This window comes from Synechococcus sp. H55.10 (genome assembly GCF_047502715.1).
GTDB lineage: Bacteria > Cyanobacteriota > Cyanobacteriia > Thermostichales > Thermostichaceae > Thermostichus.
In genome coordinates this window covers 1-57255 of sequence record NZ_JANSJJ010000017.1, presented here as the reverse complement: position 1 = coordinate 57255, position 57255 = coordinate 1, and the positions used below count along the sequence as shown (strand labels likewise).

At 61.5% G+C, this 57255-nt stretch carries 47 protein-coding genes and 1 pseudogene (1 of these 48 only partly in view); 33 read left to right on the top strand and 15 right to left on the bottom strand.

The features are described 5' to 3' along the window. Together NW858_RS01890 and glyS are read left to right on the top strand one after the other, a co-directional pair. Nucleotides 1-275, top strand: the 3' portion of a protein-coding gene (locus NW858_RS01890; protein ID WP_414519527.1) for a cation:proton antiporter. The gene continues 1804 nt to the left of window position 1, outside the view; the window shows 275 of its 2079 coding nt (coding positions 1805-2079); the start codon falls outside the window, past its left edge; it ends in the stop codon at nucleotides 273-275. Nucleotides 276-364: 89 nt separating this feature from the next. Continuing rightward, a complete protein-coding gene (glyS, locus tag NW858_RS01885; RefSeq protein WP_414519525.1) occupies nucleotides 365-2557 on the top strand; it encodes a glycine--tRNA ligase subunit beta in 2193 nt (730 codons plus the stop codon). A 62-nt stretch (nucleotides 2558-2619) separates the two neighbouring features. Here the strand turns inward: glyS and fni are convergent, their stop codons facing one another. Continuing rightward, nucleotides 2620-3675 carry a type 2 isopentenyl-diphosphate Delta-isomerase gene (gene fni, locus NW858_RS01880; protein ID WP_414333042.1) on the bottom strand — a complete coding sequence of 352 codons (1056 nt, stop codon included), beginning with the start codon at nucleotides 3673-3675 and terminating at the stop codon, nucleotides 2620-2622. A 109-nt stretch (nucleotides 3676-3784) separates the two neighbouring features. On the opposite strand from fni, the gene NW858_RS01875 reads away from it, so the two are divergent. After that, entirely contained in the window at nucleotides 3785-4624 is an 840-nt protein-coding gene (locus NW858_RS01875; protein WP_414333043.1) for a response regulator transcription factor, read from the top strand. On the opposite strand, the gene NW858_RS01870 is transcribed toward NW858_RS01875, so the two are convergent. Together NW858_RS01870 and glgP are read right to left on the bottom strand one after the other, a co-directional pair. Continuing rightward, on the bottom strand, nucleotides 4524-5588 hold the full coding sequence (locus NW858_RS01870) for a tetratricopeptide repeat protein (RefSeq protein ID WP_414337235.1): 1065 nt from the start codon (nucleotides 5586-5588) through the stop codon (nucleotides 4524-4526). The two genes, NW858_RS01875 and NW858_RS01870, sit on opposite strands and share 101 nt — an antisense overlap. Before the next feature lie 164 nt (nucleotides 5589-5752). Further along, on the bottom strand, nucleotides 5753-8353 hold the full coding sequence (glgP, locus tag NW858_RS01865) for an alpha-glucan family phosphorylase (protein WP_414519522.1): 2601 nt from the start codon (nucleotides 8351-8353) through the stop codon (nucleotides 5753-5755). 156 nt (nucleotides 8354-8509) lie between these two features. Between glgP and mnmE the strand changes: the two genes are divergently transcribed. From mnmE to gpmI, 4 genes are all read left to right on the top strand, one after another. Beyond that, complete coding sequence (gene mnmE / locus NW858_RS01860; protein WP_414519520.1) at nucleotides 8510-9889, top strand: tRNA uridine-5-carboxymethylaminomethyl(34) synthesis GTPase MnmE; 1380 nt, start codon at nucleotides 8510-8512, stop codon at nucleotides 9887-9889. 105 nt (nucleotides 9890-9994) lie between these two features. Then, nucleotides 9995-10495, top strand: coding sequence for a DNA starvation/stationary phase protection protein Dps (dps, locus tag NW858_RS01855; RefSeq protein ID WP_414519518.1), 501 nt, complete (start codon nucleotides 9995-9997; stop codon nucleotides 10493-10495). 43 nt (nucleotides 10496-10538) lie between these two features. Further along, on the top strand, nucleotides 10539-11045 hold the full coding sequence (locus NW858_RS01850) for a tetratricopeptide repeat protein (protein WP_414333052.1): 507 nt from the start codon (nucleotides 10539-10541) through the stop codon (nucleotides 11043-11045). Between the two features lie 222 nt (nucleotides 11046-11267). Beyond that, nucleotides 11268-12860, top strand: a complete 1593-nt coding sequence (gene gpmI / locus NW858_RS01845) for a 2,3-bisphosphoglycerate-independent phosphoglycerate mutase (RefSeq protein ID WP_414337238.1) — start codon at nucleotides 11268-11270, stop codon at nucleotides 12858-12860. A 13-nt stretch (nucleotides 12861-12873) separates the two neighbouring features. Here the strand turns inward: gpmI and NW858_RS01840 are convergent, their stop codons facing one another. Together NW858_RS01840 and NW858_RS01835 are read right to left on the bottom strand one after the other, a co-directional pair. Continuing rightward, nucleotides 12874-13188 (bottom strand): hypothetical protein, encoded by a 315-nt coding sequence (locus tag NW858_RS01840; protein WP_414333055.1) that lies wholly within the window; start codon nucleotides 13186-13188, stop codon nucleotides 12874-12876. Beyond that, nucleotides 13185-13769: a DUF3177 family protein gene (locus tag NW858_RS01835; RefSeq protein ID WP_414333057.1), complete on the bottom strand. Its 585-nt coding sequence runs from the start codon at nucleotides 13767-13769 to the stop codon at nucleotides 13185-13187. Before NW858_RS01835 ends, NW858_RS01840 begins: the two co-directional genes overlap by 4 nt. 534 nt (nucleotides 13770-14303) lie before the next feature. Between NW858_RS01835 and NW858_RS01830 the strand changes: the two genes are divergently transcribed. The 8 genes from NW858_RS01830 (at nucleotide 14304) to NW858_RS01795 (ending at nucleotide 20181) form a co-directional block, all read left to right on the top strand. Further along, a complete protein-coding gene (locus tag NW858_RS01830; protein WP_414333058.1) occupies nucleotides 14304-14666 on the top strand; it encodes a hypothetical protein in 363 nt (120 codons plus the stop codon). A 5-nt stretch (nucleotides 14667-14671) separates the two neighbouring features. Then, entirely contained in the window at nucleotides 14672-15418 is a 747-nt protein-coding gene (gene atpB, locus NW858_RS01825) for a F0F1 ATP synthase subunit A (protein WP_414333059.1), read from the top strand. Between the two features lie 216 nt (nucleotides 15419-15634). Further along, nucleotides 15635-15880 carry an ATP synthase F0 subunit C gene (gene atpE, locus NW858_RS01820; protein WP_011430931.1) on the top strand — a complete coding sequence of 82 codons (246 nt, stop codon included), beginning with the start codon at nucleotides 15635-15637 and terminating at the stop codon, nucleotides 15878-15880. Between the two features lie 88 nt (nucleotides 15881-15968). Continuing rightward, entirely contained in the window at nucleotides 15969-16442 is a 474-nt protein-coding gene (locus NW858_RS01815; RefSeq protein WP_414333062.1) for a F0F1 ATP synthase subunit B', read from the top strand. A gap of 35 nt (nucleotides 16443-16477) precedes the next feature. Beyond that, the gene (locus NW858_RS01810) at nucleotides 16478-17026 is read left to right on the top strand and encodes a F0F1 ATP synthase subunit B (protein ID WP_414337239.1); all 549 of its coding nucleotides are present in this window, start codon (nucleotides 16478-16480) and stop codon (nucleotides 17024-17026) included. A gap of 19 nt (nucleotides 17027-17045) precedes the next feature. Next, the gene (gene atpH / locus NW858_RS01805; protein ID WP_414333066.1) at nucleotides 17046-17594 is read left to right on the top strand and encodes an ATP synthase F1 subunit delta; all 549 of its coding nucleotides are present in this window, start codon (nucleotides 17046-17048) and stop codon (nucleotides 17592-17594) included. 61 nt (nucleotides 17595-17655) lie between these two features. Then, complete coding sequence (gene atpA, locus NW858_RS01800; RefSeq protein ID WP_414333068.1) at nucleotides 17656-19176, top strand: F0F1 ATP synthase subunit alpha; 1521 nt, start codon at nucleotides 17656-17658, stop codon at nucleotides 19174-19176. Nucleotides 19177-19236: 60 nt separating this feature from the next. After that, entirely contained in the window at nucleotides 19237-20181 is a 945-nt protein-coding gene (locus tag NW858_RS01795) for a F0F1 ATP synthase subunit gamma (protein WP_414365549.1), read from the top strand. A gap of 110 nt (nucleotides 20182-20291) precedes the next feature. On the opposite strand, the gene NW858_RS01790 is transcribed toward NW858_RS01795, so the two are convergent. Together NW858_RS01790 and NW858_RS01785 are read right to left on the bottom strand one after the other, a co-directional pair. Then, nucleotides 20292-22010 carry an ABC transporter permease gene (locus tag NW858_RS01790; RefSeq protein WP_414519514.1) on the bottom strand — a complete coding sequence of 573 codons (1719 nt, stop codon included), beginning with the start codon at nucleotides 22008-22010 and terminating at the stop codon, nucleotides 20292-20294. Between the two features lie 198 nt (nucleotides 22011-22208). Continuing rightward, nucleotides 22209-23261, bottom strand: a complete 1053-nt coding sequence (locus tag NW858_RS01785; protein ID WP_414519512.1) for a Fe(3+) ABC transporter substrate-binding protein — start codon at nucleotides 23259-23261, stop codon at nucleotides 22209-22211. Between the two features lie 401 nt (nucleotides 23262-23662). Here NW858_RS01785 and NW858_RS01780 point away from each other — a divergent pair, with 401 nt between their 5' ends. Beyond that, the gene (locus NW858_RS01780) at nucleotides 23663-25852 is read left to right on the top strand and encodes an NAD-binding protein (RefSeq protein ID WP_414366483.1); all 2190 of its coding nucleotides are present in this window, start codon (nucleotides 23663-23665) and stop codon (nucleotides 25850-25852) included. Here the strand turns inward: NW858_RS01780 and NW858_RS01775 are convergent. The 3 genes from NW858_RS01775 to accD all read right to left on the bottom strand — a co-directional run bounded on the left by NW858_RS01775 (nucleotide 25849) and on the right by accD (nucleotide 28276). Then, nucleotides 25849-26547 carry a class I SAM-dependent methyltransferase gene (locus NW858_RS01775; protein ID WP_414510324.1) on the bottom strand — a complete coding sequence of 233 codons (699 nt, stop codon included), beginning with the start codon at nucleotides 26545-26547 and terminating at the stop codon, nucleotides 25849-25851. The genes NW858_RS01780 and NW858_RS01775 overlap by 4 nt on opposite strands. Before the next feature lie 77 nt (nucleotides 26548-26624). Beyond that, nucleotides 26625-26999 (bottom strand): STAS domain-containing protein, encoded by a 375-nt coding sequence (locus tag NW858_RS01770; RefSeq protein WP_414333076.1) that lies wholly within the window; start codon nucleotides 26997-26999, stop codon nucleotides 26625-26627. A 332-nt stretch (nucleotides 27000-27331) separates the two neighbouring features. Next, the gene (gene accD, locus NW858_RS01765) at nucleotides 27332-28276 is read right to left on the bottom strand and encodes an acetyl-CoA carboxylase, carboxyltransferase subunit beta (RefSeq protein ID WP_414366485.1); all 945 of its coding nucleotides are present in this window, start codon (nucleotides 28274-28276) and stop codon (nucleotides 27332-27334) included. A gap of 136 nt (nucleotides 28277-28412) precedes the next feature. Here accD and NW858_RS01760 point away from each other — a divergent pair, with 136 nt between their 5' ends. From NW858_RS01760 to NW858_RS01740, 5 genes are all read left to right on the top strand, one after another. Beyond that, complete coding sequence (locus tag NW858_RS01760) at nucleotides 28413-29285, top strand: tRNA (5-methylaminomethyl-2-thiouridine)(34)-methyltransferase MnmD (protein ID WP_414519509.1); 873 nt, start codon at nucleotides 28413-28415, stop codon at nucleotides 29283-29285. Between the two features lie 136 nt (nucleotides 29286-29421). Further along, nucleotides 29422-30003, top strand: coding sequence for a hemerythrin domain-containing protein (locus NW858_RS01755; protein ID WP_414519507.1), 582 nt, complete (start codon nucleotides 29422-29424; stop codon nucleotides 30001-30003). A gap of 100 nt (nucleotides 30004-30103) precedes the next feature. Next, the gene (locus NW858_RS01750) at nucleotides 30104-30292 is read left to right on the top strand and encodes a DUF4089 domain-containing protein (RefSeq protein WP_414333082.1); all 189 of its coding nucleotides are present in this window, start codon (nucleotides 30104-30106) and stop codon (nucleotides 30290-30292) included. After that, nucleotides 30289-31689 carry an AtzE family amidohydrolase gene (locus NW858_RS01745; RefSeq protein ID WP_414519505.1) on the top strand — a complete coding sequence of 467 codons (1401 nt, stop codon included), beginning with the start codon at nucleotides 30289-30291 and terminating at the stop codon, nucleotides 31687-31689. The genes NW858_RS01750 and NW858_RS01745 overlap by 4 nt, the downstream gene beginning before the upstream one ends. 310 nt (nucleotides 31690-31999) lie before the next feature. Next, complete coding sequence (locus NW858_RS01740) at nucleotides 32000-32884, top strand: hypothetical protein (protein ID WP_414510320.1); 885 nt, start codon at nucleotides 32000-32002, stop codon at nucleotides 32882-32884. A 17-nt stretch (nucleotides 32885-32901) separates the two neighbouring features. On the opposite strand, the gene thrC is transcribed toward NW858_RS01740, so the two are convergent. After that, the gene (gene thrC, locus NW858_RS01735; RefSeq protein ID WP_414333101.1) at nucleotides 32902-33981 is read right to left on the bottom strand and encodes a threonine synthase; all 1080 of its coding nucleotides are present in this window, start codon (nucleotides 33979-33981) and stop codon (nucleotides 32902-32904) included. 131 nt (nucleotides 33982-34112) lie between these two features. Beyond that, nucleotides 34113-35666 carry an isochorismate synthase gene (locus tag NW858_RS01730; RefSeq protein ID WP_414519503.1) on the bottom strand — a complete coding sequence of 518 codons (1554 nt, stop codon included), beginning with the start codon at nucleotides 35664-35666 and terminating at the stop codon, nucleotides 34113-34115. Nucleotides 35667-36041: 375 nt separating this feature from the next. On the opposite strand from NW858_RS01730, the gene menA reads away from it, so the two are divergent. The 4 genes from menA (at nucleotide 36042) to NW858_RS01710 (ending at nucleotide 43474) form a co-directional block, all read left to right on the top strand. Further along, the gene (gene menA / locus NW858_RS01725) at nucleotides 36042-36908 is read left to right on the top strand and encodes a 2-carboxy-1,4-naphthoquinone phytyltransferase (protein WP_414333088.1); all 867 of its coding nucleotides are present in this window, start codon (nucleotides 36042-36044) and stop codon (nucleotides 36906-36908) included. A 130-nt stretch (nucleotides 36909-37038) separates the two neighbouring features. Next, nucleotides 37039-38832 (top strand): LptA/OstA family protein, encoded by a 1794-nt coding sequence (locus NW858_RS01720; protein ID WP_414510318.1) that lies wholly within the window; start codon nucleotides 37039-37041, stop codon nucleotides 38830-38832. A gap of 77 nt (nucleotides 38833-38909) precedes the next feature. After that, on the top strand, nucleotides 38910-40088 hold the full coding sequence (locus tag NW858_RS01715) for an LptF/LptG family permease (protein ID WP_414519501.1): 1179 nt from the start codon (nucleotides 38910-38912) through the stop codon (nucleotides 40086-40088). A gap of 80 nt (nucleotides 40089-40168) precedes the next feature. Beyond that, the gene (locus tag NW858_RS01710; protein ID WP_414519499.1) at nucleotides 40169-43474 is read left to right on the top strand and encodes a hypothetical protein; all 3306 of its coding nucleotides are present in this window, start codon (nucleotides 40169-40171) and stop codon (nucleotides 43472-43474) included. A 23-nt stretch (nucleotides 43475-43497) separates the two neighbouring features. On the opposite strand, the gene NW858_RS01705 is transcribed toward NW858_RS01710, so the two are convergent. The 3 genes from NW858_RS01705 to NW858_RS01695 form a co-directional block, all read right to left on the bottom strand. Beyond that, a complete protein-coding gene (locus NW858_RS01705) occupies nucleotides 43498-45129 on the bottom strand; it encodes an alpha-D-glucose phosphate-specific phosphoglucomutase (RefSeq protein WP_414510315.1) in 1632 nt (543 codons plus the stop codon). A gap of 117 nt (nucleotides 45130-45246) precedes the next feature. Continuing rightward, nucleotides 45247-46533 carry an organoarsenical effux MFS transporter ArsJ gene (gene arsJ / locus NW858_RS01700; protein ID WP_414519497.1) on the bottom strand — a complete coding sequence of 429 codons (1287 nt, stop codon included), beginning with the start codon at nucleotides 46531-46533 and terminating at the stop codon, nucleotides 45247-45249. A gap of 25 nt (nucleotides 46534-46558) precedes the next feature. Then, complete coding sequence (locus tag NW858_RS01695; protein ID WP_414333099.1) at nucleotides 46559-47569, bottom strand: ArsJ-associated glyceraldehyde-3-phosphate dehydrogenase; 1011 nt, start codon at nucleotides 47567-47569, stop codon at nucleotides 46559-46561. Nucleotides 47570-47892: 323 nt separating this feature from the next. Between NW858_RS01695 and NW858_RS01690 the strand changes: the two genes are divergently transcribed. The 8 genes and pseudogenes from NW858_RS01690 to NW858_RS01655 form a co-directional block, all read left to right on the top strand. Continuing rightward, the gene (locus NW858_RS01690) at nucleotides 47893-48492 is read left to right on the top strand and encodes a DUF2232 domain-containing protein (protein ID WP_414341522.1); all 600 of its coding nucleotides are present in this window, start codon (nucleotides 47893-47895) and stop codon (nucleotides 48490-48492) included. 88 nt (nucleotides 48493-48580) lie between these two features. Continuing rightward, nucleotides 48581-49165 carry a hypothetical protein gene (locus tag NW858_RS01685; RefSeq protein ID WP_414334451.1) on the top strand — a complete coding sequence of 195 codons (585 nt, stop codon included), beginning with the start codon at nucleotides 48581-48583 and terminating at the stop codon, nucleotides 49163-49165. Nucleotides 49166-49227: 62 nt separating this feature from the next. Continuing rightward, nucleotides 49228-50412, top strand: coding sequence for a pyridoxal phosphate-dependent aminotransferase (locus tag NW858_RS01680; RefSeq protein WP_414334453.1), 1185 nt, complete (start codon nucleotides 49228-49230; stop codon nucleotides 50410-50412). 148 nt (nucleotides 50413-50560) lie between these two features. Then, complete coding sequence (locus NW858_RS01675; RefSeq protein ID WP_414347824.1) at nucleotides 50561-51361, top strand: ParA family protein; 801 nt, start codon at nucleotides 50561-50563, stop codon at nucleotides 51359-51361. A gap of 1 nt (nucleotide 51362) precedes the next feature. Further along, nucleotides 51363-52127 carry a hypothetical protein gene (locus tag NW858_RS01670; protein WP_414347822.1) on the top strand — a complete coding sequence of 255 codons (765 nt, stop codon included), beginning with the start codon at nucleotides 51363-51365 and terminating at the stop codon, nucleotides 52125-52127. A gap of 317 nt (nucleotides 52128-52444) precedes the next feature. Then, entirely contained in the window at nucleotides 52445-54070 is a 1626-nt protein-coding gene (locus NW858_RS01665; RefSeq protein WP_414519494.1) for a peptide chain release factor 3, read from the top strand. Nucleotides 54071-54204: 134 nt separating this feature from the next. Beyond that, nucleotides 54205-55428, top strand: coding sequence for an aminotransferase class V-fold PLP-dependent enzyme (locus NW858_RS01660; protein WP_414519492.1), 1224 nt, complete (start codon nucleotides 54205-54207; stop codon nucleotides 55426-55428). A gap of 153 nt (nucleotides 55429-55581) precedes the next feature. Further along, nucleotides 55582-57189, top strand: a pseudogene (locus tag NW858_RS01655) (TIGR03960 family B12-binding radical SAM protein); the annotation flags it as partial. Nucleotides 57190-57255: the final 66 nt, after the last annotated feature.

Here is a 57255-nt window from a genome sequence, read left to right as displayed (position 1 = left end):
GCTCCCCGGCCCTGGTGGCGGAAAGCTACGCCCATCTGCCGCTCCAACGGGTGCAAGGAGGGCTAGTGGCCGAGGTGCTCAAAGCGCTGCAGTCGGGAGATGTGTTGATGTTGATCCCCAGCGAAGCCCGCAGCCGCTCCCGTCTGAGCCGAGAGCCGGAGACCATTGCCCGCAACCGGCCTAGCCTTTCCATCCTTGTGGTGCATCTGCCTGCTGCCTCCCCGGCACGTCCGCAGGAGGGCGTTCTGGCAGCAGGGGATCCCACTTGGTACTGATGGCGGGTTAGAGCGCTTGTGTGAACGCCGCCCCGGCTCCCCTGATAAACTGGGATCCCCAGGGGGGATGTCGCTAAGAGCATAGGGGTATGGTTGCCTATTTGCTAGAAGTCGGCTGTGAGGAGCTGCCGGCCAGTTTTGTGGATTCAGCCCTAGAGCAATGGAAAACCGGGATCCCGGCCTCTTTGGCAGAAGCCCATCTGCAGGCCGAGGAGATGCAGCTTTTCGGCACGCCACGCCGCCTGGCGGTTCTGTTGCAGGGGTTGCCCACCCAGCAGCCGGATCGCGTCCTAGAGGTGAAGGGGCCGCCGGCTCAGGTGGCCTACCAAGACGGCCGGCTCACCCCGGCAGGGGAAAAGTTTGCCCAAAAACAAGGAGTGGATCCCGGTAGCCTGGAAATCCGGCAGGTGGGCAAGGGATCCTTTGTCTTTGCCGTGCAGCGGGTGCGGGGTCGACCGACAGCAGCGGTGCTCCAGGAATTGGCGCCCACTTGGATCACCAGCTTGAGCGGCGAACGGCTGATGCGCTGGGGCTATGGAGACTTGAAGTTTCCGCGCCCCATCCGCTGGCTGGTTTCCCTTTGGGATGATCAGGTGCTGCCTTTGCTGCTGCCGACCCATGAGGGCAATTCCATGTCGGGCTTGGTGGCCGGGCGGGTGAGTCGGGGGCACCGCATTTTGGGATCCCAGCGGCTTGTTTTGGAGCGGGCCGAGAGCTATGTCCGGCAAATGCAAGAGGTCGGGGTCAGTCCCGATCCGGCAACACGGGCGGCCCATATCCAGGCGGAGGTGACCAAGCTGGCCAAGCAGGTGAGCGGCTGCGCCCAGATCCCTCCTTCTCTGCTGCAAGAGGTGGTGCAGTTGGTGGAGTGGCCAACAGCAGTTCTGGGGCGCTTTGAGCCGGAGTTTTTGCGATTGCCCCCTGCGGTGATCGAGACGGTGATGATCACCCACCAGCGCTACTTCCCGGTGCGGGATGGCCGGGATCCCCAGAAATTACTGCCCTATTTCATCACCATTTCCAATGGTGATCCTGAGCAGTCGGAGCGGATCGCGGCGGGCAACAGCCGGGTGGTGCGGGCACGCTTGGCCGATGCCCGCTTTTTCTACGAAGAGGATCGGCGGATCCCCTTGGCGGAGCGGGTGGAGCGGCTGCAGGCAGTCGCCTTTGCCGAGGGGCTGGGATCGATGCGGGATAAGGTGGAGCGCATCCGCCACATCAGCCGTCTCATCGCCGCTGCCTTGAATTTGGATCCCCAGGAGCAGGCGCTGGTGGACCGCACGGCCCAACTGTGCAAGGCGGATCTGGTGACCCAGATGGTGTACGAGTTCCCGGAGCTGCAGGGGATCATGGGGGCCGACTACGCCCGGCAGGATGGGGAACCGGAGGCGGTGGCTGAGGGGATCGAGCAACACTACTGGCCTCTGGGGGCGGGGGAGGCTCTGCCCACCTCTTTAACCGGGCGGGTGGTGGGCTGGGCAGATCGCCTGGACACTCTGGTGGGCATGTTTCGCTTGGGGCGGATCCCCAGTGGTTCTTCGGATCGCTTTGCCCTGCGGCGGGCCGCCAACAGCCTGGTGCTGGTTGCCTGGGAGGCCGGCTGGAGCTTTGACTTCAACTCCCTGTTGCAAAGGGTGGTGCAGGACTACGCAGCGGGAGATGAAAAGACCTTAAAAGCGTTGCAGGAGTTTCTCGCCCAGCGGCTGCAAACCCTTTTGCAGGAAGAAAAGCGAATCGACTATGACTTGGTCAGAGCCGTGGTCGGGGATCCTGAATCCGTGCAGACAGAGGATCCGCAGAAATCGGAACTGACCTTGCGGGCCCTGAGCAACCTGCCTTTGACCTTGCTGCGGGCCGAGTATCTGCAACATTTGCGGGCTACCGGAGAATTGGCGGATCTCTATCCCACCCTCAATCGCTGTGCCCGCCTGGCAGCCCAAGGGGACTTAGACTACGCCGTGGTGGATCCGGCAGCCGCTGTGGATCCCGGCCAGTTGCAGGAGGCAGCAGAACGGGAGCTGTACGAAGCCTGCCAGAGGGTTTACCACCTAGGGGTGGAGCCGGCCTTGCGGGGAGACCTCGTCCCCTTGGTGGAAGCTCTGCAAGCGGCTGCTCCGCAGGTAGCGCGGTTTTTTGAGGCGGTCTTGGTGATGGATCCGGATCCCCTGCGGCGGGCCAACCGGCTTAACTTGCTGGGGCTATTGCGCAACCAGTCGCGCCTGCTGGGGGACATGGGAGCGGTGGTCGTGGTAGGGGAATCGGCGCCGGAGAAAACCCATTAGCAACTTCCTTTCTCTCTCCGTTTGGGAGAGGAGCCGGGGGATCGGTGGGATTCTGGTCAACGCTACAAGGGATCCCAAGTATCCTGCCGCCGCAGGGTCGCTTGCCGCAGCCGGGCCAAGTTGGCGGATCCGGTGCAGAAGGCTGCGATCCTCAGCTCCTCGATCACGGCGCGAAAGGTATCCACCACTGCCTGCGCTTGTCCTTGGGAGACGGCGTGTAAAGCGGGGGCGGCCATGCCCACCACATCGGCCCCCAGGCGGATGGCTTTGGCCACGTCGATGCCGTTGCGGATGCCGCCGCTGGCCACCAGGGGTAAATCCGGCAGCAAGCGACGAATTTCCAGCAGGGCCAACGCAGTTGGGATCCCCCAATCCCTGAAGCTGTGGGCAATGCGTTTCTTGAAGGCCTCTGTTTGGCGATGGGCCTCCACCTCGCTCCAACTGGTGCCGCCCGCCCCCGCCACATCCAGGGCTGCCACGCCGCAGTCGGCCAGCCGCTGGGCCACCTTGGCACTGAGGCCATTGCCCACTTCCTTGACCAGCACCGGCACCGGCAGTTGGGCCACCAAGCGTTCGATGCGGCCGTACAACCCGCGCCAGTCGGGATCCCCCTGGGGCTGAACCGCCTCTTGGAGAGGATTGAGGTGCAAAATCAGCGCATCCGCCTCGATCATCTCCACCGCCCGTCGCGCCTGCTCCAGCCCATAGCCATAGTTGAGCTGAACAGCACCCAGGTTGGCCAGCAGCAGAATATCCGGGGCCACTTGGCGCACCTGGTAAGTCCGGGCCAGCTCCGGGTGTTCCAAAGCGGCCCGCTGGGATCCCACCCCCATGGCAATGCCCAATTCTTGAGCGGCACTGGCCAGTTGCAGGTTGAGCTCGCGGGCTGTGTCCGTTCCCCCGGTCATGCTGCTGATGAGCAGGGGAGCCTGCAGGCGTTTTCCCAGAAACCGGCAACTGAGATCGATCTCCGGCAACAGCAGCTCCGGCAAAGCTACATGCTCGAAGAAAAAGCGCTCAAAGCCGGTGCGGATCCCTTTGGCGGCTACGTCCTGCTGCAGAACAATGTCCAGGTGATCCTGCTTACGTTCGGAGATGGGAGGTGGGGAAGCGACCATGGTCTGGGTGGAAGATTGTCCAATCTATATACCCTACATGCCAGAACAGCATTGCCCGAAGACGACCCGCGGTTGTCTATGATGTGGGCGGGATCCCAACCGGACAGCCATGCAACCCTTGCACATCTTGCTGGCAGAAGGCAACCCCCATCTGCGCAGCTTGCTGGGTTGGCACTTGCAACAGGCGGGGCACCCAGTTTGGCAAGCAGAGACCATCCGCCAGGCTAAAACCCTGCTGCAGCAGCAGCCCATCCACCTGCTGATTTTGGATGCAGAGCTGTCCAACCGCGGCGGCCTGCAATTGTGCCGCTGGGCCCATCGCCAGTGCGATCTGCTGATTTTGCTGCTCTCCCAGCGGGGATCCGAAGCCGACATCATCACCGGGCTGGAAGCCGGGGCCGACGCTTACCTCACCAAGCCCCTCAGCCTGCCCCTGTTAGACGCCCATATTCAGGCCCTGACCCGCCGGCTGCGTCGCCGTATCCCTCCCACTTTTCTGCAGTATGGGGATCTCAAAATCGACCTGGTGCAACGGCGCGTCACCTTGGCCGGGGAAGGGATCGACCTCACGCCTCAGGAGTTCAGCCTGCTGATGGTGCTGGTGCAGGCAGACGGGGATCCCGTCTCTCGGCTGGAACTGCTGGAGCGAGCGTGGCCGGATTCCACCGATAACCCCCGCACCGTTGATACCCACATCCTCTCGTTGCGCAAAAAGCTGGAACGGGATCCGCGCCAGCCCAGCTTGATCCAGACAGTGCGCAATGTCGGCTACTGCTTTGGCCTCAACCCCCCCTGCTACAGGAGCAGAAAACCCGGCCAGCCGCTGTCGGGGGTTCCGGAGCTGGCCCCTACGTCCGAGGAGAGCCAGGATCCCCGTCTGGATCGCTCAGTCGCGGCAAAGACCGGCGCACCCGCTGCTCCAAAGCCAGATTGCGACGTTGACGGCTGAGCTGCAGGGCCGCCTGCAAATCAAAGAGAGCTGTCTCTCTATCCCCCATGTTCCAGTAGGCCAGCCCCCGTTCGTACAGGCCGTACTCGTCGGAGCGGTCGATGCAGTTTATGTCCGCTTCCCGGCGAAAAGCCCGCTCGTAGTCGTCCAAAGCCGCTTTGATCTCCCCCAGCGCATAGAGAAGGTTGCCCCTGCTGTAAAGGGCGTTGGGCTGCTGCGGTTCTATTTCTAGGCTGCGGCTGAGGTCGGCAACGGCCTCGCCATAGCGATCGGCCCAAGCATAGGCAACGCCCCGCCGATAGTAATGGGCCGGAGAGGGATCCCAGCGGATGGCCTGCGACCAATCAGACAAAGCCGCCTCCCATTCGCCCAGGTAGCCGTACACCGTAGCGCGGCAGGCATAGGCGGGCGCCGAGGTGGGATCCCGACGAATGGCCTCGTCCAGGTGAGTTAGAGCTGAAGACAGAGATCCCTGTTGCATAAGCAGGTTGGCCAAGCGGAGGTGGTGGGGGGCGTTGGGGTGTAGGCGCACCAGCTCGGTCAACTCCGCCGTTGCCCCCTGCAGATCCCCTTGCGACTGGCGAATCAGGCCGCGGTAAAGGTAAGGTTCTGGCCGGCGCGGGGCCAACCGGGTGGCCTGGTCGAAGTCCGCCAGCGCCTGGGGAAGCTGGCCGAGTTCGAGGTAAGCTTGGCCCCGCAGGAGGTGGGCGTTGGTCAAATGGGGATCCTGTTGCAGCGCCAGGTTGAGCTGCTCGACGGCCCCTATCAGATCCCGGTTCAGCCACCGCTCGCGACCGCGGTTGTAGGCCAAGATGGCGGGGCGGGTAAAGGCAGAAATGGCCGCTGCACTGGCCAGACCCATCACCGCCAAGAGGCGATCCTGCCGCCAACTGGCCAGGCCCCCCAACAGCAGGGCAGCCGCGACCAACAGGCGCAAACCGGCAGAGTCGTGGGCTTTGAGCATGGCATCAACCCGGAGCCGTTTGAATCTGTTTTTCTGATTCTGCCTGATTGGGCAGCGACAAACACCAATCCTCACGAATCTGGAGCATCTCTCTTCGTTCAAGCTGGATCGGGATAGGAAGGGGCTGTTCCCCTCCCGTCTCCCTTTTGGGTGGAACGGATACTCTAGGCCCAGAGCATCAGCCGCAGCTCATAGGGATCGTGCATATCGGGGTGAAAGGGCAGCAAGCGGATGGCCAGCCCCTGTAGGCCGCTGGCCTCGTAGCGAATCTGGCCGGAGAAGATGGCGCGATCCTCCATCGTCTCCACATGGGGCAAAGAGGTCGCCTGGCCGTTCTGGATCTGGCCGTTGTCGTCCACCGGCCCCTGGTAGGCCTGGACGATCACGTCCTGCGGCTGCAGGGATCCCAGCCGCACCTCGACAGTCACCGTAAGGGGATCCCGGGCCATCACCACTTGGTCATCTTGCGCCGAGGGGAGGCCGGCGGCGGAAGCTTTCTTCGGGGTTTCAATCTGGACATTGAGGACCCGAATGTTGTACCAGTTCTCCTGCAAATGATTGCGCCAGCGGGTGAACTGGCGAGCCGACTCGAAATTGTCGCGGCGCATGCGGTCAAAGTAGTTGCTGAGGGGGATGTAGGCCCGCTCGGCATACTCCAGCACCATGCGCTGCGTGCTGAAGCGGGGGCAGTTGAGCCGAATCGCCTGCTTCATGCGCTGAATCCAGGCGTGGGGCAGGCCATCGCTGCCGCGCTGGTAAAAGAGAGGGGCAACCTCTTGTTCCAGCAGGTCGTAGAGGGCATTCGACTCCACCTCATCTTGGTAGGTGCGATCCTCGTATTCCTCGCCGCGGCCAATGGGCCAGCCGGTCTGGTAGTAATCGGCCTCATCCCACCAGCCATCCAAAATGCTCAGGTTCTGTCCACCGTTGGCCGCCGCCTTCATGCCGCTGGTGCCGCTGGCCTCGCGAGGGCGCAAGGGGTTGTTCAGCCACACATCCACGCCGGCCACCATCAGGCTGGTGATGTACATGTCGTAGTCCTCGATGAAAACTAAGTGCTGGCGAAACTCCGGCTGGCGCGACACCTGCACGATCTGGCGGATCAACTCTTTGCCGGCTGTATCGCGGGGGTGGGCCTTGCCGGCAAAGATAAACTGCATCGGGTACTGGGGATGGTTGAGCAAGGCCTTGAGCCGTTCCAGGTTGTGGAGCAAGAGGGTGGCCCGCTTGTAGGTGGCAAAGCGGCGGGCAAAGCCAATGGTGAGCACCTCTGGGTTGAGGGCCTCGGAGGCTCGCTGAATCTCCACTGCCGAGGCGGCCCGCTTTTGCAGTTGTTCCACCAGGCGCTCGCGGGTGAAGGTGATCAAGCGGGAGCGGCTGCGCTCGTGGGCCCGCCACAGTTCCCCATCCGGGATCCGATCCACCTTTTGCCAAAGAGGATCGGTGGGGGGAGCCTCCGCCCAATCCGGCCCCAGGTAGCGATCGTAGAGGGCTTGGTTCTCTTCCCCCACCCAGGTGCGGACATGCACCCCGTTGGTGATGGAGGTAATCGGCACCTCCTCCAGCGGGATCCCGGGCCATAGCCGGCTGAACATCTTGCGCGAGACCGCCCCGTGCAGCTTGCTGACGCCGTTGACAAACGAGGCCATGTTGATGGCCAGCACCGCCATGCTGAAGGGGGACTGGAAGTCGCCGGTGTTTTCGCGGCCCAGGGCCAAAAAGCGCTCCCGGCTCAGGCCCATCTGGCTGTAGTAGAAGCCGAGGTAGTAGTCGATTTTGTCCGGCGGGAAGAGGTCGATCCCGGCGGGTACCGGCGTGTGGGTGGTAAACATCTGGCTGGACTTGGCCACCTGCCAAGCCTCTTCAAAGCTCAGCCCCTGCTCCAGCATCAACAGGCGGATGCGCTCCACGGCCAAAAAAGCCGAGTGCCCCTCGTTCATGTGGTAGACGGTGGGATGGATGCCAAGGGCGCGCAAAGCCCGCACGCCGCCGATGCCCAGCATGATCTCCTGGTGGATGCGCACGTCCTGGTCGCCGCCGTACAGCTCATCGGTGATGTCTTGGTCGTACTGGCTGTTGGGCTCGATGTTGGTGTCCAGCAGGTAGAGGGGCACCCGCCCCACCATCGCCTTCCAGATGCGGGCAAACACCTTGCGTTTGGGGTAGTCCACCTCGATGCGAATCTCGCGGCCCTCCGCATCCCTTTGCAGCTCCAGGGGCATGTTGAAAAAATCGTTCACAGGGTAGCGCTCCTGCTGCCAGCCGTCGGGGTTGAGGTACTGGCGAAAATATCCCTTTTGGTAGAGCAGGCCCACCCCCACCAGCGGCAGGCCCAGGTCGCTGGCCGCCTTGAGGTGATCCCCGGCCAAAACCCCCAGGCCCCCTGAGTAGATGGGCAGACAATCCGCCAGACCAAACTCTGCCGAAAAATAGGCGTAGCACTCCCCTTCCACGGCTTGGGCTGAGCGATGCTTGCGGTACCAGGTGTCTTCTTGCAGGTAGCTCTGGAGCTGTTGGCTGGCCCGTTCCAACTGGGCCAAAAAACCGGGATCCTCCGCCAGCTCGTCCAGCCGCTCCTGCCGGATCTGCCCCAGCAAAGCCACCGGGTTGTGGCCACAGGCATCCCAGAGATCCGGATCCATGCGCTGGAACAGGCTGCGGGTTTCCACGTTCCAACTAAAATGCAGGTTATAGGCCAGCAAGCGCAGACTTTCCAGAGCAGCCGGCAGGTAGGGAGTAACCTTAAACGTGCGTAACGGCTTCATAGTTAGGACGCGTGCAGGTCGCCACTGCCAAGCTACCCTGACCTCGGCGGGAGAGCACAGTTTTTTACAGCTTCTTTCGAGTTGAAGGCCGGGATCCTGCCTAGGTACCACCTGCCACCTCCAGGGAACCAAGGCATAGCGCATTCCTTGTTACATATGGATCTAACTGCACCCCTGGCCGACACCATTGCTGCCATTGCCACCGCTGTGGTGCCCGAGCAGGGCAGCATTGGCATTGTACGCCTTTCCGGCTCGCGGGCTTTGGCCATTGCCCAGGCCATCTTTACCCCCGCCCGCCGCAACGCCACCTGGGAGAGCCATCGCCTCCTCTACGGCTGGATCCATGACGAGAAGGGTCGCCAACTGGACGAAGCCTTAGCTGTGTGGATGCAGGCCCCCCGCTCCTACACCCGCGAGGATGTGGTGGAGCTGCACTGCCACGGCGGCATCATGGTGGTTCAGTCCACGCTGCAGCAGTGCCTGCGCCAGGGAGCACGGCTGGCGCAGCCGGGGGAGTTCAGCCTGCGGGCTTTCTTGAATGGACGCATCGACCTCACCCAGGCCGAAAGTGTGGCCGATCTGGTGGCGGCCCGCTCCCCCCAGGCAGCCCAGATGGCGCTGGCGGGGCTGCAGGGCAAATTGGGACAGTCCATCCGCGCCCTGCGCCAGGAGCTGCTGGGCTTATTGGCCGAGATCGAGGCGCGCATCGACTTTGAAGAGGATCTGCCCCCTCTGGATGTTCCCGCTTGGCAGGCCCGGCTGCAAGCCATCCAGGCCCAGATGCAGGCCCTGCTGGCTACCGTCGAGCGGGGGCAACTGCTGCGCACCGGCGTGAAGGTGGCCATCGTCGGACGGCCCAATGTCGGCAAGTCCAGCCTGCTCAACGCCTGGTCGGGCCAAGACCGCGCCATCGTCACCGACCTGCCCGGCACCACCCGCGACGTGGTGGAATCCCAGTTGGTGGTGAGAGGGATCCCCGTCCAGCTTTTGGATACTGCCGGCATTCGCGCCACCGACGATCCCGTGGAACGTCTGGGGGTGGAGCGCTCCCAACGGCTGGCCCAGGCTGCCGATGTGCTGCTGCTGGTCATCGACGCCCAGGCCGGCTGGACGGATGCCGACGCCGCCATCTACGAGTCCATTCGCCACCGCCCTCTCATCTTGGTCATCAACAAAACCGACCTCGCCCCCCCTGACGGGATCCCCCTCCCCGCCGAGATTACCCACCGCGTCCCCGCCGTCGCCGCCCAAGGCCAAGGGATCCCGGAGCTGGAAGAGGCCCTGGAGCAGCTTGTCACCCAGGGACGGCCCCAGCCCAACCTGGAGGTGAGCCTTAACCAGCGCCAGGCTGCCGCCCTCCGCCAGGCCCAAGCCAGCCTGGAACAGGTAGTTCAGGCTATGCAGGCGCAGCTCCCCCTCGATTTCTGGAGCATCGACCTGCGCGACGCCCTGCACGCCCTTGGCCAGATCACCGGCGAGGAGATCTCCGAAGCGGTGCTGGATCAGATCTTCAGCCGCTTCTGCATCGGCAAGTAAGTGCTCACTAACTCATACTCATTCTGAGTTTGTGTTAGTATGGGCTGAGTTGGGGATCCTCACAGCGGATCCCGGATAATGGAGACACAACTTAGGAGGTTGGCTATGGTTACCGCCGCAAAAACCCGTCTCTACCCCACCCAGATCGACTTGCCGGCCGAGGCCCGCGCGCAACTGGTGGAGTTGCTCAACCAGTCCTTGGCGGACACGCTGGATCTGAAAACCCAGGTGAAGCAGGCCCATTGGAACGTCAAAGGCATGAACTTCATCGCCCTGCACGAGATGTTTGACACCTTTGCCGGCACCCTGGAAAACTACGTAGACATGCTGGCGGAGCGGGTTACGGCTCTGGGGGGCATCGCCCGCGGTACCGCTCGCATCGTCGCCCAAACCTCGAACTTGCCCGAATACGACCTAACGGCTGAGGAGGGGCGGGCTCACCTGCAGGCTTTGGCGGCCCGCTACGGCCAGTATGCGGCTGCTGTCCGCCGCAACATCGACCGCACCACCGAACTGGGGGATGCCGACACCGCCGACCTGTTTACCGAGATCTCCCGCCAGATCGACAAAGATCTTTGGTTCATCGAGGCTCACCTGCAGGCGTAACGTCGGCAAGCCAAATCTGGATAGGCAAGTGGAGTAGGCAAAAATGGGCGTCAACGCTCCCCTCCTGTACCTGGTGGCTTTGGCCGGTATCCTCAGCGTGGCAGGCTACTTCGTCCTGCGTGAGGTGCTGCGGGTGCGGGCCCAGGAAAAAGTCATCCGGCAGCTCCAGCCCCGCCTGAGCAAAGGCAAGGGATCCCCGCAGGAGCACTACGAGTTGGGCAGCGTCTATCTGCAAAAGCGTCTCTACGACCAGGCCATCGTCCAGCTTAAAAAAGCTCTAGAGGTGGCGGGGGAGAACATTCCCCCCGTCTGCAACGCCCTCGGTTTTGCCTACTTCAGCCAGGGGCAATACGACCTGGCCATCCGCTACTACAAAGATGCAGTGGCAGCGGATCCCGGCTATGTGACCGCTTGGAACAACCTGGCCCATGCCTATGAGAAGAAAAATCTCTATGGCCCAAGCCTGGAAGCTTACGAAACTGCCCTGAAGTTGGATCCCCAAAATGCCATTGCCAAGCGCCGCTCGGATTCTCTGCGCAAACGCTTGTAGCCCAGCTCCTGGGGATTCCCTCTGCAATTCCATCCGCAGAAATACTCTTGACTGAGGCACAGTTGTTCAGATGGGTTGGGCTTAAAAGCTCATCATGCCTCTATAAGCCTTTCCTTATCCTCTCAAAAGAAGATTGAAATATGGAAATCTTGAGCACACATGTAAGATCCGGTATCGTGTTGCCGGGGCTGGTATTATGTCTTAAAAACGAGAGGCCATTTCATGGATTCGCAATCGGTAGCACCTGTGGTTCTGGTAATCCTGGACGGCTGGGGTTATCGGGACGCTCTCGATGGCAACGCGGTGCTGGCTGCCCAAACCCCTGTCCTGGATAGCCTTTGGGCTGCCTATCCCCATGCTCTGCTGCAAGCCTCAGGTCGAGCTGTGGGCCTGCCGGCAGGACAGATGGGCAACTCTGAAGTCGGGCATCTGACGTTGGGGGCAGGGCGGGTGGTACCGCAAGAATTGGTGCGTATCAGCGACGCCATCGAGACGGGATCCCTCTTCCAGGAGCCCCTCTTGCTGGAGGTGTGTTGCCAACTCAAAGAGCGAGGGGGCCGTTTTCATTTCATCGGCCTCTGCTCCGAAGGCGGGGTTCACTCCCACATCGACCATCTCTATGGCTTGCTTAAGTTGGCGACCCAGGCTGGGATCCCGGCCTATGTCCACGCCATCACCGATGGCCGCGATACCTTGCCTCGCGACGGGGCCAGGGTTCTGGCCGCCCTGGAAAAAGAGCTGCAACGGCTGGGCAATGGCGTCATCGCCACCCTGAGTGGCCGCTACTACGCCATGGATCGGGATCGCCGTTGGGAGCGCACCCAGAAGGCCTACGAGATCCTGACGGAAGACGGCCCTGGCTGTGGCCGCAGCGCTGCTGAGGTCATGGAAGACTTTTACGCCCAGGATGTTACCGACGAGTTCATTCCCCCCACTCGCTTGGCTCCGGGGGCGGTGCAGCCGGGAGATGCAGTCATCTTCTTCAACTTCCGACCGGATCGCGCCCGCCAGCTCACCCAAGCCTTCGTCTGCCCTGACTTTTCCGGTTTCCAGCGCCGTCTGATTCCGGATCTCACCTTTATCACCATGACGCAGTACGATCCAACCTTGCCGGTGCAGGTGCTCTTTAAGCCCCAGAACCTGGATCACCTGCTGGGCCAAGTGGTGAGCGAGGCCGGCCTCAAGCAGTTGCGCATTGCCGAGACGGAAAAGTACGCCCACGTCACCTACTTCTTCAACGGCGGCATCGAGCAGCCCTTTCCCGGCGAAGATCGCATCTTGGTGCCAAGCCCGCTGGTGGCCACCTACGACCAGATGCCGGAGATGTCGGCGGTGGAGGTGACCGACAAGGCTATCGAAGCTATCGCCCGCCGCGAATACAGCCTCGTGGTGCTCAACTATGCCAATCCCGACATGGTGGGCCACACCGGCAACTTCGAGGCCACCGTGCGGGCGCTGGAGACGGTGGATCGCTGCCTGGGCCGTCTGCTGGCGGCGGTGGTGGATGCGGGGGGTACCACCTTAATCTTGGCGGATCACGGCAACGCCGAGCTGATGTGGGACGAGCAGGGCAACCCTTGGACCGCCCACACCACCAACCCCGTCCCCTGCATCCTGGTGGAGGGGGAAAAGCGCAAAATCCCCAGTCGCGGCGGCAACGTCAAGCTGCGCTCCGACGGCACCCTGGCCGACGTGGCCCCCACCCTTCTGGAGATCTTAGGTCTGCCTCAACCTGCCGAGATGACAGGGCGCTCGCTCTTGCAGCCGGCAGAATACACCATCCTGCAGCGGCAACCCAGCCCAGTGGGGCGCTGAGACCGGGAATTGCTCACTCGGCCACTGGGATCCCAGCCTGGGCCAGCCAAGCTCTCAGCTCTTCCCAGTTGCGGTAGAGGGCCAAAACCTGCGAGCGCTCAGGGTGATAGGGGGCGCTCAGGCGCTCCAACTGCAAAAAGCGAGCCTGGGGAGGGATCACCGCCACTTCCGGATCGGGGGGTGTGGGCCGGCGCAGGGAGCTGCTGTAGCCGCGGTAGATCAGCACCAAATCAACTTCCCCCTCGCTTTCTACCTCCACCCGCAGCACCTCCTGGGGGTGAGCCTGGCTGTAGCGCTCCAAGGCCAGCGGCCAGGGCAAAGCACTCATGCCAGCTCCCCCTTGTCTGCACCGGGCCGCAGCCGCCAGACAAAGTAAACGCTATAGAGCAGGTAGGCCACCAAGCCCCACGCCCCCACGCTCCCCAGCAGCTCCGGCGGCACATTGGGATGGAAAATCTCTCGAAACCCCAGCGGCGGCTCAAGCCAAGCTCGACACTCCGCCGATAGAGAAGCCCGGAAGGCGCAGGGCACGAAGGCCCCCGAAAAGAGGATCCCGGCCCCCATGTAACCGGTTACAGCCCACCGCCAGAGCAAAAAAGCTCGTGCCGCCCAGCTTCTCGACTGCCTGAGAGCAGTGCTCCAATCTCGCCAGAACCACAGGCAGACCGGGATCAAGAGCCGCGCCATCGCCCCGCTCAAGAAGCTGATGGGCAGGCCACCAATCATCAAATACACCGTCACCGCCAAGAGGCTGGACACCCGCCAGTAAACGATCAAGAGCTGAATCAGAGGACGTAACCCCACCGCAAAAGCCCAAATTAGGAGAGCCAACGGCAGCACCACCGTCAGCGCCACGGCCAAGCTGTAGTCCACCCAGATCGCCTTGACCAGCCAACTCACGGGGATCATCCTCGCCCTTTCTTCTCACTGCCCCATAGTATATAGAGCGGCAGGGTCGGCGGGATCCACCTCAAAACAACAGGAGGTAACAGAATATTGCAGCTTCTCGGCCACCTTAGGCAAAACTTTACATCCGAGGGCTTTCAGAAAGTTTTCCATTTTTGCCGTTGCCGATCCGCGAAGGTGGTAGATTCTTAGAGGAACATCTCCGTCTGTCGAAGGGCTAGTCGTCTTTCGAGGCGATGATTGTAAGGTTCCATCCCGTCCTGGCCCGGCCCAACTCGTTAAGTATTGTTACTTAGTCGTGTTATTTTGGGTTAAGGCCAGATCCTCACAGGTGGTGACCTCATTCCCATGGCACGTTCTTCCCGACTTCTCTCCCACAGTCCTGCCCGTTGGAAGGCGACCCCGTGGAAGCCCAAGCCTTTGCCTCCCCTAGAGGAGGCGCCGCCTCCGTCCCAGCAGGAGGAGGATTTAGGCTGCCAGAGTGCGTCGCAGCCGTCGCTTGCTCCGGGCGAAGCGGGTTCGGGGGAGAAGGCGACAATGGCTGGCAGGAGCTATGAAGCGCTGCAGCTATGGCTGGTGGTGGTTACCTTGGGCGTGAGTCTGGCCATCGCTGTGGGAGTGGCCCTGGTCTACTCCCCAGGGGTGGCGGCCAACTACTTGCTCGGAGCAATCGTTGGCGTAGTCTATCTGCGCATGCTGGGCCGTGGTGTTGCGGAGCTGGGCAAAAGTCGCAGCCGGCTGGGCGTGACGCGCTTGGCTCTGTTTGTCGGGCTGATCGTCCTGGCCACTCAGGTGAAGTCTTTACAGATTTTGCCTATTTTTTTGGGGTTCATGACCTACAAGGTCGCCCTGCTCATTCATCTTGTCCAGACGCTGACTCGTTTATCCTCTTCTGCGTGATGCCCATGAACCTGTTCTTCTCCTCTCCTCCTCTTCTAGCAGAACTTGAGGTCGGCCATCACCTCTATTGGCACCTGGGCAAATTCACCGTTCACGGGCAGGTTTTGATTGCCAGTTGGATCGCCATCGCCCTGATCTTGGCCGTGGTGCTGTTGGGGACTCGTCAACTGCAGCGGGAGCCGTCTGGCCTGCAAAACTTCGTTGAGTATGCCCTGGAATTTGTGCAAAGCATTGCCCGCGCCCAGATTGGCGAGCGCAACTTCCGGCCCTGGGTGCCCTATGTTGGCACCTTGTTCTTGTTCATCTTTGTCTCCAACTGGATGGGCAACCTCTTCCCTTGGAAGTTGATTCCCCTGCCGGAAGGAGAGCTGGCCTCTCCCACCAACGACATCAACACCACCGCCGGCTTGGCGCTGCTCACCAGCGTCATGTATTTTGTAGCCGGTATTAGCAAGCGAGGGCTGTCCTACTTTAAAAAGTACATCGAGCCCACGCCGGTTCTGTTGCCCATCAACGTCCTGGAAGATTTCACCAAACCTCTCTCGCTGAGCTTCCGTCTGTTCGGCAACATCTTGGCAGAGGAGCTGGTGATCGCGGTGTTGGTGTTGCTGGTGCCGTTGTTGATCCCGGTGCCGGTGATGATCCTGTTCCTGTTTACAGGGGCCATTCAGGCTTTGATCTTCGCGACGCTCTCGGCAGCTTACATTGGAGAGGCGCTGGAAGGTCATGGGGGTGGGGATCACCACGATTGACCCAGGAGTTGAGCCAGCCGCCGAGTTCAGGGCCCAGCTCTCAAAACCTCTCCAATGGGTCGTTGCAAGGGATCCCTTCTCTGGTAAGGTTTGTTGGGGCCGAGAGGCCGCCGACAAAGAGGCGATCGGTTAAATAAAGCCAGATCACCTCGACGCTCAAAGCGCTGTTGCGTTCGTGTCAACCCTCTGTTTTGTACTGACAAGGAGCATCTCACTATGGATCCGTTAACCTCTGCTGCTTCTGTTTTGTCTGCCGCTCTGGCAATTGGCCTGGGATCCCTGGGCCCGGGGCTGGGCCAGGGGAATGCTGCCGCCGCCGCTATGGAAGGGCTGGCCCGTCAGCCGGAAGCAGAAGATAAAATCCGCGGCAACCTGCTGGTCAGCCTGGCCTTCATGGAAGCGTTGACCATCTACGGCTTGGTGGTGGCACTGGTACTTTTGTTTGCCAACCCCTTCGCCTAATGCCTCTGGGGGCGGCCCAGGCCGAGAGCTGGGGTCTTGCCCCCCTTCCCTGCTCGATCTCAGATCCTGTTTCTGTTGGTGCGGCCTCATGATTTGTTCAACTTTGTTGGCCGTCGAAGCTGCCGAGAAAAATGGCCTCTTCGATCTGGATGCCACCTTGCCCATCATTGCCGTCCAATTTCTGCTGCTGGTGGCCGTGCTCAACTCCCTTTTCTACGAGCCGGTTACTCGGGTCATCGACAGCCGCAACGACTACATCCGCACCACCCAGGCGGAGGCCCAGGAGCGGTTGGACAAGGCGATGGCTCTGACCCGCCAGTACGAGGCTGAGATCGGCAAGGCCCGCCTACAGGCGCAGCAGGTGATCGCCGAGGCGGAAGCGGCTGCAGCCCGCATCCGTGCGGAGAAGCTGGCGGCAGCCCAGACGGAGATCCAAGCCAAGCTGGAGGCGGCGCGGCGGCAAGTTGAGCAGGAAAAGCAGACGGCGCTCGAACAACTGCAGCAGCAAGTGGATGCCATTGCCGCCCAGATCACCGAGAAGCTGTTGGGCAGCGCCCGTTAAGTGGCCGGTTGAACATTCCTTGGGAGTAGCGCGTGATGCTGGTGTGGAGCCTGATGCCCGCTTGGCTTTTGGCCATGGCAGAAGCCGCGGAAGTATCCCCAGAAAAGGGGCTCTTGGATGCGATTCTGGAAAGCAACTTAATCAACATCGCCATCATCCTCACCTTGCTGTACATTTTGGGGCGCCGGGTGGTGGGGGAAGCTCTGGCCAAGCGGCGAGAAGGCATCCTCGAGGAGCTGCGCCAGGCGGAGCAGCGCAAGCAGGAGGCGATCGAGAGGCTGGCGGAAGAACAACAAAAGCTGGCGCAGGCCCAGCAGGAGGCGGAGCGCATTCGCAAACAGGCGGAGGCCAATGCGGAAGCCCGCCGGCAGGAGCTGTTGCAGCAGGCGGAGCGGGAGATCGAGCGGCTGCGCGCCAACGCCGAAAGGGATCTCTCTGCTGAACAAGAGCAAATTGTCCAGGAGCTGCGCCGCCAGATCGTGCGCCAAGCCCTGCGCAAGGTGGAGCAGGAGCTGCCGCAGCACCTCAGCGAGCAGGTTCACCAGCGCCTGATCGAACAAGGGATCCAGATGATTGCCCGCTAAGGAGGAGGAAGGGAAAAGCATGATCAGCCGCACCATGGCCGCCAAGGTGGTCGATCCCTACGCCGAAGCCCTGGTTTCTCTTGCCTCTGCTCAGGGGCTAATGGATACCTTTGAGGCCGACATCCGTTTTATGGCCGCGGTTCTGCAGGCCACGCCGGAGCTGGGCCAATTCCTCGCCAGCCCCCTGATCAAGGCGGAAGCCAAGAAAAACCTGCTGCAGCAGGTGTTTGCCGACCAGATCCACCCCCTGCTGCTGAATGCTCTTAAGCTGTTGTGCGACCGTCGCCGTATCATGTTCCTCGAGGCCGTCTGCCGGCGGTTCTTGGAGCTGCAGCGGAAGCTGCAAGATATCGTCCTGGCCGAGGTGACCACGGCGGTACCTCTGACGGAGGCGCAACAGCAGTCGATCCGCGAGCGGGTAAGAGACTTCACGCAGGCCAGGGGTGTGGAGCTCCAGATTGCCCAAGATCCCACGTTGCTGGGTGGGGTGATCATCAAGATCGGATCCCAGGTGATCGACCTCAGCTTGCGCGGCCAGTTGCGCCGGCTGGCGCTGCAGTTGGCCTAAATTGGCCCAGCGTTTTCCTTAATAATTTTGGATCCCTTCCTATTCCGTTGAGAGGACTGCTATGCCTACGATTCGCCCAGACGAGATCAGTACCATCATCAAGCAGCAGATCGAACAGTATAACCAGGAGATGCAGATCTCCAATGTCGGTACCGTCCTGCAGGTGGGAGACGGCATTGCCCGCATCTACGGCCTGGAGAAGGTGATGGCCAGCGAACTGTTGGAATTTGAGGATGGCACCACCGGTATTGCCCTTAACCTAGAAGAAGACAACGTCGGCGCAGTGTTGATCGGCTCCGGGCGGAATATCCAAGAGGGATCCACCGTCAAAGCCACGGGCAGAATTGCCAGCATCCCTGTAGGGGAAGCCCTGCTGGGCCGCGTGGTGGATCCCCTGTGCAATCCCATCGACGGCAAAGGGCCGATTCACTGCACCGAGACGCGCCTCATTGAGTCCCCGGCCCCTGGCATTATCGATCGCCGCTCCGTGTACGAGCCTCTGCAAACCGGCATCACCGCCATTGACGCTCTAATCCCCATCGGGCGGGGGCAGCGGGAGCTGATCATCGGCGACCGCCAAACCGGCAAGACCACCGTTGCCGTGGACACGATCCTGAACCAGAAAGGGCAGGATGTGATCTGCATCTACGTAGCCATTGGCCAGAAGCAGAGCACCATCGCCCAGGTGGTGGGCATCCTGACCGAGCGAGGGGCAATGGACTACAGCATTGTGGTGGCTGCCGGCGCTGACAGCCCGGCCCCGCTGCAGTGGTTGGCCCCCTATTGTGGCGCCACCATTGCCGAGTACTTTATGTACCAGGGTAAGCACACTTTGGTGGTCTACGACGACCTCTCCAAGCAGGCGGTGGCCTACCGGCAGATGTCGCTGCTGTTGCGGCGTCCGCCCGGTCGGGAAGCCTACCCAGGGGATGTATTCTATCTGCACTCGCGGTTGCTGGAGCGGGCGGCCAAGCTGAACAGCCGGCTGGGCGAGGGATCTATGACGGCGCTGCCGATTGTGGAAACCCAGGCCAACGACGTGTCGGCCTATATTCCCACCAACGTTATCTCCATCACCGATGGGCAGATCTTCTTGGAGTCGGATCTGTTCAACGCCGGTATTCGCCCCGCCATCAACGTTGGCATCTCTGTCAGCCGCGTCGGCTCGGCGGCCCAGACCAAGGCGATGAAGAAAGTGGCCGGCTCGATCAAGGTGGAACTGGCGCAATTTCGCGATCTAGAAGCCTTTGCCCAATTTGCCTCTGATCTGGACGAGGCCACCCAGAAGCAATTGGCCCGTGGCCAACGGCTGCAGGAGATCCTCAAGCAGCCGCAATATTCGCCCCTGTCTTTGGATCAGCAGGTGGCAATTATCTACGCCGGGACGCGGGGGTATTTGGACGACATTCCGGTGGAGAAAGTCTCCAGCTTCAAACAGGGCCTGCTGTCCTACTTGGGCACCACCCATCCCAAGTATGGGGAGATCGTCCTCTCCACCAAGCAACTCACTGAAGAGGCGGAAGAGATCTTGAAAACCGCCATCACGGAGTTCAAACAAAGCTTCCTGGCCAAGGCGGCTTAGTTGCCGGGGATCCCTGCTTTGGGGATCCCCATCCAGTAACCACAGCAGAGGGGATCGGTTATGGCAAACCTAAAGCGGATTCGCGATCGCATCAAGGCGGTGAAAAATACCCGCAAGATTACAGAGGCCATGCGCCTGGTGGCGGCAGCGCGGGTGCGACGGGCCCAGGAGCAGGTGATGGCCACCCGTCCCTTTGCCGACCGCCTAGCCCAGGTTTTCTATCGGCTGCAAACGCGGTTGCGGCTGGAAAATGTCGAGTTGCCTCTGCTGAAGCAGCGGCCCATTGAAACGGTGGGCCTGTTGGTGGTGGCTGGGGATCGGGGCCTGTGCGGTGCTTACAATGCCAACGTTATCAAGCGCACCGAGGAGCGGGTGCGCGAGCTGCAGCAGACGGGGCTGCAGGTGCAGCTTTACCTGGTGGGCCGCAAGGTGGTGCAGTATTTTCAGCGCCGCTCCGCTCCCATTGCCAAGACCTACGTGAACTTGTCGCAGATTCCTACGGCGGCGGAAGCTGCGCAAATAGGGGATCAGCTCCTCTCCGCTTTCCTGTCCGAGAAAGTAGACAAGGTGGAGCTGATCTACACCCGCTTTGTCTCGCTGATTAGCTCCCGTCCGGTGGTGCAATCGCTGCTACCTCTGGATCCCACGCGCCTGGCTGCCCGCGACGACGAGATTTTTAACCTGCTGGTGCGGGGGGGAGAGTTCACGGTCGAGCGCAGCAAGATCGTTGCTCCTGTCTCAGCCCCGCCGCCAGACATGATCTTCGAGCAGGATCCGGTGCAGATTTTGGACGCGCTGCTGCCGCTGTACTTGAACAACCAGTTGTTGCGGGCTTTGCAGGAAGCAGCGGCCAGCGAGTTGGCGGCCCGCATGACGGCCATGAACAATGCCAGCGACAACGCCAGCGAACTCATCCGCACACTGGGCCTTGCCTACAACAAAGCTCGGCAGGCGGCTATCACCCAGGAGATCCTGGAGGTAGTTGCCGGAGCTGAGGCCCTATGAACTTCTCTCCCACCCTCACCCCCAACCCCTCTCCCAGAGGTACCCTCACCCCCAACCCCTCTCCCAGAGGTACCCTCACCCCCAACCCCTCTCCCAGAGGGAGAGGGGAGTTAGGGAACGACGTAGGGAGACGTTTTATTTGAGGAGCCTAGATTGCGTCGCTGGGCTATCTGGGCGTTGAGCAGGATCACCGGCAAAATCCCCACCAGGACAATCGCCAAGGCGGGGGCGCCGGCCTCGGCCAGGCGTTCGTCGGCAGCCATGCGGTAGGTGTGGACGGCCAAGGTATCGAAGTTGAAGGGGCGTAGCACCATCGTGGCCGGCAGCTCCTTCATCACATCTACAAACACCAGCAGCATCGCTCCCAGGATCCCGCCCCCCATCAGGGGCAGGTGCACCCGCCACAGGGTGCCCAGGGATCCCTGCCCCAAGCTGCGGGCTGCCTCGTCCAGGCTGGGAGGAATGCGCGCTAGCGTCGCCTCGACGGTGGACAGAGCCACCGCCAAAAAGCGCACCAGATAGCCAAACACCAACGCCACAATAGTGCCGCTGATCACCAGACCGGGCGGCTGTTGAAAGAGCGCCTGCCGCAAGTAGCTCAGCAGTTGATCCAGTTGCCCCAGGGGAATCAGAACTCCTACTGCAATCACCACGCCCGGTAGCGCGTAGCCCAGGGAAGATAGCCGCACCGCCAGCCGCAGGCCCCAGGCCCGCTGCAGCCGCAAACCGTACAGCACCACCACCGCCACCAAGACGGCGATCACCGCCGTGATCGTTGAGAGCAGAAAGCTGTTCTGGGCGTAGCTCCAAAAGCGGCGGCCCAACTCCCCCTGGCGCAGGGTCATGTTGAGCAGGATCAGGGCAGGGATCACGAAGCCCAGCCCAATCGGGATCCCACAGGCCAGCCACGCCCCCACCCCCCGGATCCCGTGCAAGGGATAACGACTTGGGTTTGGCTTGAATCCTTGGCGATAGTAGCGCGCCCGCCGGCGGGAGAACTGCTCCAGGGCCATCAGCAGCAACACCAACAGCAGCAGCAGCGCTGAAAGCTGAGCTGCCGCCACCGGATTGCCCAGGGCCGTCCAAGTGCGGTAGATGCCGGTGGTAAAGGTATCGACCCCAAAATAGCTGACGGTGCCGAAATCGTTCAGGGTCTCCATCAAAGCCAGCAGGCAGCCGGCCACGATCCCTGGCCGGGCCAAGGGCAAGGCCACCCGGAAAAAGCTGGCCCAGGGTCCGTAGCCCAAGGAGCGGCTCACCTCCAAACAGACCACCGACTGTTCCTGGAAGGCCAGCCGCGCCGAGAGATACACATAGGGGTAGAGAGTGAGGATGAGCAGCAGGATCGCCCCCCACAAGGAGCGAATGTTGGGGAACCAGTAGTCGCCGATCCCCCAGCCGGCAACCCGCCGCAGCCAGGTCTGGAAGCCGCCGGTTACTTGCAAAAAATCGGTGTAAGCGTAGGCCAACACATAAGTAGGAGCCGCCAGGGGCAACACCAGCATCCACTCCAGCCAGGCCCGCCCCCAGAATTCGCACATTGTCACCAGCCAGGCAGTGCCGCTGCCCACCAGGATGACTCCCAGCGCCACCCCCACCATCATCAGCAGGCTGTTGCGCACGTACAGCCCCAAGACCGTGTCGGTCAAGTGCTCCCAAACCTGCCGCTCATCAGCAAAAAGGCTGAGGAGAACCGTCAGAGTGGGAATCAAAATTAAGCCCGTCAGGGCTAAGGTCAGCAACGTCCAACCGCTGAACCAGCGCGTCCAAGCTCTCTTGAGAGAATGGTCAAAGCGTTTACCCAGATTTAGCCAAGCTAACTTTTCCATCAATTGCAGCTGAAATCCCTGAGAGCTGGCAAAAACTTTTTCTTCACCGTACTGTTTCCCAATTGTCAGGCAAATCTTAGGAAAAAACAAAGAAGCTAAGTCTCAAGACTCAAACTTGGGACTTGATCCTGCTTTGGGGCTGCACTGCGACCCCTACCGGGGAGCCAAGAAGAAAGCTCTTGGCAGCCCCGGCGCTTTTCATCGCCAACCGGCCCGATCCATCACTTTCAGGGCATCGGGGGTAACGCGGCCAATGCTGGCGGCGTTGATCGTGTCTTCCTTGAAGGTGCCAAAGCTGGCCACCACCGAGTCGATCTCCGCCCCCGGCAGCACCGGGTATTCGTTGTTGCTCTGGGCAAAGATGGCCTGCGCCTCTGGGCCGGAGAGGAACTCCAGAAACTGGATGGCGGCCTCTTTGTTGGGAGCTGTTTTCAAAACTCCGGCGCCGCTGATGTTGACGTGGGTGCCGCGATCCTGTTGGTTGGGAAAGAAGACGCCGATTTTCTCCGCTACGGCGCGATCTTCGGGATTGTCGGATTTGATCAAACGCGCCAGGTAGTAGGTGTTGGCTAGGGCCACATCCCCCACACCAGCGGCCACGGCTTTGATTTGATCAATGTCTCCCCCTTCCGGCGGGCGGGCAAAGTTGGCCACCAAGCCGCGGGCCCACTGTTCGGTTTCTGGGATCCCGTGCGCCAGGATAATGGAAGCCGTCAGAGATTGGCTGTACACATTGCTGGAGGAGCGGGTGAGCACCTTACCTCGCCACTTGGGGTTGGCCAGATCTTCGTAGGTGGAGAGCTCCTTGGGATCCACCTTGTCTTTGTTGTACATGATCACCCTGGCCCGCTTGGTTAGGCCAAACCAGTAGCCTTCCGGATCCCGCAGCGATTCCGGGATGTTCTTAGAGAGCGTCTCGGACTGGATGGGCTGAAACAGGCCTTCGTTCTGGGCGCGCCACAGCCGGGCCACATCCACCGTCATGAAGATATCAGCAGGGCTGTTGGCTCCCTCGCTGCGGATACGTTGGGCAATCTCGTCGGCGTTGCCCTGCACCCAATTGACGGTAATGCCCGTTTTCTGTTTGAAAAGTTCGTACAATTCCTCATCAGTGCTGTAGTGCCGAGAGGTGTAGAGGTTCACCTCCCGGTTGGCGCCGCGGGCCGGACGCCCCAGCAAGCCTGCCGCCAAGGCTACAGAGCCCAGCGCGGCTCCGCTGACCAGTTGCCGTCGCGATAAGCGCATACCCAACTCCTAAACTCAAAAACATTTCAAGAAAGGCTGCTGCATTGACCCAGTCAGCAATGCCTTTACCCGAGAAAGCACTTGAAAACCCCCTCCCTGAATCAGGGCAGTTCCCTCAACTGCCGGCCTTTTGACCCTTCTCTAGGCCAAGCTTATTGAGATTTTTATTCAAGAACTTTGCTCTGGGGCAATGATAGAGGATCCTGAGTACCGAGTCAAGCTGTTGGGAGTCGTTCTCATCTTTGAACCGTTTGGCCCAAGATCCGCCAACTCTCGCTGGAAACAAGAGCCAAGGTCGCTTCTCATCGCGGCTGGCCGGGCAAGGGAATCCCTTACCGGAATATTTTGGGTAGGGCGGGGTTCTAGACCTGCCTTGGGTATAAAGGGAGCAGGGTAGGTGGTGGAGTATGGTGGGATCCCTTTCTCATCAATGGCTGGATGAGCAACTGCAGGACAATGGCCGGGATCCGGGTGTTTTCATCCTGGTCTGTGGCTACAACGACTTGGCAGCGTTGACGCTGCAGATTCTGGAAGACTTTGGACAGCGCGCGGTGGTGGTGGCTCCCGGCCCGCGGCCTTCTTTATTAAAAGAGCAGTGGCAATACCTAGAGGGGGATCCCCATCAGCCGGAGGTGTTGCGCCGGGCTGGGATCGAGCGGATCAAGGTGGCATTGCTTGTGGAGGACAACGACCAAGCCAACTTCGAGCTGGCTCTCTTGATTCGGGATCTCAACCCGCAGGTGCGCATTGTCTCTCGTCTGTTTAACACCGGCCTTGCCCGCTACCTGGACTCGATTTTGCCGCAGCATTTTTCCCTGTCGGTGGCTGCCTTGGCTGCGCCGGCCTTTGCTCTGAAAGCTGTCTCGGACGAATTTGTCGGCTACTTCGAGCTGCCCCAGTTAGAGGCTCAGCCGGCCACGCTGCCGCCGGAGCTGGCGAATCCGCTTTATTTTGGCGCTCCCCAAGAGACCACCCTCTGGAACGTGGTGGAGCTGACCATCGGCTACAACTCCCGTCTGCTGCACATGCCCCTCTCGGAACTGGAGGAAACCTTTCGGGCGCGGGTGCTGTTTCACTACCCGGTGGACGGGCTGTCCGACTTTTCCGAGTCTCGGGTTTTCGACGATTTCGACCACGAGGCAGAGCTGCTGGAGGGGGATCGCATTTTGGTGATCTGCGACCCCAGATCCTATCTGCACCTGTTGGAGCGCAACGGGCGGCGCGGCTCTTCGCGGGCACAACGCTGGGCCAGCGGACAGGTGCAAGACAAACGACAACAACAGCGAGGCAACTCGTTCAGGCAGCTCCTATCTTGGCTGCGCAGAAGCCTGCAGGGACTGCTGCAGGTCAAGCCCATCGTGCGCACCCTCACCTTCACCTTGGGAGCCATGCTGGTGCTGGGGATCCTTAACTTTAGAGCTATCGGCAAATCCGTGGTTGACGGGCTGTTGCTGACCATCGTGGTGTTGACGGGGGGGTATGGGGACATCGAGGCTTTTCAGCAGGCGGAGACCCCTCTAGGGGTGAAGGTGGTGGCGGTGGTCATGACCTTGGTGGGGGCTGCCCTGGTGGGGTTGATCTACGGATTGGTGACCGACAAGTTGGTGAGCAGCCGCTTTGGCTTGGGCCGGGCCGCCCGTATGCCCAAAGCGGATCACGTGGTGATCGCGGGGTTGGGGCGGCTGAGCTACTTGGTGCTGCAGTTGTTGCGGCAAATGGGCTATGAGGTGGTGGTTGTGGAGCCCGACAGCGACAATCCCCTGCTGGCGGCGACGGAACGGGAGGGGGCGGTGGTGATCCGGGGCAACTACGCCTTGGCCAGCACGCTGCAACAGGCTCGCATCCAAAGCAGCCGCTCTTTGATCTGCACGACGCCTGACGATCTCACCAACCTCGAGACCGCCCTGACCGCCCACAGCCTGCAACCTGGGATCCGCACCATTTTGCGGGTCACGGATCCTGAGCTGGCGGCGCGGATGCAGCGGCATCTGCAGACGCTGGGAACCAGCTACAGCACCACGGCCCTGGGGGCGCGGGCTTTTGCTACGGCAGCGTTGGTGGGATCCGTTTACGGCACCTTGACTTGGGACGGGGAAACGCTGCTGGTGACGCTGCTGGAGGTCTCGGCCCATGACCCTTACCTGGGGCTATCCCTACGGCAACTGGCCCAGGATTACGACCTGGCGATCTTGCTGCATCACTCCCGACCGGGCCGGCCCTGTGTTTTTCCCAAGATCTGGCAGAAAGAGGGCGAGACCCTGTTGAAGCGGGGGGATCGTCTATACGTGATGGGGACGGTGGGATCCCTGATTCGCCTGGCCCAGGGACGCCCTCTGCCGCCGGAACTCTATCAAGTGCGGCTTTTGGAATACCGCAACCCCTACTTTGAAGACGAGATCCTCTCCACCTTGGCGTTTTATGCGCGGCTGCCCAAGACGGCCCTGAAGCCGCTGTTGCGCTGCCTGCCGGCGGTGGTGAGCCCCCCTCTCCCCCGCGACAAGGCCATTAAGTTGGCCCGCCAACTGCGCAAAATGAGCACCGAGGTGCAGGTGTTTGCCCAGGTGCAGGCCGAGCGGCGGATCCCTGAAGTCCTCTAGGGCTTTTCCGCCACAAGGCGCACAAAGCGATTTTGCCCGTAGAGCTCTTGCGCCACCACTCTCAAGCCAACCTTCTCCAACAGCCAGGCCAAGTCCTCAGCGCTGAAGCGGTTGTGCTCGTAGAAGTGGGTAAACTGATCCACCAAGGTGTCTAGGGATGTTTCCATCTGAAACAGTTGGGCTTCTGTGGCCGCATCGAAGTAGAGGCTAAGTGGGGCGCGCACCCAGTCCACCAGCAAAAACCGCCCCCCTGGCTTGAGCAGACGCCGCACCGCTTGCAACAGGCGCACCGGCTGCACCATCTCGTGGATCACCACCACCGCCTGAGCCGCGTCAACGCTGCAATCTGGCAGGGGCAAATGGGGATCGTGGAGATCGGCCTGCAGCAGTTGAAGGCCAGGGACGCCTTTCAAGTCTGCCGCTGCCCGCTCCAACATGTAGGGCATTAGATCTACGCCAATGAAATGTCCGCCGGGGTAGCGCTGGGCCCACTGCCGGAGGACATACCCCGGCCCCGTTCCCAGATCCAGCAGGCAGGGCGCAGCGGGCAAGCAGGGCTCAACATGCTGCTGCCAAAACTGCCAAAAGGTCTCATTGAAGCGGCCAGGAGCAGTAGCCAGCATGCGCTCGCAAAAGCTGGGGCCACGGTGGTGCTGGTAAAGGAGCTGAAAGGTATCGAGGCCAGCTTGGGGCATGGCTAAGCCTCCTCAACAGATCCTGGGGACAACGTCAGAGGTGTAGGCAGGGCATCGCAGCAACTCAAAATGTCGGCCTAGCGAGCAGAGGAAGCGGTGGAGAAGTTGGCGATGGCCGTCTCCAGGTCGTCAAAACAGGTCAAGACCTTCTCCATCGAGGTGAGGCTGAGGACGAGGGCGACGCTTTCCGGAACGCAACAGAGGCTGAGGTTGCCGCCGGCAGTCCGGCACTTGCGCAAGGCCGAGATCAGCACCCCCAGGCCGGAGCTATCCATAAAAGTAACCGCCGACATGTCGATCAACAGGTTGTGGTAACCAAAATCCAAAACCTGCTGCAGCAACTGCCGCACTTCGGAAGCGACCTTGGCGTCAAAGCGACCTTCCAACGGCACAATCGCCAGTTGTTGCCCTTGCGGAGTTTCGGCGGTACGGATGCGCAGCTTAAAATCCATTGCTTCCAGTCAAGACCTCATGCCCCACCTTAGCACCATCGGTTGCTGCTATGACCCCCTCGGCAGAAAATCCCTCTTCTGCAGACAGAGAGGGTATCCTTCTTTGCCATGGCAACTTCCCACTGGTTGAGATTGTCTGCCGGATCTAGGCGCGCTGTGCCGTTGAGGCAGCTACCCTCCCTTCCTCTTCAGCCAGGGAGCAGTCCCTCACCCCCGGCCCCTCTCCCAAAGGGAGAGGGGAGCAATCCCTCACCCCCGGCCCCTCTCCCAAAGGGAGAGGGGAGCTAACTGCTCCGCCTGCAGACAGAGGGATCCAACCTTTACTTCCCGTCTCAGATCCTGGCGGGATCGAGGGCGTAAGTCGAATCGAGCGCGGCAAGGGACATGTGCAAGCGGGGTCGGTGCATGGCCAGCAACTGGGCCAAGCGCTTGCGCAGTTCAGTCCGCGGCACGATTGCATCGATGAGCCCATGGGCTAGCAAGTACTCAGCCGTCTGGAAGCCTTCGGGAAGCTTGCCCTTGCCAATGGTTTGCTCGATAACATTGGGCCCGGCAAACCCTATCTGGGCGCCGGGTTCGGCCAGGATCAAGTCTCCCAGCATGGCAAAGCTGGCGGTCACTCCCCCATAGGTGGGATGGGTAAGCACGGAGATAAACAACTGGCCGGCTTCGCGGTGCCTTTGCAGAGCGGCTGCCGTTTTGGCCATCTGCATCAGGCTGAGGATCCCTTCCTGCATGCGGGCTCCCCCAGAGGCCGAAAAAAGGATCAGGGGTAGGTGATCGCAGGTGGCGCGTTCGGTGAGACGGGTAATCTTCTCGCCTACGACCGAGCCCATGCTGCCGCCCATAAAGCGAAAATCCATCACGCCCATCGCCACCGGGATCCCTTCCAGAGTGCCCAGCCCGGTCAGGACGGCATCCTTGAGCTGGGTGCGCTCCTGGTAGGCGGCCAGGCGCTCGGCGTAGGGCTTTTGGTCGAAAAAGTGCAGCGGATCGGTGGGGGCCAGGTGCTCGTCGAGGGGCTGCCAGGAGCCGGGATCCAAAAGCTGCTCCAGCCGCTGCGGGGCTGTGATGCGATGGTGGTAGCCACAGCTTGGACAAACCTGCCAGTTCTGCTGCAGATCTTTGCTGTAGGTGAGAGCGTCGCAAGCTGGACACTTCTGCCAGAGGCCGTCGGCAATCTCTCGCACTTGCCGCTCTTTGTCAAAGGGGCTGCTGCCTGTCAAGTTGAGAGAAGTCTGCTTGCGCCGCTCGGCAAACCAATCCAGTAAAGACATAGCCGCTGAGGTACCCCCCTAGCTAGGGATGGCCAGAGCTGAATCTACAAGCCCTGCCGGTGAGCTGCGAAACTCATCTTAACGTTCTCAAGCTATCAAAGAATCGCCAAGCTGGAAATAGAAACTTGCAGTAGCCATGACCGCAGAAACCCAGTGGCAGGTGTTGACCACAGGGGATGGATCCCTGACCTTTTTCTCCCAGGAGTTTGGGCAGGCTTTTCACAACCTCAGCGGCGCCGCTCAGGAAGCGCTGGAGAAGTTCGTCCGCCCTTGCCGGCTGGATCGGCTGCCGTTGGAGCGGGATCCGGAGGATCCCATTTGTCTTTTGGATATTTGCTTTGGCCTTGGCTACAACTCTGGCCTGGCCTTGGAGACAATCTGGCAGGTGCGGCCCGACTGCCCTGTAGAAGTCATTGGCCTAGAGCGCTCCCCGCAGGTGCCCCGCCAGGCCTGGCAGGTGGGGGTGGGATCCACTTGGAGCTTTAGCCAGGAGTGGCAACACTTTATCAACGAGGGATCCTGGCAATCGCCGCGCTGGCGCGGAACGCTGCTGTGGGGAGATGCCCGCCAAACCCTGCTCCAGGTGCCGCTGGGATGGGCGGATGCGGTGTTTTTGGATCCCTTCTCCCCTTCCGTCTGCCCGGAGCTGTGGACGGTGGACTTTTTGCGGGCAGTGGCGGCGCGAATGCGCCCCGGCGGGATCCTGGCCACCTATTCCTGTGCGGCGGCGGTGCGAGCAGCCTTGCTGGAGGCAGGCCTGTTTATTGGCTCGACACCGCCGGTGGGTCGCCCCTGGCCGGGCACGGTGGCCTCACCCCAACCGGATCACCTGCCGCCCCTCTCCCCCATGGAGTGGGAGCACCTGAAAACCCGCGCCGCTGTGCCCTACCGGGATCCCACCTTGCAGGGAGACAGAGCACAGATTCGGCTGCAGCGCCAGCAGGAACAGCAAACTTCACCCCTTGAGCCCACTTCCGCCTGGAAACGCCGCTGGCTTATGCAAGCCTAGCAACCGGAGGGCAGCTTTTGCCGGGGTTGCTGTCGGGGTGTAGCCAAGACACCTGCACCAGTCCCGTACCCTTACGCACGCTGCTGTTTCTTGACAAAGTTAAGCTAAGATAAAGCTTTTTCTCCAGGGAACTGCTATGTCTACACTGGTTGCCCTTTGTGCCGAACAGCACCGGGTTATCCTGCAGTTCTTGGCTCGTCTCTCTCGGGCCTCGGAGTTGGATCTGGAGCAGCGGCGTCTCTGGGTGCAAAGGTTGCGGCAGCGCCTCTCCCGCCACATTCAATTGGAGCGCCATGTCCTCTACCCGCTGCTCAGGACGGCTCTGGCAGCGGATCCCCAGCTCAGCAGCCAGGTCAATGGGCTGGAGCAACAGTTGCGGGATCAGATCCCGGAGCTGACCCGCTTTTTGCACCAGGCGGAGCGTGAGCCGCAGCAGTTGGATCCCTCTGCTGCCCTTCACTTTTATCGGCAGTTGCGGGCCCAGTTTGAGCAGGAAGAGAAGCTCTTGCATCCCCTCTTTGCCCAGCGTGTTTCTCCCGCCGCCGAGCAACAGCAGTTGCGCCTGTTCCGCAAGCGCCTGCAGGCCAGTGCCCCCAGTTCTGCCGGTCGTCGCCTCAATTTAGAGGAATGGGAGCGGCAGGCCGTGACTCGCCCTGTCTTGCCCCGCGAACGCCTTTGGCCCCCGCCAGGTAGCACGGCGTCGATGGCCACGCCTTAACCGAGGACGGTCTTGTCTTTGGATTCTGCCTTGGGTAACTTTCTGCTGGTTTTGGCAAGCTGGCCTGTGGTACCTTTTCCCCAGCCGACCCCTTGAATCGATGCAACCCTGGGATCCCGAAACCTACGTCGACTCGATGGCCCAACTGCTGCAACTGCCCCTGCATCCCGACCATCGAGCGGGGGTGATCGCAAACTTCGCCCGCTTTTTGCCCCTTGCTCAACAGGTACTGGAGTTTCCGCTGCCACCGACGGTTGAGCCAGATCCTACCTTCAACCCCCAGCCATGACCCCGGATTCCCCTCTTCTCGGCAGCGCCGACGGGTTCGCGATTGCCAGGGCCGTCCGCCGGGGATCCGTGAGCGCCCAGGCAGTGGTGGCCGCCTGTCTGGAGCGGATTCGCCAGCGGGATCCCCAGCTCAATGCCTTTACAGCCGTGCTGGAAGCATCGGCCCTGCAGGCGGCGGAGCGGCTGGATCGACAGGTGGCCAAAGGGATCCCGGTGGGCCCCCTGGCGGGGGTGCCTTTTGCCGCCAAGAACCTCTTCGATGTGGCTGGCCTCACCACCCTAGCCGGTTCGGCGATCAACCGCGAGAACCCCCCGGCCCCCCAAGATGCCACGGTGGTGGCCCGCCTCAAGCAGGCAGGGGCAATCCTGGTGGGCACCCTCAACATGGACGAGTACGCCTACGGCTTTGTAACCGAAAATAGCCACTACGGCCCCACCCGCAACCCCCACGATCTCAGCCGCAGTGCCGGCGGCTCTTCGGGTGGCTCGGCAGCAGCCGTGGCCGGGGGCTTGGTACCCCTCAGCCTGGGCAGCGACACCAACGGCTCGATTCGGGTGCCCGCCGCCTTGTGCGGCATCTACGGCCTCAAGCCCACCTATGGCCGTCTGTCGCGGGCAGGAGTAGCCCTGTTGGCTCCCAGCTTTGACCACGTGGGCCCCTTGGCCCGTTCGGTGGCCGATCTTGCCCTCAGCTTCGATGCCATGCAAGGGCCGGATCCCCAGGATCCCGTCTGCGCCCGCCGCCCTGCGGATCCCACCTTTGGGCAATTGGGGCAAGGGATCCAAGGCTTGCGCATTGCCGTGGCCGACGACTACTTCCTGCGGGGAGCAGAGCCCCACATCCTGGCCGGCGTGGAAAAAGTGGCCCAGGCCCTGGGAGCCCAGCAAACGGTGCGGATCCCGGAGGCCGAGCGCGCCCGCGCCGCTGCCTTCCTGATCACGGCTGCCGAGGGAGCCAACCTGCACCTGCATCACCTGCGAACTCGTCCCCACGACTTCGACCCGGCCACCCGGGATCGCCTTTTGGCTGGCGCTCTGCTGCCCGCCAGTTGGATCGTGCAGGCGCAGCGCTTTCGCCGCTGGTATCGCCAGCAGCTTCAGGCCCTCTTTCAAGAGATCGACCTGTTCATCGCCCCCACCACCCCCTGCTCTGCCCCCTTGCTTGGCCAAGAGAAGATGGTGATCGCTGGGGTGGAAGTCCTCACCCGGCCCAACCTGGGTCTCTACACCCAGCCCCTCTCGTTTGTCGGCCTGCCGGTGCTGTCGGTGCCGCTGCGCGAGAGCGGATCCCTGCCCTTTGGCGTCCAACTGGTGGCTGCCCCCTACCAAGAGGCCAACCTGTTGCGGGCCGCCGCCCATCTGGAAGCGCTGGGGATCCCGGAGGCGCGGCCTGCCTGAGCCAGCAGAAGCCCCCTTTCAGGCGCGTTTGAACCATATCTGGTGTTTTTTAATTTTAAATGCTCCGCTCCAGACGCTAAATGTGTGATCCCCTCGATGGGAGTAAAAATGTGCTACTCTTAAGGGCCGTTTTTGCCAGAGAGTTTGAATCTGGTTGGGGCAGGACGTGAGCTGCTTGCCTAGAGAGAGGAAAATCTTAAAGTAAAATTAATCCCCCAGTTGTTGTAGCGAATAACCTCTTTTCCGGGTTGGGTCGATAGAATGAACGGCATAAAATAGACACGGCACCCCCACCTGGATCTTAGTCGCTATGAAGCACCTTGATTCTGTGGCCCAGCGCTACATGAAACTGTGCGAGGCTTATCTTTCTCTCAACGAAGCCTTCGACAAATTGGATCAATCCCACAGCCGTCTGCAGCGCCACTTCAAACAACTGTTCGGCTATTTCAGCGCCGCTCAGCAGGCTTTGGTTCAACTGCCCCTCTTGCAGCAGCGCATCGAGCAGAGCGACCGCCGGCTTCATTCCCTGCGGGAAGAGCTACAGGCCAAAGAGGCTCGGCTGAGCGAGCTGATCGCCAACTATGACCAAGTTTGTGGTGAGCTGGACTCTACCAAAGCAGAGCTGTTGGGCGCTCAAGCGTTGATCGAAAAACTCGAGGCGGAAAACACTCAGGTTTTGGAACGCTTGAGTCGGCTGACCCGCATGGAAGAGGAAATGGCAAACTTGGCAGAACAGCTAGCCCAAGCGAACGCAGCTCGTCAGCAGATGGAAGTTCAAAACCGCGAGCTGGAACGAGCTTTGGGAGATCGGGATCAGCACATTTACAGCCTGCAAAAGCAACTGGCCCAACTGGAGCAAGAGATGGCCTTGTTGAAAGCTCAACGGGATGAGGCCATCGCTCGCGCTGAGCAGGCGGAAGCCGGGCTGAAAGCGCAAACCGACCAAGTTCAGACTTTACGAAACAAGCTCCATCAAGCCGAACAGCAACTGGCAGTGGTGGCCCTAAACGAGCTAGAGCTCTTGCTCGACCATAATTCGATCAATCTTTTGCAAGAAGCAGAGCAGGCTGCACAAGCGGATGCCCAGGTGCTGGCAACCCTGCCGGAGGCTTTGGCCGGGGCGGAAGGCATTCTGCTGGAGATCCACCAGTTCATTTTGGCTTGTTCAGGGCCCCTGCAGTCGCAGGCTGCCTGAGCGGGCAAGCGGATTAGCTAAAAACCCATCAGACGGGCAACAGCGGCCAGCTCGGGGGCAACCCCCGTGTGGACGGGAGCGGCTCCCTGTTGGGTGGCCGTGTCGGGATCCTTGAGGCCGTTGCCGGTGAGAACGCATACCACCTGGGCGCCGGCGGGCACCTGCTCCCGCCATTTCAGCAACCCGGCCACCGAGGCGGCACTGGCCGGCTCGCAGAAGATCCCTTCCTCTGCCGCCAGCAGACGATAGGCCGCCAAGATCTCTTCGTCGGTCACGCTGTCCACCCGGCCACCGCTGACCTGGACTGCCGCCTTGGCCTTCGCCCAACTGGCAGGGTTGCCGATGCGAATGGCCGTGGCCACCGTTTCCGGATGTTCCACCACGCGATCGAGGACGATGGGGGCGGCGCCGGCCGCCTCAAAGCCGTAGAGGCGCGGGCGGCGGCTGGCCTTGCCCTGTTGGCGGTACTGGCAAAAGCCCATCCAGTAGGCGGTGATGTTGCCGGCATTGCCCACGGGGATGCAGAGCCAGTCGGGGGCATCCCCCAACGCATCCACCACCTCGAAGGCAGCGGTTTTTTGCCCCTCCAGCCGGAAGCGGTTGACAGAATTGACCAGCGCCACCGGGTAGGTTTCCGCCAGTTGCCGCACCATGGCCAGTGCTCGGTCGAAGTTGCCCTGGATGGCGATGATCTCGGCCCCGTACATCAGGGTTTGGGCCAACTTGCCCTTGGCCACATAGCCATCTGGGATCAGCACGTAGGCCCGCAGGCCCCCTTTGGCCGCATAGGCGGCGGCTGCCGCCGAGGTGTTGCCGGTGCTGGCGCAGATGACGGCTTCCGCCCCCGCCTCTTTGGCCTTGGATACAGCCATGGTCATGCCGCGATCCTTGAAGCTGCCGGTGGGGTTGAGGCCCTCCAGCTTCAGGTAAACCTGGCAGCCCCGCCCCAGCCGTCGGCTCAGCGCGGGAGAGGGGACTAGAGGGGTGTTGCCCTCGTGCAGCGTAATTACAGGGGTGCCGGGGCCGACGGGGAGCCACTCCCGGTAGTACTCGATGAGGCCGGGCCAGAGCCCCACTTGGGCGCGGGATCCGGCCATACGGGAGGGATGGGTAGAATTGAGGGTGACCATGCTGCCGAGAAGTCGAGGCCATCGAAGAACTGGCTTTTTAACTGTAACTGTTTGGGGAGCGCTTGTATCGGCTCTGCCCCATGCCGGCAGGGGGGAGCCTATCCGGGCAAGGGCTGCAGGGCCAGGGCTTGGGCCAGGGCGTGCAGCTTGAGGCGGATCTCGGCCAACTCCTGGACGGGGTTGGAATCGGCCACGATGCCGGCACCAGCATACAGGCGGGCCCGCTCCCCCTCGATCAGGGCCGAGCGGATCCCGACCACCAGCTCGCCATTGCCCTGCAAGTCCACCCAGCCTAGCGGGGCGGCATAGCTGGCGCGATCGAAGGGCTCCACCTGCTCCAGCCACTGCAGCGCCGCCTGTTGGGGATAGCCTCCCACGGCTGCCGTCGGGTGCAGTTGGGCCAACAGGTCGAACAGATGCACGTCGGCGGGGAGCTCCACCTCGATGACCGTTTGCAGATGCTGGATGTTGGCCAGGCGGAGCAGCCGCGGTTGCGGGGAGATCTGAGGATCCATCCCCAGCCGGCCCAAAGCCTCTTGAATCGAGCGCACCACCCACTGGTGTTCGCGGCGGTCTTTGGCGCTGCGGAGCAATTGCTCGGCCAACATCCGATCCTGGTGGCCGTTGGCGCCGCGGGCGATGGAGCCGGCCAGCGCATCGATCTGCACCCGGCCTTGCCACACCGAAAGCAGCCGCTCCGGGCTGGCCCCCACGAAAACCTGAGCGGGAAGCGGGGACTCCTCTGGGATCCCTTGGCTCTCTGAGGCAAAGGCGAAGACGCTGCAATCGGGGTGATGGGCCTCCAGATAGGCCAACAGGGAGGGGAGCGGGGGAGGGGAGGGCAACGCCAGATCCACGGCTTCCGCCAGCACCACTTTTTGCAGGGATCCCGCCTCAATGGCCTGCAGGGCTTTTTGAATCCGCGCCAAGAGGGCTGCTTCCGCCACCGCCACCTCCAGAGGGGGCTGCAGCTCCCAGCGGGGCAAGGGCGCTTGGGAAAGGCGCTGCATGTGGGCAAAAAAAGCGGCGATCTGGCCGGCCAAGGCCGCCGGGTCACTGTCGGGACCGATTTCCAGATTGAGCCGCGCCACCGTCAGCTCCCCCCCCACCTGCAACAGTTGCCAGCGGGGCAGAACCAACGCCGCTGCGCCACCGCTCCCGGGGCCGAAGCCAAAGCGGCAGAAGCACAAGGGGCGTTCTTGTCGGCTGCCACCCCTTGGCGGAGACTCGCTGCCGCTGACGGGAGCGACATGGACATGAGGCTGCAACGCTTGTACAAAAGCCCGTGCCGTCTGAAATCGCTCCTCCCCCGAAAGATTCACCTGCCGCAGGGATCCCCACCCCAGCACCCGCACCCTTTCTCCCTGGGTCTGGTGGGAGAGATAGCAATGGTGGGAGAAGCGGTTTGGGGGAAGCCAGCTCAACTGCCGGGCCAGCGCCGCCAGCGGATCTAGCCCTGGGACAGGCCGCGACAGGCTGAGGATTTGAGGGATCCCCTGCGCCCGCGCCCTCTCTTGGCAGGCGGCCAGAAGGGAATGCCAGCAGAGCCGCTCCCCCTCCTGGTCTGTCCCAACAGAGGCGGAAGTGATCGACGGCCAGGCTCTCGGCCGCTCCGCACTGGGGGCATTCCAAGAAAAAAGAGAGGAGGTCATGCAAAAAAGAGTACAGAAGCCGATCCCACCTTGGCCGAAAACAGGACGAGCGTCGACCCGGAGGGGAACCGCCAGCAGGGTACTTCAGGATACAAAATTATACGAGATCAGGAGACAGGCCGGTTGCTTGGGCCTTCAGGGGCAAAACCTGAGGAACTTCTTCACGGATTGCAAAGTTTCTTAGCATCCCTGGGGATGGGAACGGAAGCATCCTAACCTAACAAATACAGAGCATACACAGAACCAGAGAGAGCCAGGGCCAACATGCTCGCACAGCCGGAACCGTCCAAGAGAACGCGCAGGAGTCCAGAGGCCAGCCCAGTACAGCTTGCCGAAAAGAGCACTTGGGATCGTCCCTCGCGGCGGCAATTGTGGATGGCCGCCCTTAAGCCCCCCATGTACAGCGTGGCGATCATGCCCATCTGGGTGGGATCCGCCATCGCCTATGCCCAGGCAGGGGCGATGGATGTAGGAGTTTTGGCCGTATTTCTGGGAGCAGCCATCTGTCTTTTGGCTTGGGTCAACCTCAGCAACGACGTGTTCGATGCCCAGACAGGGGTGGACAAAAACAAGCTCCACTCGCTGGTCAACCTGACGGGCAAGCCGGGGCAGGTATTTTGGGTGGGGAATGCCTTTTTGGCCTTGGGGCTGGCAGGGATCCTGTGGCTGAGCTGGCGGCAATCGGATCCGACGGTGCTGCTATTGGTGCTGCTGGCCTGCGGGCTGGGCTATGCCTACCAGGGGCCGCCCCTGCGCCTGGGCTACCAGGGCCTGGGGGAGCTCCTCTGTTTTTTGAGCTTCGGGCCGCTGGCGGTTTTGGCCGCCCACTACAGCCAAAGCCGAAGCTGGTCGCTGCCGGGGCTGGCGGCCTCACTGGTGGTGGGGATGGTAACCAGTTTGATTTTGTTTTGCTCCCATTTCCATCAGGTGGAGGACGATCTGGCTGCCGGCAAGCGCTCGCCGGTGGCCCGCCTGGGCACCTTGCGCTCCGCCCGCCTCATCCCTTGGATCTGCGGCAGTCTGTTCGGCCTGATGCTGCTGTTTGTGGGGCTGGGGGCTTTTCCGGCCTGGACGCTGCTGAGCTTGGCCGGGATCCCGTTTGCGGTGCAGCTTTCCCGCCTGCTGTGGGCTTACCACGACCAGCCGCAGCGGATCAGCCACTCCAAGTTCATCGCCGTCAACCTCCATTTTTGGCTGGGGCTGTTTCTGGGGTTGGGCTTTATCCTCAGCCGTCTGGGATAAACCAGAACCTTAGAAATGCTCCAGATCCCGCCGCGGCGGCCTGTAAATTGCGGTAAGCTACAGCCTAGGTTGCCTGGCCCCGCTACCGGTCGTGGGCTAAGGATCGACGTGGAGAAGCAGCGAGAACAGGATGCGGCGATTTTTCAATTCCAATCTGGGGGTGGCGCTCTTGGGGAGCAGCCTCTTAGCTGCTTTGGTCGGTTGGGCCTTGTCCATCGATATCGAAGAAGTGAAGGTGGAGTCTCCCCCCCCGGATCAGCCCCTTTCGGTCAGCCGCAGGGTGGATATTGTGGGGCGGCGGGGGGGCTATCGGCGTTGGCGGCTGATCGCCGAGCAGGTGGAGCTGGCCACTGGACAACAGGTGTTTGAGCAGGGGGCGCACGGCTACTTCTACGGAGAAAGTGCCGATCAGCTGGAAGGAGTGCCGGATCCGTTTTTTGCCAGCAGCGAGCAGATGACTTGGCAGGCCAAGCGTGCCCGCTACGATGCCAGCGCCGACGCGCTGTATCTGGATGAGGGGGTGGAGGTGAGGAGCGAGGATGGCAGCCTGCTCCTGACCCGCGCTCTGCGAATCACCCCCGAAGAGCGCATCGAGGTGCCGGAGGCCTTCACCCTCAAAGGGCAAGAAATGATCCTAGAGGGCCGCTCCGGCTCGTTTAACTTCCAATTTGCCCTCCTCAGCGCCCAGCAGGGCAAGCTAACTGTGCTGCCCTTGGATTCGGCGGCGGCGGATCCCGCTTCCACCACCATCACCGCCGACCAGATCACCTACGACCGCACCCAACAGGTGGCCGAAGGGAAAGGGAACCTGCGCATCCGCGAAGGCGGCCTCGAGATCCGCGCCCCTCAGGGCACCTACCTGCGCCGACAGGCCCAGAGCATTCTCTCCGGCGGCGTCGTGTTGCAGGAGGTGGCCGACCCTGGCAGCCGGGATCCCCTCTTGGCGGATCTGCGCTTGGCCCAGGCTGGCCCACAGGCTACTTCCAACCAACCGGATCAGGAGGTCACCATCATCGCCGACCGCCTCACCTACGACCGCAACACGCAAGTTGCCCGCGGGGAAGGCAACCTGGAAATCCGCCAGGGGGAAACCGTCATCCAGTCGGCCCAGGGCACCTACCGCCGTCGCGAATCCCAAAGCCTGCTGACGGGGGGAGTTACCCTGCGCGAGCCGGGGCGGGTGCTCACCTCCGCCCGCCTGGAGGGCAACCACCGCGACAAGATCTTCTTCTTCGAGGAAAACGTTCTCTACCGGCAGATGGCCGCCTCTACCCCAGCCGCCGGCGGCGGATCCCTGACGGAGGAGCTGCGCCAAGCCGAAACGGAAGTGCGGGCCGCCCGCCTGGTTTACAACTCCCGCACCGGCACCTCGGAGTTTAGCGATGCTGTCGAGTTTATCCAGCGGGGGCGCAAGGCCAAGGCCAACCAGGCCACCATCACCCCTGAGAAGGTGGAGCTGCGGGGGGAGGTGGTGATCGAGCAGATCGAGGGGGACTGGCTGGCGCGGCGTCTGCAAAACCCGCAGACCCAGGCCGATGTGGACCAGCCGACCGTGATCTACGCCGACCGGGTGGAGATCGACCAGGCCAGCAGCGATGCCCGCTTCTTCGGCAATGTGGTCATCGTGCAGGCCAACCGCGCCATCGAAGGGGATCGCGCCGACTACTCTGACCAAGGGCAGATTTTCAGGATCACCGCCGACCAGGCTCCCGTCCTCCTCTGCGATCGCGGCGAGATCAATCCGATTCCCCGCGAGAGCGGCGCACCGCTGCCCGGTCGCGATGCTCTGGATCAGATGTGCCGGGGCGCCAACCGCCTCAGCGGCAGGCTGGTCACCCTGAACTTGGAACAGGATGAGTACACCGTCGAGGGGGACGAGCAGCAGCAGGGGATGTTTCAATTTCGCATCACCGATGCTCTCTGACGGGATCCCATCCTGGCTGGGGGTCGTCTAGATCTCGAAAGCTGGCTGAGGTTGTGCACCTGAGGTAACAGAGCCAAATGACCACCCCACTGGCCAAGGGTCAACGGCGCCGAACTTCTGCCCAGACGGGAAGCTTTTGGGGATCCCTGAAGTTGGGGGGCTTTTTTTTGGAGTTTTATCTCTGCAAAGAGATGATCCGCCCCTTCTTTTTGGGCGTGGCGGGGGGCACGGTGATGATGCTGGGCAACCAGCTTTTTATCTACGCCGATTTGCTGGTGAAAAAAGGCGCCCCTCCCCTCACGATTTTGCACATTCTCCTCCTCAACTTGCCCGCCATTTTGGTGGTCACCTTCCCCATCGCCGGCCTCTTTGCCACCCTGCTCACCCTGGGCAGGATGGGGGCCGATAGCGAGATCACGGCTCTGCGAGCCGCCGGGATCCCCTATCGCAAGGTGCTGATTCCGGTGCTCTGCATCGGTCTACTGATCAGCGGCCTGGCGCTGTTGACCAATGAAGTGATCGTGCCCCAAACCAACCAAAAAGTGAAAACCCTGAACACCAACCTCATCCTGGCTCAGGATGCCCTTCCGTTTGACTCCGAAGAAATTGTGCGGGTGGACGACGACCTTTGGTTTCATGTGGGATCCATTGACCCGAAGACCGGCTTGATGCACGATCTGCTGATTTTGGATCGCAAGGCCGAGACCGGCCACCTACGCTACCCGCAGGTGATCTCTGCCGAAACGGCACGTCAGGTGGGCCAAGCGTGGCACCTGCAAGACGTGGTGATCCGTCGCTACGACGAGCGGGGGCGCACCTACTACGAGGGCCAGGTGGCGGAGATGGAGCTGAACATCGTCAACAAGTTGGTGGGCCTGGTGTACGCCGAAAAGGTGCCCCAGGAGCAACGGGCGGCAGAGCTGTGGGAGCAATGCCAGCGATATCGAGCGGAGCAACGTCCTTCTGCCGATGTGGCCCGCTGCCTGACGGAATACCACCTCAAGTTCGCCATTCCCTTGGCCAGCTTTTTCGCCATCTTGGTGGCTGCGCCCTTGGGCCTACAAACGGTGCGGCAGACCGGGCGCTATGGTAGTGTGGCGCTGGCGATTGTCCTGGTGTTTATTTACTATGTACTGATGAGCTTAGGACGCGCGATGGGTCGAGTTGAGCAGATCGATCCCTGGCTGGCCGCCTGGTTGCCGAATATGATTTTCGGCGGGGTGGGCTTCTCTCTACTGTGGCGGTTTTTACGGTGAGATTCGGCAACTTCCCACATGGCTTCAGCCCTTGGGCAAGGTGGCTAGCCCTTTGCTGGGGCAGCTCCCTGTGGGTGGGAATGGAGAGGGCGGTCTTTGCCCAGCCGGATCCCCTGCCCACCAATATGGAGGGCTACCAGCGCTTTTGGGCAGCGCAAACGTCGGCCCAGCGGTTACAACCGGCTCACCGAGCTCCCAGCCCAGAATCGGTTGCTCCCCCTGGTGCCAGCCTGCTGGGGGATCCCATCACCTTAGCCGAGGCTCAATCTTCTCCGCCCGCTGTGCTCTTGAAGGCGGCAACTGAACCTTCTGCGGCCTCTGGTTCTGATCCTGGAGCTTCTGGATCCCTGCCACCCAGCACCCCTCCTGAAAAGGCCCTCACGCCAGAAGAGCTAAACCGGCAGCGGCTGCAACGGCTTTTGGCCGAAGGGGCGGCGGCCCACGCCCGGCGGCAGGCACAACAGGCCCAGGCAACGCCGTCTTCCCGGCCCGCTTCAGCAGCGACGCCCCCTGCAACCGTTCCGACTCTGGACTCCCTCGGCTCCCCCCGTTCCCAAGCTGCTGCCCTGCGGATGGAAGAAGAACTCCGGCTGCGTCCCACCGAGGCTACGCGCGCCCTAGGATCCACTGTCGAGAGCCCGGCCACTGCTCAAGGGCAAGCGGAGCTGGGTGAGGCCTCCGGCCCGCTGTCGCCAACCAACCGGATCCCGCCTTTCCCCCAGACCGTTCCTTCCTTGATCTCGCAAGCCGGTGGGAGCTTGGCGATCCCTGCGTCGGGAGGGACGGGAACCACTCAAGGGGGAAGCGAAACCGGAACAGAAGCTTTTGTTCCTACTGTCGGTTCCCCCCTGGCCCCTCAACTGCTGGAGCAGTTCCCGCTTCTACGGGATCTGAGCACCGAGACGGCGGGGAACGTTGACCTAGGCCGAGTGGGGGGATCCCAGATTCGCCAGCAGCTGGCGGCCACCGCCACCAGCCAACGGCAGATCCCCCTCGACCCGGATCAGATCAACGTCAGTGGGGATGTGCTCAGCTACATCGCCGAACAAGACCTGGGCATTGCCGAGGGAAACGCCCAGATCCAACTGGCGGACGGCACCCGCATCACTGGCGAGCGGCTGTTGTTTTACCGGCGGGAACGGCGCCTGCGCAGCGAGGGCCCCTTCCGGATGGAACAGCCCCCTGGCCCCCAGGGTCGCGGCATCCGGCAAATCGAGGGGCGCAACTTGGATCTGGACATCCCCAGGCGGTCTGCCCAATTTGAAAACTCGCTGGTGATCCTGCCGGGGGAGGAGCCGGGCACCCAGGTTTTTGTGCGCAGCCAAGAGACCACCGCCCTGTTGGGGGATCAGATTTTTTTTGAGAAGGCCACCGTCACCACCTCGCCGAAGCCGCCCATCACCCACTACGTGCAAGGGGATCGGGTGGAGGTGTTTCCCGATGACCGGGTCATCGTTTACGACGCCCGCGTCTTTGCCGGCGGCGAGCTCAGCGAAGAGGGCGATCTGCGGGCGGGGCTGCAGATTGCCTACTTGCCTCTTTTCATTTACAGCCTGCGGGATCACCAGTGGGTGCTGCCGGGGCGCAGTGAGGCGGAAGGGGTGTTTGTCAAATCCAGTTGGGCCTATCGCTTCGACGAGTACAACTTCGGTGGCCTGCGGCTGGATGTCCTGCAGAAGAAAGGCCTGGGCATCGGCTTTCTACACGACTACATCCTCCCCATCCCCGACAGCGTCAACTACGGGCGGGCCCAGTTTTACCTGGTAACCGAGGCCGACCAGCGGCGCTTCTCCAGCCGCTTCCGCCTCGACCACAACTTCGACTTCTACGCCGCCAACCTCCTCGGCCAAGAGGGCCAACTGCGGGGCCAGCTCAACCTCAACCTGGACAACACCTACCGCCCTGCCGGCGGGCGTAACGACAACGCCGACCTGCGCCTCAACACCACCTTTCAGGGGGATCTCTCCACCACCACCCTCAACATCAGCCGCAGTGGATCCCAGGAAAACGGCACCTATAGCTTTCCCCTCACCCTCAGCCACATCCAGCGCTATGGGGGCGTGCCTTGGCTGCAATCGGATCTGCGCCTGGACTACAACCAGCGGGTGAGCGTCAAAGATGGGCCGGATTTCGCTGATGCGCGGCTGACGCTGGGTGCCCAACTCACCCCACCCGGCTGGGGAGGCACCTACCGCCTCAACTACCGCGCCTACAGCAGCTCCAACGGCGACACCGAGCCGCGCCGCAACTTCGAGCTGGCCTTCAATCCCGATCTCCTCCGCATCACTCCCGATATCTCCCTCAGCAGCGCCCTCACCCTGACCCAAGAGCAACAGCCAGATCGAGAAGTGGGATCCGGCCTTAACTTTTTCAATCGCTACGAGCTGCGCTCCAGCCTTCAATTCAACGACATTCAACCGGCTCCCTGGATCACCTTCATGCCCGGCTCGATCGACTACACCCAAGTCCTGTACTCAACCCCCGACCAGGAATCCACCGTCAGCCTCAACCCCCGCCTCAGCCTCAAGCCCGCCGACTGGAACACCATCGACCTGCGCTACAGCCGCACCTTTTACGGCAACAATTCCGCTCCTTTTCAAACCCTTTCCGTCAGCCCCAAGGATGTCGATCGCCTCAACGCTAACATCAGCTTCTTTACGCCGCGCGACTTCCTGCCCAACGTGCCCCCCGGCTACATTGCCTTTGAAGATGACCTGCCCGGCGAGCTGCCCATAGCTCTGACCTTCCCGGACGACACCCCGGAGGACTTGGAAGCGATTGCCTCTCGCAACTTGCAGGAGCTGCAGGCGGAAGTAAAAAACCTGTTGCGCTTCGACACCACCCTTGGCTACGACTTTGTCGCCCAAAGGTGGGACACCCTCAACGCCAACTTTACCTGGAACACCACCCCTGAGCTATTCAACATCCAGGTGCAAACCTCCTACGACCTCAACGAGGGTCAGTTACAACCGATCCGTCTGGAATATCGAGGGCGCAGCAGCACCACCTTCAACCGGGAGCAGCGCTCGGGTCTAGATAGCTATGAGCCGGGGATCAGCTACGCGCTGCAGGCGGTTTACGATCCGCGGCTAGGCCAGATCTCTACCTATGGACTGGAGTTGGATGCCACCCTCGGCACGCAGTGGCAAAACCACTGGCGGCTCCGCCTGGGCCTGACGGAGGCAGGGATCCGCCGCATTGAAGTGCGCCGCGACCTGCGGGATTTCGAGCTGCGCTTGGCCTACGATCCGCTGGCGGAGTCGCTGCGCCTGGAGGGGATCCTGGTGGCTTTCCCCAGCCGTCCGGTGGGCCTGACCCAGGAGCGGGGGGAGTTTCAACTGACCTCTCCGGTGGGTGCATTCAGCCTGGATAGTCTGGCCCGCTGATCCGGAGTTCTCTTAGGTAAGGACTAGGTAACGACGTCTGGCTGCTGCCGACCCGTGCGGGCGCGAATCTGGGCAAGGTGATCGGCCAGTTGAATCTGCTCGGCCAGGGCCACCTGGGGATCCAAGCCATGCCGGGCGGGATCCAGCTCCAGTCGCTCTAGGTATACCCGCAGAGTGGCCCCTTGGGTGCCCGTTCCCGAGAGACGGTAAATAACACGGGATCCATCTTCAAAGCCGATGCGGATCCCTTGGTTACGGGTGGTGCTGCCGTCCACGGGATCGGTATAGCTGAAGTTGTCGGCATAGGTCACCCTGTGGGATCCCAAACGCTGGCCCACCCACCCGGGCAGGGAGCGCTGCAGGTTTTCCATAAGGGCCTCGGCCACTTCCACCGGCAGGCCCTCGTAGTCGTGGCGGGAGTAGACGTTGCGTCCGTAGGTGTGCCAATGTTCCTCCACGATCTGCCGCACCGGCTGCCGTCGGACGGCCAGAATGTTCAGCCAAAACAGGACGGCCCAGAGCCCATCTTTTTCGCGGATGTGGTGGGATCCGGTGCCGAAGCTCTCTTCCCCGCAGAGGGTCACTTTGCCGGCATCCAATAGGTTGCCGAAGAATTTCCAGCCGGTGGGGGTTTCGTAGCAAGGGATCCCCAACTTGGCTGCCACCCGATCCGCCGCTTGGCTGGTGGGCATGGAGCGGGCAATTCCCACCAAGCCCTCCCGGTAGCCGGGCACCAGGTGGGCATTGGCTGCCAGCACGGCCAAGCTGTCGCTGGGGGTGACGTAGAATTGGCGGCCCAGGATGAGGTTGCGATCCCCATCCCCATCGGAGGCCGCCCCGAAGTCCGGCCCGTCTTCCCGAAACAGCAGCTCCAGCAATGAGCGGGCATGCACCGGGTTGGGATCCGGGTGTCCGCCGCCAAAATCCGGCAGGGGCTGCCCGTTGAGCACGCTGCCCTCTGGCGCTCCCAAGGATCCCTGCAAAATGGCGCGAGCATAGGGGCCGGTGACGGCGTGCATGGCGTCGAAGGCGATACGGATCCCAGAGGCCAGGTAGTCGCGGATGGCGTCGAAATCGAACAGGCGCTGCATCAGGCCCAAGTAATCGGCCACCGGGTCGATGACGGACACCGTCAGGGATCCCAGCCGTTGCTCGCCCAAGCACTCCAGATCGACATCGGCAGCTTCCAGGATGCGGTACTCCCGGATCTGCTGGGTACGAGCGTAAATGGCCTCGGTCAGCTTCTCCGGGGCAGGGCCGCCGTTGCCGATGTTGTACTTGATGCCGAAGTCCCCTTCTGGGCCGCCGGGGTTGTGGCTGGCCGAGAGAATGATCCCCCCATAGGCCCCGTATTTGCGGATGAGACAGGAGACCGCCGGCGTGGAGAGGATCCCTCCCTGCCCCACCAGTACCCGCCCCATGCCGTTGGCCGCCGCCATCTTGAGCAGAACCTGAATGGCCTCCCGGTTGTGGTAGCGGCCATCTCCTCCCACCACCAGAGTTTGGCCGGCGGATCCCTCGAGGACATCAAAAATGGATTGGAGGAAGTTTTCCAGGTAATGGGGCTGCTGAAACACGGGCACCGGCTTGCGCAGCCCAGAAGTGCCGGGTTTTTGGCCAGGGAAGGGAGTTGTGGGAACGATGCGCAGGCTCATAGGCTGCCGGAAATGCTGCTTGCCCTTCTACTATCTCATCTATCTCCCCCTTGGGCGGGGTTCGGGCGCAGAGTCCTTTCCCCTCCTCCACTTGATGGATGGGATCGAGCTCAGTTTTCAATCGCCTGGCTTAACCACCCACTCCACCGGCGTTTTGCTGGGATCGGGCAACTTCAGCGAGAACAGCCCCGCCGCCAAGATCAACAGGGTAGAAAACCAAAGGCAGCCCACCAAGCCATAAAGCTGGAAGAGGATCCCGGAGGTCACCGTCCCCAGCAGGCGCCCACCGGAATTGGCCATGTAGTAAAAGCCCACGTTGAGGGCGACATCGTCATCTTCTGTATAGGCCAACACCAGGTAGGAGTGCACCGCCGAGTTGAAGGCGAAGACGATCCCAAAGAGGATGAGGCCGCCGGTCACCACCCATTCCGGCGGCAGGCCGGCCATAAAGGCGGTGGCAATGAGCGCCGGCACTGCCGTCAAGGTCAACGTCCAGATCTGAATGGTGCGAGCCTTGGGCGCGCGGCCCGGGCGCCCTCCCCCCAACAGTTGCGGCGCTACAAACTGAATAAAGCCATAGCCGATAACCCAGATGGCCATGTAGCTGCCCACCTGCATAAACGTCCAGCCCAGCTCGTCGTAGAGGAACACCGGCAGGGCCACCACAAACCACACATCCCGCGACCCAAACAGGAAAAAGCGGGCCGCCGAGAGAAGGTTGATCTCTTTGCTCTTGGAAAAGAGGCGCTTGAAGGGGATCTTGGCTTTGACCTTGCCCATATCCGCCGGCAGCAGCGCCCCGGAGCAGAAGATCAAAGCCAGCGCCCCCGCCTGCACGAAGTTGGCCATGCGGAAGCCCATGGGATCCCCGTAGATCTCGGTGAAGATCTGCAGCAGGGCCGCCCCCACAAAGAACCCCACCCCCTTGAGGGCGTTCTTGGATCCCGTCAGCATGGCCACCCAGCGGAACAGGCGGGACTCGGCCTCCTTGGGCACCACCAGGCGGATGGCGCTTTTGGAACTCATCTTGGTGAGATCCTTGGCGATCCCGGCCAGAGCCTGGGCCGTCATTACGTAGGCCACCTGGCCCCAGATCGGCCACTGCAGGTTGATCACCCCCAGCATCACCAGGCCGAAGATCTGAATGGCAATGCCCCCGTACAGGGTGAGCCGCAGGCCAAACAGGGAGCCAATCCAGCCGCCCAGAAAGTTGGTGATCACCCCGAAGATCTCGTAGAAGAGAAACAGCATGGCAATCTGAATCGGGGTGAAGCCCAACTTGTGGAAGTGCAGCAGCACCAACATGCGGATGGCGCCGTCGGTGACGGTAAAGCCCCAGTAGGCGGCGGTTACCAGGGCATAGTTGCGCACGGCGGCAGCTTGGGCGCTCGAGACAGAAGTCATGGGCAGGCCTCCAAGGGAGATGTTTTTATAAACTGAGAGCCACTTTGCGGGCCAATTCCGCCATGCGGTTGGCGTAGCCCCATTCGTTGTCGTACCAGGCCAGGATCTTCACCTGGGTGCCGTCCACCACCATGGTCGAGGGGGCATCCACAATGCTGGAGCGGGGATCCCCCTTGAAATCCACCGAGACAAGGGGCAGCTCCTCATAGCCGAGGATGCCCTTGAGTTCCCCCTCGGCTGCAGTCTTCAAGAGGTGATTGACTTCTTCCACGCTGGTGGGCCGCCTCACCTCGAACACGGCGTCGGTCAAAGAGGCATTCAGCAGGGGCACGCGCACCGCAAGGCCGTTGAGCTTGCCGTTGAGCTCAGGGTAGATGAGGCCGATGGCCTTAGCCGAGCCGGTGGTGGTGGGCACCAAAGACAGCAGAGCCGAGCGCGCCCGCCGCAAATCCTTGTGCGGGGCATCCACCATACTTTGGGTGTTGGTGACGTCGTGGACGGTGGTGATCACCCCGTGTAGGATGCCGATCCCCTCGTGGATGACCTTCACCAAGGGGGCCAGGCAGTTGGTGGTGCAGGAGGCGGCTGTGAGCAAATGGTGGCGGCCCGGATCGTAGAGGTGGTCGTTGATGCCCATGACGATGTTGAGGGCCGCCTCATCCTGGACGGGGGCAGCCACAATGACCTTGCGCACCCCCGCTTTGAAGTAGGCGTCCAGTTCTGCCGCCTTGACAAATTTGCCTGAGCACTCCAGCACCAGGTCGATCCCCAAATCGGCCCAGGGGACTTCGCCAGGAGATTTGTACTCGCTGAAGGTGAGGGCTTTGTCTTGGATGCGCAGCCCTTGGCCGGATGCCTCGATGTCGATGTTCCAGCGGCCCTGCACCGAGTCGAACTTGAGCAGGTGAGCTGCGGTGGCAGGCCCGCCTTTGATCTCGTTGATGTGGGCAAATTCCAGCTCCGGCCAGCCCCAAGCCGCCCGCAACACCAACCGTCCGATGCGGCCAAAACCGTTGATGCCCACCCGCACTGCCATGTTGATTGATCCCAAAATCGTTCAGTAGGGATCCCGCCTTTTCAAATGAAGATCCCGCCTCGACATTACCAGAACGCCCCACTCATTTCAAGACAAGTTGATGGAACCCACAAGGGATCCGCTGGGGTGGTGGGCATCGACAACAGGGTTCCTCCCCCAGCCGTTTTACATCAAATAAACGGTTGCGCCCAACCCGGCAAGCGGTGACCTAAGCTGGGAAAAGTCGTGCGTTTCTGGATGTGCCCTCGCCGCCTCAGCCTTCTGTGCCGGATGACTTTCCTCCCCTCCCCCCGCCCCCTCCCCGCTCTCCGGCCTTGAGGGTGGTGGAAACAGCTTTTTTGGCCAGCACCGCCGCTTTGATCTGGATCTTGAGCTACACGCCGCTGGCTCCCTTTATGCGTCTGTTTTTCCCCATTCCGGTGGCGCTGGCGGTGATGCGCTGGGATCCCCGCACCGGGGCGATGGCCCTGGTGGTCTCCGCCCTGTTGCTGACAGTGCTGATGGGGCCCACGCGCAGCATTCTCTACGTCATTCCCTATGGCCTGCTGGGCTACGGGTGTGCCCGCCTCTGGCAGCAGCGCTTCTCTTGGTATGTCTCGGTAGCCAGCGGCGCTGCCCTCAGCGCTTTCGGCCTGGTTTTCCAGTTGTTGCTCTCCTCCCTGCTGGTGGGGGAAAACCTCTGGACTTACGTGACCATCCAACTCACCGGTCTGACCAACTGGCTGCTGGATGTGTCCCTGGCCAGACTAGGGGTGTACTGGGTGGCGGAACCCTGGATGGTTCAGGTGGTGGTGGTGGCATTCATCGCCTTTAACTCCCTCATCTATGTGTTCACGGTGCATCTGGTGGCCGCTCTGGTGATGGAGCATTTCCGCTGCCCGCTGCCGCCGCCACCGAAGTGGGTGCAATTTTTGCTGGATTAGCAGCCTCCCATACTTCTGAGATGGCCGCTGTCATGAGATAGACTTGTAAGCCCTACTCTTTTGGCCTTCCGTCCTGTTGCTGACTCCTATGAATCCCCTGCCCCCGCCCGCTCACCCCTACCAGTTCCGTGCCTTGGGCCTGATCAAGGGATCCCTAAAAGCGATCCCCAAGACCTATGCGCAGGCGATGTTGGTTGCCAGCGATGGCGTGGAGTATCCGGCCACCCCTGGCCGCGCCGAGCTGCTGCGTCCTTTCACCCACTGCATCGAGAGCGGCCACACCTACTGGTACTACGTGCAGCCACAGCCGCGGTCGGGAGGCGCCCTAGGTCTGAGCGTCATCCGCATTCTGGCTCTGCCGGAAGAGGAGGCAGATCCAGAGCTGGAGGATGAGCCTTTTTTGCCTGCCCCCGAAGATGCAGAGGAGGGCTTCAACATTCGCGGCATCGTCGAGCCCCACGATGGCTTTGTTGAGGTAACCGTGCGGCGCAAGCCCCAAGGGAACAAGCAATTTCCGCCCTTACAACTGCGCTTGGAGGGGTTTTTGCCAGGAGCTGTTGCGGGCGAGTTTTGGGATCTGTTAGCGGAGCGGGAGGGCCATGAGCTGCTGCTGGTGGATGGCAGCCGCCTCTTGACAGCAGTAGCCCAGCCTCAGAACCCCTCAGAATCGTGACGTCCTCCCGTCACTGACCGCAAGGAAAGTTAAAATTTTCAAAACAAAGAGTTTCCTGACTGATGGTGTCTGCTGCCGGCTTGTCCCAACGGGTCGCCCATCTATCCTCGTCGCCCACGTTGTCCATTACAGCTCTGGCCAAAGCCATGCAGGCAGAGGGTGTGGATGTGTGTAGCTTGAGCGCCGGCGAGCCGGACTTCGATACACCTGAGCACATTCGGGCGGCGGCCATCCGCGCCCTGGAAGAGGGCAAAACCCGCTACGGCCCCACCGCCGGGATCCCCGCCCTGCGCCAGGCGGTGGCGGACAAGTTGCGGCGAGAAAACGGCTTGGACTACAGCCCCGACCAGATCCTGATTAGCAACGGCGGCAAGCAAACCCTGTTTAACCTGGCCATGGTACTCCTGGATCCCAGCGACGAGGTGATCCTGCCCGTCCCCTACTGGGTCAGCTATCCCGAGATGGTGGCTTTGGCGGGGGCCAAGGTGGTGCGGGTGCAGACAGAAGAGGCTCAGGGGTTCAAACTCACCGCCGCCCAACTGCGCCAGGCCCTCACCCCCCGCAGCAAGTTGCTCATCCTCAACTCGCCGGCCAACCCCACCGGCGCCGTTTACCATCGGCAGGAGCTGGCAGCCTTGGCCGAGGTGATCCTGTCTGTCCCCCATCTGTATGTGGTCTGCGACGAGATCTACGAAAAGCTGATTTACGGACAAGCCTGCCACATCAGCCTGGGATCCCTTTGCCCTGACTTGGTGCCACGAGTGATCCTCAGCAGCGGCTTTGCCAAAGCCTATGCCATGACCGGCTGGCGGGTGGGCTACTTGGCCGGGCCCAAGCCCATCATCGACGCCGCCATCAACCTGCAAAGCCACAGCACCTCCAATGTCTGCACCTTTGCCCAGTACGGCGCCCTGGAAGCCCTGACCAGCCCCCTGTCGGCAGCGGCGGTGGAAAAAATGCGGCGAGAATTTTGGCAGCGGCGGGATCTGATGCTGGAGGGGATCCGCGCTCTGCCGGGAGTGACTTGTCCAGAGCCGGAGGGCGCCTTTTATGTGTTTGTCAACATCGGCCAAACCGGGCTAAGTTCGGTGGAGTTCTGCCAACGGCTGCTCCAAGAACATCACGTCGCCGCCGTGCCGGGCCTGGCCTTCGGGGCAGATGCCTACATCCGCCTTTCCTATGCCGCCGATCGCGCCACCCTGGAAAAAGGGCTGCAGCGGCTGCACCGGTTTGTGTCTTCCCTTTGAGGATCCAATTTGAGGATTGATAAAGAGCTGATCCAGCGGATGGATCCCTGCAGGCCGTCCTCAGCCGCGCAATCCCTATCTAAGGTGTAAACACTATTGCTTAACCCTAGCTATAGTGTTAGGGGATGGGCTACGAGGGGGATAACGCATGTCTGGCAGAACGGCGCTTGTCATCACCGTCGCCTGCTTGAGTGGGGGATCCGGAAAGACCACAGCCGCCCTCAACTTGGCCATCATGCTGGCAGAGCACGGCAAGACCTTGGCCGTCGATTTTGATCCGCAGGGCAACCTGAGCCAGTGGCTGGGCTGGACAGATTTGTCGGAGTCGGCCACCATTGCCGAGACGATTTTGCCAGGGGCGGATCGGGTTCACATTCGGGAGATCATTCGTCCGCCGCTGAATGAGGATCGCCAGGAGCGGCTGTGGCTGGCCCCCAGCGACTACAGCCTGTCGCGAGCGATGGACGCGATTGTGATGGAGCCGGGGCGGGAGCTGTTTTTGAAGCGGGCTTTGCGACCGATTTTGTCGGAGTATGACTTTTTGGTCATCGACAGTCCCCCCTCGAAAGGGCTGCTCACCTACAACAGCATTCTCAGCGCCGATCTGTTGGTGGTGCCGACGGAATGCACCCAAAAAGGGGTGATGGGGGCCCTGAGTACCCTGGTGCTGCTGAAGGAATTGGGGGAGCTGGATTTTCAGGTGCCCAAGTTTCTGGGGGTGCTCCCCACCCGGGAGCAATGGGTGGGCAACAACCGCACCAAAATGTCGCGGGCAGCGGTGGAAGCCCTGGCGGAAATGATGCAAGGGATCCCCATTTTTACCCCGGTGCGGCAAAGCACGGTGGTGCAGCAAACCAACAGTATGGGCTGGTCGTTGGCAGAGGCCGGAGAAGAGGTTTTGGCCCAACCTTATCGCGAGATCCTTGAGGTGGTGTTGAGGTCTCGCTAAGATGGCTACCACCAAAAAGCCCCCCAAGAAAAAATTGCCCACTGGCCCTACCAAGGCCGATCTGCTCTCGCGCATGGGGGTGAATAAACAGCCAGAGCTGCCCGAACCTGTGCCTGTCGATTGCGTGGATGCTCCGCACCGTCCCAAAGACAACAAAGAGACACAGCCTCTGGATCTGCCTCGCCCTGGGGCAGTGGGTGTCGAGCCGGAGCAATCTCCCGTGGCCTCGCCCCGTCAGGGCTGTGCTGCCACAACCCCGCCAGAGGCAGAGCGGATCCCTCTTTTGGCCGATGCACCCTTCCCACCTGAAGCGCCTTCTCTGGGTGGAGATCTTGACGTGGATCCTCTGCCCGTCCTGTCGCCGGCTCCGGTCGAGCAGGTCAACCCGGCCAAATGGGCTACGCTGCCGACTGAAGGGCAAGCCGAGCTTCTGCCCCCTGCCACCACCTGTACCGGCGATGGAGTTCACCAAAACGGTGCCGCCAAGCCAGCGGATCCCCGCGAGGCCCTCGATGCCCAACTGGGCCTGCAAAAGCTCACCCTCAAATGGTCTATCAAGAGAGTACAAAAGCTGGGATCCCTGCAAAGCACCACCGGGCTGCCGGGCGAGATTTTGCTGGAAGTCCTGCTGGATCATTGGGAACGACTGCCCAAAGCATTGCAACAAGAGTGCCTGCTGCAGGCCCACCGCATTCGCGTGGAACGGCTGGTGGTCAGCCAAAACTTCACCATCGCCACCATTGAGCAACTGCTGAGCAACTGTTGAACGAGACCCATTGATCCCGATCCGCTCGGGTGGGAATTCCGCTCCAAAGGATCCCTGTCCTCGAGTGCCAGGCAACGGTAGAACCAAGTCCTGTGCTACGGTCAGAGTAGGTTACCCCCAGCTTTTCAGCCTGTGCTCCCTCCCCCGCTAGCGGACGGCCATCCCAGCCTTTTTCATTTCTACTCCTCGCTAGAGCTCTCCATCGTCTGCGAAGCAACAGCAGGGCCGCAAGGGGAGTGCCATCGCTATTTTTTAAGGGTCGCGTAGCGTCAGCGCGCTGTGAGACGAGCGGGTTTTGATTGGAGCAGTAACTTTTCATGAAAGCAGTAGATTTGGCCAACGCTATCCAGCAGCGGCGCACCTTTGCCATTATTTCTCACCCCGATGCCGGGAAAACCACGCTTACGGAAAAGCTTTTGTTGTACGGGGGGGCGATTCAAGAAGCGGGGGCTGTAAAGGCCCGCCGCGCCCAAAAGCGGGTTACCTCCGACTGGATGGAGCTGGAAAGGCAGCGGGGCATTTCCATTACCTCGACCGTGTTGCAGTTTGACTACCGCAACATTCGCCTCAACTTGCTCGATACTCCCGGCCACCAAGACTTCAGTGAAGATACCTACCGCACCCTGGCGGCGGCTGATAACGCTGTGATGCTGGAAGATGCCGGCAAAGGGCTAGAACCCCAGACCCGCAAGCTGTTTGAAGTCTGTCAACTGCGGAAGTTGCCGATTTTTACCTTCATCAACAAGATGGATCGCCCCAGCCGGGATCCCTTGGAGCTAATGGACGAAATTGAGACTGAGCTCGGCCTCAAGCCCTATCCTGTAACCTGGCCGATTGGCTCAGGGGAGCGCTTTACAGCTTTGTTTGACCGACGCACGCAGGAGTTTCATTTCTTTGAGCGGGTCTCGCGGGGACGGCTGCGGGCCAAAGAAATGGTCATCAAGCTGGGGGATCCGCAAATTGAGGACTTGATTGAAAAAGATCTCTATTACCAATTCAAAGAAGAGCTGGAGCTGTTGGATGGCCTCATGCCCAGCTTGGATCTCAAGCAGGTTCATGCTGGCAAGCAAACGCCGGTCTTTTTCGGCAGCGCCATGACCAATTTTGGGGTGGAGCTGTTTCTCAATGCGTTTCTGGAGTATTCTCTACCGCCAATGCCCCACGAGAGCACGGCAGGGCTGATCCCACCCGAACATCCTGAGTTTACCGGCTTTGTCTTTAAGCTGCAGGCCAATATGGATCCCCGCCACCGGGATCGCCTTGCTTTTGTGCGCATCTGCTCCGGCAGGTTCGAGAAGGACATGGTGGTCAACCATGCCCGCCTCAACCGCCCCATCCGCCTCTCCTATCCCCAAAAATTGTTTGCTCAAGAGCGCATCTCCATCGATGAAGCCTATCCTGGCGATGTCATCGGCCTCAACAACCCCGGCATCTTCAGGATTGGGGATACCCTCTACACCGGCCCGAAGTTGCGCTACGCCGGGATCCCCAGCTTTTCGCCGGAGCTGTTTGCCTATTTAAAAAATCCCAACCCCTCCAAGTTTAAGCAGTTCCAGAAAGGGGTATCAGAGCTGCAGGAAGAGGGAGCGGTGCAGATGATGTACTCCCTCGACGAGTCCAAACGGGATCCGATTGTGGCCGCAGTGGGCCAGTTGCAGTTTGAGGTGCTGCAGTACCGCCTGGAACATGAGTACAACGTCGAAACCCGGCTGGAGATGCTGCCCTACACGCTGGCCCGCTGGGTAGAGAATGGCTGGGAAGTTCTGGGGAACATCCCCAGCCTGTTTAACACCCTTATCGTCAAAGACATTCAAGATAGGCCCGTTCTCCTCTTTAAAAACGAGTGGACCTTGCAGCAATTCATCAGCAGCAACCCCAAAATCAAGCTGAGCAAAATCGCCCCCCTTGAGGATCTCAGTCCAGAGTCCAATGGCAGCCTGTAGAGGCATCCTAAAGAACTCTCCTCCCATCCGATGGTCTGACCGCAGCCCTGTCCATCTAGCCTTGACACTCTTAATTTTCTGGGCAAGCTGCTTGGACGCGGATCCCAGATTTTTGTAACCCAGGCGACTCAGCCATGTCTTTTTCCTCAAGTGCCGGATCGGATCCCTACTGCTTGGAAGCGGCTGCCAGTGCCGAGGCACCGCTTTGCGACCGCTCGTTGTGGGGGCTGGATCCCCAGGCCATTTTTTTGAATCACGGCTCTTTCGGTGCGACCCCGAAAAAGGTGTTGCAGGCCCAAAGTGTTTGGCAAGAACGCCTGGAGGCCCAGCCGGTGCAGTTTATGGGGGAAGAGCTGCCGCGGGCTTTGCGGGCGGCGGCGGCAGAGCTGGCCCAGTTTGTCGGGGCCGAACCCGAAAATCTCGTGTTTGTGGAAAATGCCACTGGCGGCATCAACACGGTGTTGCGCTCGCTGTCGTTTCGGCCAGGGGATCAGATTGCCTGTACCAACCATGGCTACGGGGCTGTCCGCCAGGCGTTGCGCTATGTCTGTGAACGCTGGGGGGCCGTGCTGGCGGAAGCGCAGATCCCCTTCCCCATTGCGGGGCCGGAGCAGGTTCTGGCAGCGTTTGCAGCCATTCTCACCCCCCAGACTCGGCTGGCGGTGTTGGATCACCTCACCTCGCCCACAGCCCTGATCTACCCCTTGGCGGAGCTTATTGGCCTCTGTCGGCAGCGCGGGATCCCGGTCTTGGTGGACGGGGCCCATGCGCCGGGGGTTCTCCCGTTGGAGTTGGAAAGCCTAGGAGCCGATTGGTACACCGGCAACGCCCACAAGTGGCTGTTTGCCCCCAAAGGCTGTGCCTTTCTGTGGGCGGCCCCCCACCGCCAGGCCCAAACCCATCCCCTGGCCATCTCCCACGGCTATGGGCAAGGGTTCACAGCCGAGTTCGACTGGGTGGGCACCCGCGATCCCAGCGCTTGGCTGGCCATCTCGGCAGCCCTGGCCTTCATCCGGGAGCTGGGGGTGGAGAGGCTGCGCCGGTACAACCACACGCTGCTGCTGCAGGCGCGGCAGTTGCTCTTGGAAAAACTGGAAGGGATCCCACCCGCCCCTGAGAAGATGTTGGGCTTCATGGCGACCCTGCCCTTGCCACCCTTCTGGCAACAGTGGATCCCGGAGCTGCCCTTGGCGGAGCGGGCCCGCCGCCTGCACGACTACCTCTGGCAGATGCACCGCATCGAAGTTCCCATCATTCCCTTTGCCGGCCAGCTTTGGGTGCGCATCTCGGCCCAGGTTTACAACCATTTGGCTGAGTACGAACAGTTGGCGCTGGCCTTGCAGCGGTTGCCGAAGTGATGTGCGCCCTCACCCCCAACCCCTCTCCCAGAAGGAGAGGGGAGATGGGGTTGAGAAAGAGTTTTGCTGTTCTATCCGCCCTGGGTTTGGGCTGCCGGGAAAGTTCGGCTAGAGTCAGATCAGTAGCTGCGTTCACTTCTTGCTCGGATCCCCATGCTCTCTCCGGCTGCCACGCAAGCCCATCTAGGCCCCATCGATCTGGATCGCCTGCTCACGCCTGAGATCCAGCGGCCAGCCCGCTACTTGGGGAAAGAATTCGGCGCCGCCCACCGCCCCTGGGACTCGGCGCGGGTGCGTTGGGTGCTGAGTTACCCAGAGCTGTACGAGGTGGGGGCTTCCAACCTGGGCCACATCATTCTCTACAACATCCTCAACGCCCAGCCGGATCAGTTGTGCGACCGCACCTATCTGCCAGGCCCGGATTTGGCGGCCCGGATGCGGCAGTTGCGGATCCCGCTGTTTGCCGTAGAATCGCGCCGCCCCTTGCGCGCTTTCCATATTATCGGCTTCAGCCTGGCCTACGAGCTGGGGGGCACCAACATCTTAGAGATGCTGGATCTGGCCGGGATCCCGCTCAAATGGTGGGAACGGCAAGCCTTTACCCCGCAAGAGTGTCCCCTGATCTTTGCCGGTGGGCCGACCGCCACCTCCAACCCAGAGCCCTTTGCCGACTTTTTTGACTTCTTCGTCTTTGGGGATGGGGAAGAGGTACTGCCGGAGATCGGCCAGGTCTTGGCCGGATCCCTGCACAAGCCCCGCCGAGAAGTGCTCTTGGAATTGGCTCAGGTGCCGGGGGTGTACGTGCCCCAGTTTTACGAGGGGATCCCGCCCCGACCCATCGTGCCCGGCGTGCCGGAGCGTATTCGCCGCCGCGTAGCGCTGCCCCAACCCCAATACGCTGTCGGCCTGGTGCCCTTGGTGGAGACCGTCCACGACCGCCTGGTGATGGAAGTGCGGCGGGGCTGTACCCGCGGCTGTCGCTTTTGCCAACCCGGCATGCTCACCCGTCCAGCCCGCGATGTGGAGCCGGAAGCAGTAGTGGAAGCAGTGGTGCAGGGCCTGCGCAAAACCGGCTACAACGAATTTTCCCTCTCCTCCCTCAGTTGCTCCGACTACCTTTCCCTGCCGGCGGTGGGGGCCGAGCTGCACAACCGTCTCCTTGGCCAGCAGGTTGCGCTCTCGCTGCCCAGCCAACGGGTGGATCGCTTCGATGGGCAAATTGCCGCCATCATGAAGGGATCCCGCCGCTCGGGGCTGACTTTTGCCCCAGAAGCCGGTACCCAACGGCTGCGGGACATTATCAACAAGGGCCTCACCGACGCCGACCTGATTCGCGGCATCCGCACCGCCGTCCAAGAGGGCTGGGACAAAATTAAGCTTTATTTCATGATTGGCCTGCCCGGCGAGACCGACGCCGATGTGCTGGGGATCGCCCGCACGGTCGAGATGCTGCAGCGGGAGTGCGCTGCCCTGGGCCGCAAGCGGGTGGAATTTACCCTCACCCTCTCCAACTTCACGCCCAAGCCCCACACCCCCTTCCAGTGGCACCGGGTAGACTACGCCGACGTGCAGCGCAAGCAGGGCCTGCTGCAAAAAGAGCTGCGGCGGCTGCGGGGGGTCAAGGCCCACTTCACGGATATCCGCTTCAGCATCCTAGAAGACTTTATCGGCAAGGGGGATCGCTCCCTGGGCCGCATGATCGAGCAGGCCTGGCGGGCCGGCGCCGGCCGGGTCCCCGGGGGGGAAAACATAGACCCCGCCAATGCCCCCGGGGTGAAGGCCTGGCTCTTATAAACATCTGACGCTGCCGCCGCTCTACTCTGTGTA

Bases quoted from the DNA above. Each gene is read 5' to 3' on its own strand.
- glyS (WP_414519525.1), top strand. From the start codon at position 365: ATGGTTGCCTATTTGCTAGAAGTCGGCTGTGAGGAGCTGCCGGCCAGT.
- fni (WP_414333042.1), bottom strand. From the start codon at position 3,675: ATGGTCGCTTCCCCACCTCCCATCTCCGAACGTAAGCAGGATCACCTG.
- NW858_RS01875 (WP_414333043.1), top strand. From the start codon at position 3,785: ATGCAACCCTTGCACATCTTGCTGGCAGAAGGCAACCCCCATCTGCGC.
- NW858_RS01870 (WP_414337235.1), bottom strand. From the start codon at position 5,588: ATGCTCAAAGCCCACGACTCTGCCGGTTTGCGCCTGTTGGTCGCGGCT.
- glgP (WP_414519522.1), bottom strand. From the start codon at position 8,353: ATGAAGCCGTTACGCACGTTTAAGGTTACTCCCTACCTGCCGGCTGCT.
- mnmE (WP_414519520.1), top strand. From the start codon at position 8,510: ATGGATCTAACTGCACCCCTGGCCGACACCATTGCTGCCATTGCCACC.
- dps (WP_414519518.1), top strand. From the start codon at position 9,995: ATGGTTACCGCCGCAAAAACCCGTCTCTACCCCACCCAGATCGACTTG.
- NW858_RS01850 (WP_414333052.1), top strand. From the start codon at position 10,539: ATGGGCGTCAACGCTCCCCTCCTGTACCTGGTGGCTTTGGCCGGTATC.
- gpmI (WP_414337238.1), top strand. From the start codon at position 11,268: ATGGATTCGCAATCGGTAGCACCTGTGGTTCTGGTAATCCTGGACGGC.
- NW858_RS01840 (WP_414333055.1), bottom strand. From the start codon at position 13,188: ATGAGTGCTTTGCCCTGGCCGCTGGCCTTGGAGCGCTACAGCCAGGCT.
- NW858_RS01835 (WP_414333057.1), bottom strand. From the start codon at position 13,769: ATGATCCCCGTGAGTTGGCTGGTCAAGGCGATCTGGGTGGACTACAGC.
- NW858_RS01830 (WP_414333058.1), top strand. From the start codon at position 14,304: ATGGCTGGCAGGAGCTATGAAGCGCTGCAGCTATGGCTGGTGGTGGTT.
- atpB (WP_414333059.1), top strand. From the start codon at position 14,672: ATGAACCTGTTCTTCTCCTCTCCTCCTCTTCTAGCAGAACTTGAGGTC.
- atpE (WP_011430931.1), top strand. From the start codon at position 15,635: ATGGATCCGTTAACCTCTGCTGCTTCTGTTTTGTCTGCCGCTCTGGCA.
- NW858_RS01815 (WP_414333062.1), top strand. From the start codon at position 15,969: ATGATTTGTTCAACTTTGTTGGCCGTCGAAGCTGCCGAGAAAAATGGC.
- NW858_RS01810 (WP_414337239.1), top strand. From the start codon at position 16,478: ATGCTGGTGTGGAGCCTGATGCCCGCTTGGCTTTTGGCCATGGCAGAA.
- atpH (WP_414333066.1), top strand. From the start codon at position 17,046: ATGATCAGCCGCACCATGGCCGCCAAGGTGGTCGATCCCTACGCCGAA.
- atpA (WP_414333068.1), top strand. From the start codon at position 17,656: ATGCCTACGATTCGCCCAGACGAGATCAGTACCATCATCAAGCAGCAG.
- NW858_RS01795 (WP_414365549.1), top strand. From the start codon at position 19,237: ATGGCAAACCTAAAGCGGATTCGCGATCGCATCAAGGCGGTGAAAAAT.
- NW858_RS01790 (WP_414519514.1), bottom strand. From the start codon at position 22,010: ATGGAAAAGTTAGCTTGGCTAAATCTGGGTAAACGCTTTGACCATTCT.
- NW858_RS01780 (WP_414366483.1), top strand. From the start codon at position 23,663: ATGGTGGGATCCCTTTCTCATCAATGGCTGGATGAGCAACTGCAGGAC.
- NW858_RS01775 (WP_414510324.1), bottom strand. From the start codon at position 26,547: ATGCCCCAAGCTGGCCTCGATACCTTTCAGCTCCTTTACCAGCACCAC.
- NW858_RS01770 (WP_414333076.1), bottom strand. From the start codon at position 26,999: ATGGATTTTAAGCTGCGCATCCGTACCGCCGAAACTCCGCAAGGGCAA.
- accD (WP_414366485.1), bottom strand. From the start codon at position 28,276: ATGTCTTTACTGGATTGGTTTGCCGAGCGGCGCAAGCAGACTTCTCTC.
- NW858_RS01760 (WP_414519509.1), top strand. From the start codon at position 28,413: ATGACCGCAGAAACCCAGTGGCAGGTGTTGACCACAGGGGATGGATCC.
- NW858_RS01755 (WP_414519507.1), top strand. From the start codon at position 29,422: ATGTCTACACTGGTTGCCCTTTGTGCCGAACAGCACCGGGTTATCCTG.
- NW858_RS01750 (WP_414333082.1), top strand. From the start codon at position 30,104: ATGCAACCCTGGGATCCCGAAACCTACGTCGACTCGATGGCCCAACTG.
- NW858_RS01745 (WP_414519505.1), top strand. From the start codon at position 30,289: ATGACCCCGGATTCCCCTCTTCTCGGCAGCGCCGACGGGTTCGCGATT.
- NW858_RS01740 (WP_414510320.1), top strand. From the start codon at position 32,000: ATGAAGCACCTTGATTCTGTGGCCCAGCGCTACATGAAACTGTGCGAG.
- thrC (WP_414333101.1), bottom strand. From the start codon at position 33,981: ATGGCCGGATCCCGCGCCCAAGTGGGGCTCTGGCCCGGCCTCATCGAG.
- NW858_RS01730 (WP_414519503.1), bottom strand. From the start codon at position 35,666: ATGACCTCCTCTCTTTTTTCTTGGAATGCCCCCAGTGCGGAGCGGCCG.
- menA (WP_414333088.1), top strand. From the start codon at position 36,042: ATGGCCGCCCTTAAGCCCCCCATGTACAGCGTGGCGATCATGCCCATC.
- NW858_RS01720 (WP_414510318.1), top strand. From the start codon at position 37,039: ATGCGGCGATTTTTCAATTCCAATCTGGGGGTGGCGCTCTTGGGGAGC.
- NW858_RS01715 (WP_414519501.1), top strand. From the start codon at position 38,910: ATGACCACCCCACTGGCCAAGGGTCAACGGCGCCGAACTTCTGCCCAG.
- NW858_RS01710 (WP_414519499.1), top strand. From the start codon at position 40,169: ATGGAGAGGGCGGTCTTTGCCCAGCCGGATCCCCTGCCCACCAATATG.
- NW858_RS01705 (WP_414510315.1), bottom strand. From the start codon at position 45,129: ATGAGCCTGCGCATCGTTCCCACAACTCCCTTCCCTGGCCAAAAACCC.
- arsJ (WP_414519497.1), bottom strand. From the start codon at position 46,533: ATGACTTCTGTCTCGAGCGCCCAAGCTGCCGCCGTGCGCAACTATGCC.
- NW858_RS01695 (WP_414333099.1), bottom strand. From the start codon at position 47,569: ATGGCAGTGCGGGTGGGCATCAACGGTTTTGGCCGCATCGGACGGTTG.
- NW858_RS01685 (WP_414334451.1), top strand. From the start codon at position 48,581: ATGAATCCCCTGCCCCCGCCCGCTCACCCCTACCAGTTCCGTGCCTTG.
- NW858_RS01680 (WP_414334453.1), top strand. From the start codon at position 49,228: ATGGTGTCTGCTGCCGGCTTGTCCCAACGGGTCGCCCATCTATCCTCG.
- NW858_RS01675 (WP_414347824.1), top strand. From the start codon at position 50,561: ATGTCTGGCAGAACGGCGCTTGTCATCACCGTCGCCTGCTTGAGTGGG.
- NW858_RS01670 (WP_414347822.1), top strand. From the start codon at position 51,363: ATGGCTACCACCAAAAAGCCCCCCAAGAAAAAATTGCCCACTGGCCCT.
- NW858_RS01665 (WP_414519494.1), top strand. From the start codon at position 52,445: ATGAAAGCAGTAGATTTGGCCAACGCTATCCAGCAGCGGCGCACCTTT.
- NW858_RS01660 (WP_414519492.1), top strand. From the start codon at position 54,205: ATGTCTTTTTCCTCAAGTGCCGGATCGGATCCCTACTGCTTGGAAGCG.